Origin of the sequence: Clostridium sp. UBA5988 (genome assembly GCF_002435615.1) — a bacterium.
Classification (GTDB): Bacteria; Bacillota; Clostridia; order Clostridiales; family Clostridiaceae; genus Clostridium_J; species Clostridium_J sulfidigenes.
In genome coordinates this window covers 1-57671 of sequence record NZ_DJBA01000036.1, presented here as the reverse complement: position 1 = coordinate 57671, position 57671 = coordinate 1, and the positions used below count along the sequence as shown (strand labels likewise).

The 57671-nt window shown below is 29.1% G+C and carries 44 protein-coding genes, 1 pseudogene and 3 other annotated features (1 of these 48 running past the window's edge); of the genes and pseudogenes, 14 read left to right on the top strand and 31 right to left on the bottom strand.

Annotation, left to right across the window (positions count from 1 at the left end; all coding sequences use genetic code 11):
* A protein-coding gene (locus B3J31_RS10275; RefSeq protein WP_346867679.1) for a nucleoid-associated protein crosses the window boundary here: on the bottom strand, positions 1-352 show its 5' portion. The gene continues 689 nt to the left of window position 1, outside the view; the window shows 352 of its 1041 coding nt (coding positions 1-352); the start codon lies at positions 350-352; its stop codon lies beyond the left edge, outside the window.
* A gap of 183 nt (positions 353-535) precedes the next feature.
* Here B3J31_RS10275 and B3J31_RS10270 point away from each other — a divergent pair, with 183 nt between their 5' ends.
* The 5 genes and pseudogenes from B3J31_RS10270 (at position 536) to leuS (ending at position 5864) form a co-directional block, all read left to right on the top strand.
* Positions 536-1084 carry a class IV adenylate cyclase gene (locus B3J31_RS10270; RefSeq protein ID WP_346867680.1) on the top strand — a complete coding sequence of 183 codons (549 nt, stop codon included), beginning with the start codon at positions 536-538 and terminating at the stop codon, positions 1082-1084.
* On the top strand, positions 1084-1965 hold the full coding sequence (locus tag B3J31_RS10265) for a DUF5685 family protein (protein ID WP_346867681.1): 882 nt from the start codon (positions 1084-1086) through the stop codon (positions 1963-1965). Before B3J31_RS10270 ends, B3J31_RS10265 begins: the two co-directional genes overlap by 1 nt.
* A pseudogene (locus B3J31_RS10260) lies at positions 1949-2570 on the top strand (J domain-containing protein). Before B3J31_RS10265 ends, B3J31_RS10260 begins: the two are co-directional and overlap by 17 nt.
* A gap of 12 nt (positions 2571-2582) precedes the next feature.
* Positions 2583-3089, top strand: a complete 507-nt coding sequence (locus B3J31_RS10255) for a hypothetical protein (protein ID WP_150844047.1) — start codon at positions 2583-2585, stop codon at positions 3087-3089.
* Between the two features lie 67 nt (positions 3090-3156).
* Positions 3157-3359, top strand: a binding site (T-box leader).
* 66 nt (positions 3360-3425) lie between these two features.
* Positions 3426-5864, top strand: coding sequence for a leucine--tRNA ligase (gene leuS / locus B3J31_RS10250; RefSeq protein WP_346867682.1), 2439 nt, complete (start codon positions 3426-3428; stop codon positions 5862-5864).
* A gap of 48 nt (positions 5865-5912) precedes the next feature.
* Here the strand turns inward: leuS and B3J31_RS10245 are convergent, their stop codons facing one another.
* On the bottom strand, positions 5913-6593 hold the full coding sequence (locus B3J31_RS10245) for an ATP-binding cassette domain-containing protein (RefSeq protein ID WP_150844045.1): 681 nt from the start codon (positions 6591-6593) through the stop codon (positions 5913-5915).
* Positions 6594-6644: 51 nt separating this feature from the next.
* The gene (locus tag B3J31_RS10240; protein WP_150844044.1) at positions 6645-9164 is read right to left on the bottom strand and encodes an FtsX-like permease family protein; all 2520 of its coding nucleotides are present in this window, start codon (positions 9162-9164) and stop codon (positions 6645-6647) included.
* Positions 9165-9442: 278 nt separating this feature from the next.
* Here B3J31_RS10240 and B3J31_RS10235 point away from each other — a divergent pair, with 278 nt between their 5' ends.
* Positions 9443-10753 carry a helix-turn-helix transcriptional regulator gene (locus B3J31_RS10235; RefSeq protein WP_346867683.1) on the top strand — a complete coding sequence of 437 codons (1311 nt, stop codon included), beginning with the start codon at positions 9443-9445 and terminating at the stop codon, positions 10751-10753.
* Positions 10754-10929: 176 nt separating this feature from the next.
* Here the strand turns inward: B3J31_RS10235 and B3J31_RS10230 are convergent, their stop codons facing one another.
* The 12 genes from B3J31_RS10230 to B3J31_RS10175 all read right to left on the bottom strand — a co-directional run bounded on the left by B3J31_RS10230 (position 10930) and on the right by B3J31_RS10175 (position 22672).
* A complete protein-coding gene (locus tag B3J31_RS10230) occupies positions 10930-12168 on the bottom strand; it encodes an MFS transporter (RefSeq protein ID WP_346867684.1) in 1239 nt (412 codons plus the stop codon).
* Between the two features lie 245 nt (positions 12169-12413).
* Positions 12414-12824 (bottom strand): carboxypeptidase-like regulatory domain-containing protein, encoded by a 411-nt coding sequence (locus B3J31_RS10225; protein ID WP_346867685.1) that lies wholly within the window; start codon positions 12822-12824, stop codon positions 12414-12416.
* A 65-nt stretch (positions 12825-12889) separates the two neighbouring features.
* Positions 12890-13678 (bottom strand): GTP pyrophosphokinase, encoded by a 789-nt coding sequence (locus B3J31_RS10220; RefSeq protein ID WP_035132458.1) that lies wholly within the window; start codon positions 13676-13678, stop codon positions 12890-12892.
* Positions 13679-13780: 102 nt separating this feature from the next.
* On the bottom strand, positions 13781-14470 hold the full coding sequence (locus tag B3J31_RS10215) for a metallophosphoesterase (protein WP_346867686.1): 690 nt from the start codon (positions 14468-14470) through the stop codon (positions 13781-13783).
* 41 nt (positions 14471-14511) lie between these two features.
* Positions 14512-14778, bottom strand: coding sequence for an EscU/YscU/HrcU family type III secretion system export apparatus switch protein (locus tag B3J31_RS10210; protein WP_346848949.1), 267 nt, complete (start codon positions 14776-14778; stop codon positions 14512-14514).
* 16 nt (positions 14779-14794) lie between these two features.
* Complete coding sequence (locus B3J31_RS10205; protein WP_346867687.1) at positions 14795-16432, bottom strand: hypothetical protein; 1638 nt, start codon at positions 16430-16432, stop codon at positions 14795-14797.
* Between the two features lie 101 nt (positions 16433-16533).
* On the bottom strand, positions 16534-17763 hold the full coding sequence (tyrS, locus tag B3J31_RS10200) for a tyrosine--tRNA ligase (protein ID WP_035132465.1): 1230 nt from the start codon (positions 17761-17763) through the stop codon (positions 16534-16536).
* A gap of 103 nt (positions 17764-17866) precedes the next feature.
* Positions 17867-18091, bottom strand: a binding site (T-box leader).
* A 68-nt stretch (positions 18092-18159) separates the two neighbouring features.
* A complete protein-coding gene (locus B3J31_RS10195) occupies positions 18160-18570 on the bottom strand; it encodes a hypothetical protein (protein WP_150844036.1) in 411 nt (136 codons plus the stop codon).
* A 286-nt stretch (positions 18571-18856) separates the two neighbouring features.
* A complete protein-coding gene (locus B3J31_RS10190) occupies positions 18857-19060 on the bottom strand; it encodes a heavy-metal-associated domain-containing protein (protein ID WP_035132469.1) in 204 nt (67 codons plus the stop codon).
* Positions 19061-19240: 180 nt separating this feature from the next.
* The gene (locus tag B3J31_RS10185; RefSeq protein ID WP_346867688.1) at positions 19241-21676 is read right to left on the bottom strand and encodes a heavy metal translocating P-type ATPase; all 2436 of its coding nucleotides are present in this window, start codon (positions 21674-21676) and stop codon (positions 19241-19243) included.
* 13 nt (positions 21677-21689) lie between these two features.
* Positions 21690-21956 carry a metal-sensing transcriptional repressor gene (locus tag B3J31_RS10180; RefSeq protein ID WP_150844034.1) on the bottom strand — a complete coding sequence of 89 codons (267 nt, stop codon included), beginning with the start codon at positions 21954-21956 and terminating at the stop codon, positions 21690-21692.
* Positions 21957-22102: 146 nt separating this feature from the next.
* On the bottom strand, positions 22103-22672 hold the full coding sequence (locus tag B3J31_RS10175; RefSeq protein WP_150844033.1) for an ECF transporter S component: 570 nt from the start codon (positions 22670-22672) through the stop codon (positions 22103-22105).
* Positions 22673-22920: 248 nt separating this feature from the next.
* On the opposite strand from B3J31_RS10175, the gene B3J31_RS10170 reads away from it, so the two are divergent.
* Positions 22921-23091: a hypothetical protein gene (locus tag B3J31_RS10170; protein WP_156964319.1), complete on the top strand. Its 171-nt coding sequence runs from the start codon at positions 22921-22923 to the stop codon at positions 23089-23091.
* Positions 23092-23129: 38 nt separating this feature from the next.
* Here B3J31_RS10170 and B3J31_RS10165 read toward each other — a convergent pair whose 3' ends face one another.
* From B3J31_RS10165 to trpS, 3 genes are all read right to left on the bottom strand, one after another.
* Positions 23130-24725: a peptide chain release factor 3 gene (locus B3J31_RS10165; protein WP_346848943.1), complete on the bottom strand. Its 1596-nt coding sequence runs from the start codon at positions 24723-24725 to the stop codon at positions 23130-23132.
* A 290-nt stretch (positions 24726-25015) separates the two neighbouring features.
* A complete protein-coding gene (locus tag B3J31_RS10160; protein ID WP_035132476.1) occupies positions 25016-25546 on the bottom strand; it encodes a hypothetical protein in 531 nt (176 codons plus the stop codon).
* Between the two features lie 384 nt (positions 25547-25930).
* Positions 25931-26929, bottom strand: a complete 999-nt coding sequence (gene trpS / locus B3J31_RS10155; RefSeq protein ID WP_346867690.1) for a tryptophan--tRNA ligase — start codon at positions 26927-26929, stop codon at positions 25931-25933.
* Positions 26930-26996: 67 nt separating this feature from the next.
* Positions 26997-27227 (bottom strand) — a binding site (T-box leader).
* Between the two features lie 268 nt (positions 27228-27495).
* On the opposite strand from trpS, the gene B3J31_RS10150 reads away from it, so the two are divergent.
* The gene (locus tag B3J31_RS10150; protein WP_051824017.1) at positions 27496-27762 is read left to right on the top strand and encodes a hypothetical protein; all 267 of its coding nucleotides are present in this window, start codon (positions 27496-27498) and stop codon (positions 27760-27762) included.
* A 44-nt stretch (positions 27763-27806) separates the two neighbouring features.
* On the opposite strand, the gene B3J31_RS10145 is transcribed toward B3J31_RS10150, so the two are convergent.
* On the bottom strand, positions 27807-36422 hold the full coding sequence (locus B3J31_RS10145) for a GH36-type glycosyl hydrolase domain-containing protein (protein ID WP_346867691.1): 8616 nt from the start codon (positions 36420-36422) through the stop codon (positions 27807-27809).
* A gap of 294 nt (positions 36423-36716) precedes the next feature.
* Entirely contained in the window at positions 36717-38018 is a 1302-nt protein-coding gene (locus B3J31_RS10140; RefSeq protein ID WP_346867692.1) for a M18 family aminopeptidase, read from the bottom strand.
* Positions 38019-38171: 153 nt separating this feature from the next.
* Here B3J31_RS10140 and B3J31_RS10135 point away from each other — a divergent pair, with 153 nt between their 5' ends.
* Together B3J31_RS10135 and B3J31_RS10130 are read left to right on the top strand one after the other, a co-directional pair.
* Positions 38172-39350 carry a cation diffusion facilitator family transporter gene (locus tag B3J31_RS10135; protein ID WP_346867693.1) on the top strand — a complete coding sequence of 393 codons (1179 nt, stop codon included), beginning with the start codon at positions 38172-38174 and terminating at the stop codon, positions 39348-39350.
* A gap of 75 nt (positions 39351-39425) precedes the next feature.
* Positions 39426-40514 carry a PRK06851 family protein gene (locus tag B3J31_RS10130; protein ID WP_346867694.1) on the top strand — a complete coding sequence of 363 codons (1089 nt, stop codon included), beginning with the start codon at positions 39426-39428 and terminating at the stop codon, positions 40512-40514.
* Between the two features lie 35 nt (positions 40515-40549).
* On the opposite strand, the gene B3J31_RS10125 is transcribed toward B3J31_RS10130, so the two are convergent.
* From B3J31_RS10125 to lepB, 5 genes are all read right to left on the bottom strand, one after another.
* Positions 40550-42670: a HelD family protein gene (locus B3J31_RS10125; RefSeq protein WP_346867695.1), complete on the bottom strand. Its 2121-nt coding sequence runs from the start codon at positions 42668-42670 to the stop codon at positions 40550-40552.
* A gap of 134 nt (positions 42671-42804) precedes the next feature.
* Positions 42805-43896, bottom strand: a complete 1092-nt coding sequence (locus B3J31_RS10120; RefSeq protein ID WP_346867696.1) for a dipeptide epimerase — start codon at positions 43894-43896, stop codon at positions 42805-42807.
* A gap of 253 nt (positions 43897-44149) precedes the next feature.
* A complete protein-coding gene (locus B3J31_RS10115; protein WP_150844023.1) occupies positions 44150-44518 on the bottom strand; it encodes a PqqD family protein in 369 nt (122 codons plus the stop codon).
* Positions 44519-44635: 117 nt separating this feature from the next.
* Positions 44636-46561 carry an OPT family oligopeptide transporter gene (locus tag B3J31_RS10110; protein WP_346867697.1) on the bottom strand — a complete coding sequence of 642 codons (1926 nt, stop codon included), beginning with the start codon at positions 46559-46561 and terminating at the stop codon, positions 44636-44638.
* A gap of 287 nt (positions 46562-46848) precedes the next feature.
* Positions 46849-47355, bottom strand: coding sequence for a signal peptidase I (gene lepB / locus B3J31_RS10105; protein ID WP_150844021.1), 507 nt, complete (start codon positions 47353-47355; stop codon positions 46849-46851).
* A 213-nt stretch (positions 47356-47568) separates the two neighbouring features.
* Here lepB and B3J31_RS10100 point away from each other — a divergent pair, with 213 nt between their 5' ends.
* The gene (locus B3J31_RS10100; protein ID WP_346867698.1) at positions 47569-48288 is read left to right on the top strand and encodes a hypothetical protein; all 720 of its coding nucleotides are present in this window, start codon (positions 47569-47571) and stop codon (positions 48286-48288) included.
* 204 nt (positions 48289-48492) lie between these two features.
* Positions 48493-49425, top strand: a complete 933-nt coding sequence (locus B3J31_RS10095) for a hypothetical protein (protein WP_346867699.1) — start codon at positions 48493-48495, stop codon at positions 49423-49425.
* A gap of 64 nt (positions 49426-49489) precedes the next feature.
* On the opposite strand, the gene B3J31_RS10090 is transcribed toward B3J31_RS10095, so the two are convergent.
* Together B3J31_RS10090 and B3J31_RS10085 are read right to left on the bottom strand one after the other, a co-directional pair.
* A complete protein-coding gene (locus B3J31_RS10090) occupies positions 49490-50659 on the bottom strand; it encodes a CD0519/CD1768 family membrane protein (RefSeq protein WP_346867700.1) in 1170 nt (389 codons plus the stop codon).
* A gap of 324 nt (positions 50660-50983) precedes the next feature.
* On the bottom strand, positions 50984-51718 hold the full coding sequence (locus tag B3J31_RS10085) for an acyl-[acyl-carrier-protein] thioesterase (RefSeq protein WP_346867701.1): 735 nt from the start codon (positions 51716-51718) through the stop codon (positions 50984-50986).
* Between the two features lie 124 nt (positions 51719-51842).
* On the opposite strand from B3J31_RS10085, the gene B3J31_RS10080 reads away from it, so the two are divergent.
* Positions 51843-53144, top strand: coding sequence for an ectonucleotide pyrophosphatase/phosphodiesterase (locus B3J31_RS10080; protein WP_346867702.1), 1302 nt, complete (start codon positions 51843-51845; stop codon positions 53142-53144).
* A gap of 72 nt (positions 53145-53216) precedes the next feature.
* Here the strand turns inward: B3J31_RS10080 and B3J31_RS10075 are convergent, their stop codons facing one another.
* From B3J31_RS10075 to B3J31_RS10065, 3 genes are all read right to left on the bottom strand, one after another.
* Positions 53217-53732, bottom strand: a complete 516-nt coding sequence (locus tag B3J31_RS10075) for a phosphatase PAP2 family protein (protein WP_346867703.1) — start codon at positions 53730-53732, stop codon at positions 53217-53219.
* A 178-nt stretch (positions 53733-53910) separates the two neighbouring features.
* A complete protein-coding gene (locus B3J31_RS10070; protein WP_150844012.1) occupies positions 53911-54216 on the bottom strand; it encodes a rhodanese-like domain-containing protein in 306 nt (101 codons plus the stop codon).
* Between the two features lie 73 nt (positions 54217-54289).
* Entirely contained in the window at positions 54290-55462 is a 1173-nt protein-coding gene (locus B3J31_RS10065) for an AI-2E family transporter (protein WP_346867704.1), read from the bottom strand.
* A 236-nt stretch (positions 55463-55698) separates the two neighbouring features.
* Here B3J31_RS10065 and B3J31_RS10060 point away from each other — a divergent pair, with 236 nt between their 5' ends.
* Positions 55699-56511, top strand: coding sequence for an undecaprenyl phosphate translocase family protein (locus B3J31_RS10060; RefSeq protein ID WP_150844010.1), 813 nt, complete (start codon positions 55699-55701; stop codon positions 56509-56511).
* A 47-nt stretch (positions 56512-56558) separates the two neighbouring features.
* On the opposite strand, the gene B3J31_RS10055 is transcribed toward B3J31_RS10060, so the two are convergent.
* Positions 56559-57284, bottom strand: a complete 726-nt coding sequence (locus B3J31_RS10055; protein ID WP_346867705.1) for a hypothetical protein — start codon at positions 57282-57284, stop codon at positions 56559-56561.
* Positions 57285-57671 lie beyond the last annotated feature (387 nt).

The following is a 57671-nucleotide window of genomic DNA, read 5'->3' as shown; positions in this document are numbered from 1 at the left end:
ATGCTCCATACTCTGTAGTAAAGGATACAGTAAGCAAATCACAGGAAGGTATGCTCCCCTTTGATCTCATCAAGATAAACATCTGACTAGCTAACTCCTTAGATACATTGGTTAGATTGTTTTCTCCATTCAAATATTCTTGACATACTTCCTTTACAATGTTTCTCTCCTTATTAAAAATAGCATATTTAAGTTCCTCATCCTTTAAACATCTTTGAATGTGTTTAAAAATAAAAGTATACACCTCTTCTGTTAATTCTAAGGGATACTCATTTAAAACTGGCTCATCGGAATTGTTATCTAAAATATGAATAATAGCTTCATTTATATTAATTTCATTTATATACTCCATCACTTACCTCCATAAATTTTAGTATACATATCTTTATGTATATTTACTATTCTAGTATATCTACTATAGATTTTTAACAGTATAAGAATAATTATATATTTTTTTTTAACAATATCAATAAAATTTGTTATAATCTTAAACATAAGGTATAATGTCATCATTAAAGAAAAAGGGGTGCTATCCTTGGAAGAAATGGAAACAAGAATCTTAAAGATAGATGTAGATGAAATAAAATCTAAACTTAACAGTCTAGGCTGTGATAAAGTTAAGGATGAAAATCAAGTTAATAACCTCTATGATTTTCCAGATAGAAGACTGCTAAGTAAAAAAGGGTATGCTAGAATTAGAATAGTGGAAGATAATTTAAATAATATAATAATAAATTATATGACTACAAAAAAACTTCTAAGCCAAGAAAAGTATAAGGTTATGGAAGAAAATGAAATTGTTATAGACAATAGCACCATTGGAAGTCAAATCTTCACCTCCCTTGGTCTTGAACTAGTAGAATCAATAAAAAAACATAGAGAAAGTTATAAATATAAGAATTCTCTTATTGAAATTGATATAAATGATAAGAGCTTTTGTCCCTTTCCTTATTTAGAAATAGAATCAACGGATGAGGAAGAAATAAAAGAAATTGTAGCTTTACTTGGATATACTATGGAGGATACCACCTCTAAAACAATCTTTGAAATATTAAATGGAGAAGGATCAGTAAAAGGAGTATAATGTTTGGTTATGTAACACCCTATAAAATGGAATTAAAAATTAAAGACTATGAAATGTTCAAAGCTTACTATTGTGGGTTATGTATATCTATAAAAAATAATTTTTCTAATTTATGCAGAATGACTTTAAATTATGATATGACTTTTTTAGGTATACTTTTGGATAGTTTAGAATACAGTAAACATAAGTATGTAGTTACTAAATGTATAGCTCATCCTATGAAAAAAAAGCCTAAGGTTATAGATAATAGAGCTTTAGATTATGCTGCCTTTTGTAACGTGTCTCTAGTATACTACAAATTATTAGATGATTATAATGATGATAATTCTCTAAGTAAAAAGTTTATTTCCATGTACATAAAAAAATTTATAAATAAATCTAAAGAGGACTTATCTCCAATTTTAGTTAATATAGAAGAAAATATAAAGAAGTTAAGCTTCCTTGAGAAATCCGGAGAAATCATATCTATTGATGAACTCAGTGACCCTTTTGCATCTTTAACAGCTTTTATAGTATCTTACTATTATAAAGATGAGACCTTTTATAATGAACTATATGATTTAGGTTATAATCTAGGGAGATGGATTTATATAATAGATGCCTTTGATGACTTAAAGGAAGATATGGAAAAACATAAATTTAACGCCATTAACAAAGCCTTCAATGTTGAAAACCTACCCTATGAAGACTTAATTATTAAAGAGGGCAATAGAATAGAATTTAACTTAATAATGAGTGCAAATTCTACTTCTGAAGCTTTAGATAAACTTCCGATAAATAAAAATAAAGACTTACTATTTAATATATTACAACTAGGACTTATGAATAAAATCGAAACTATAAAATCAAGGAGTGACAAGAAACATGAAAAATCCTTATGAAGTACTTGGAGTTAAAGAAAATGCCTCTCAAGATGAAATCAAAAGAGCCTATAGAGAGCTAGTAAAACAGTATCATCCAGACAAGTATGTTGATAATCCACTAAAAGATTTAGCAGAGGAAAAACTTAGAGAAATAAACGAAGCTTATGATACATTAAGCAAAAAAAGTAATTTTAACAATAGCTCCTCTAACTATGGAAATACTTCTTCAAACTATGGTGGAAGTTCTAATAGCTATAATGATCCCAATCTTCAATCTGTTAGATTGGATATTAATAGAGGAAATATTGGTGGTGCAGAAGCAAAACTTAATGCCATAACTAATAGAACTGCTGAATGGAACTTTTTAATGGGGGTTGTTCACCTTAGAAAAGGCTGGTATGACAGCGCAAATAATTTAATAAATACAGCTTGCAGAATGGATCCTAATAACTTTGAATATAGACAAATGCTTAATCAATTAAACCATACACAGAATACCTATAGAAGTAACTATTATGGACAAAGAAATAGCTCTAATGATGTGTGTAGCATCTGCTTTAAAATTTGGGCACTAGATACATGTTGTGAATGTATGGGTGGAGATTGTATTTAGCTGTTGTTAAAAGGAGGTTACTATGAAAGAAAATAAGGCTTCTAATATAGCAAAGGGCGGTATGCTTATTGCTTTGACTCTTATTATCTTGTATGCCGCTAATTTTATTACCTTTAACACTTTATTCTTATTAGGCTTAACTTCAGCACTTATTCCCCTGGGAATACTTATTGCTGATATGAAAACTACTTTATTAGTATATTTAGGCTCCTCTGTATTAGCTTATTTCATAATCCCAGACAAAACTCTTTGTCTTTTTTATGCGCTAATCTTTGGTCCCTATGGCATAGTAAAATTTTTTATAGAACAAAAAAGAAATACACCTATAGAAATCATATTAAAACTAGTTTATTTTAACGTGATAACCTTTATAGCATTTCTTTTATATAAACAATTATTTATGGCTACTATTCAAATGCAATACCCTTTAATAATTATATTTATAGGTGGTAATGTAGCCTTCTTTATATTTGACTATGTTCTTACGGTATTCATAAATAGTGTGAGAACTAAAAAATTTAAATTTTAGGGATATAATATTCAAATCCCTTGACATTTACTTCACTCTTAATGTATAATTTTTAAAAACTTAATTATTTATTGCAGTGATAAGGAGTAGTAATATAATTACTTATTTGAAGAGAGCTACAGCTTGGTGTAATGTAGTAATAAGCTTATATGAACTTGCCTGGGAGCTTACTTGTTAAAAGCAAGTACGGATTTAACCGTTATATTATCAAGGGAGACCTTTATGGTCTAAATAGAGTGGTACCGCGGAATTATAGTTTTCGTCTCTTTCATAAGAGATGAAAGCTTTTTTTTATTTAAAATAATAATTGATATTTATCAAACAAGGAGGATTACTATGGCTAGATATGGAACTGCTACTGATAAAAAATGGCAGGAAAAATGGGAAGAAACAAACCTATATAAATTCGATGAAAACAATATGGATAAAAAATTGTACGTTCTTGAAATGTTCTCATACCCTTCAGGAAGCCAATTACATGCAGGACACTGGTTTAACTACGGACCAGTAGATTCATGGGCTAGAATGAAGAGAATGCAAGGATATAATGTATTCCAACCAATGGGCTTTGATGCTTTTGGTCTTCCAGCAGAAAACTTTGCAATTAAAACTGGGATACATCCTAAAGACTCTACTGATAAAAATATTGAAACTATGGAAAAACAACTTAAAGCAATGGGTGCAATGTTCAACTGGGAAAATGAAGTTGTTACTTGTAGACCAGATTATTATAAGTGGACCCAATGGTTATTCCTAAAATTGTATGAAAAAGGTCTTGCTTACAGAAAAAATGCTCCAGTAAACTGGTGCCCTAGCTGTAACACAGTACTTGCAAATGAGCAAGTTGTAGAAGGTCATTGTGAACGATGTGAAAGTGAAGTAACAAAGAAAAACTTAACTCAATGGTTCCTTAAAATCACAGACTATGCAGATGAGCTTTTAGAAAAACTTGATGGTCTTGATTGGCCAGAAAAAACTAAAGCTATGCAAAAACACTGGATTGGAAGATCAACTGGTTCAGAAGTAACTTTTAAAGTTAAGGATTCTAATATTGAATTCAACACATTTACCACAAGAGTTGATACTTTATTTGGAGTTAGCTACGTTGTTCTTGCTCCTGAAAATGAATTAGTTGAAAAGCTTACTACAGAAGAAAATAAGGCTGCTATTGAAGCTTATAAAGAAACATCTGCAAAGCAAAGTGATATAGAAAGACAATCTATCTCTAGAGAAAAAACAGGAGTATTCACTGGTTCCTATGCTATAAATCCTATAAATGGCCGTGAGATTCCAATATGGGTTGGAGACTATGTACTTAATACTTATGGTACAGGTGCAGTAATGGCAGTTCCAGCTCATGATGACCGTGATTATACTTTTGCACAAAAATATAATCTTCCAATAGAGAGAGTTATAGAAGGTGGAGATGCTCTTCCATTTACTGAATATGGCCCAATGATAAATAGTGGAAAATTTGATGGTCTTAAGGGAGAAGAAGCTAAGGATGCAGTGGTTGCAGAGCTTGAAAAGTTAGGTCTTGGTAAAAAACAAGTTAACTACAGACTACGTGACTGGTTAGTTTCTAGACAAAGATATTGGGGTGCTCCAATTCCAATGATTCATTGTGATAAGTGTGGAACTGTTCCAGTGCCAGAAGCTCAATTACCTGTAGAACTTCCATACAATGTAGAATTTGCACCAGATGGAAAATCTCCTCTTGCAAAATCTGAAGACTTTATAAATGTAACTTGTCCTAAGTGTGGAGGTGCTGCGCACCGTGATGAAGATACTTTAGATACCTTTGTATGTTCATCTTTCTATTATTTGAGATATGCAGATAACAAAAATAGTGAAAAGGCATTTGATAGTGAAATAATAAATAAGATGCTTCCAGTAGATAAATATGTAGGTGGTCCTGAACATGCTTGTATGCACCTTCTATATGCAAGATTTATCACTAAGGCTCTTAGAGATATGGGACTTCTAAACTTTGATGAACCATTCCTATCATTAACTCACCAAGGCTTAATCCTAGGACCAGATGGACAGAAAATGAGTAAGTCTAAAGGTAATACAATATCTCCTGATGACTACATCAAAGAATATGGCTCTGACGTATTTAGAATGTACCTAATGTTTGGATTTGGATACACTGATGGCGGAGCTTGGAGTGATGATGGATTAAAATCTATTGGTAGATTTGTAGATAGAATAGAAAGAATTCTTGAAGCATCAATTTCAGAAATTAACTGTAACAAGTCTTCTAAAAATGTAATAGAAGCACCTGAAAAAGAGCTTAACTATTGGAGACACTTTGCAATTAGAGGTGTTAGTGAGGATGCTGAAAAGCTTCAATTCAACACTGCCATTGCAAGACTTATGGAGTTTACCAATGCTCTTAATAAGTATCTAAATGAAGCTGTTAAAAATACAGACTTCTTAAAAGAAGTATTAGTTGATTATATTAAGCTTTTAGCTCCTTTTGCTCCTCACTTCAGTGAAGAACAATGGGAAAACCTTGGGATGGGTTACTCAGTATTTAATGAAAAATGGCCGGAATTTAATCCAGCTGCTTTAGTTAAAGATGAAGTAGAAATTGCTATTCAAATTAATGGTAAAATTAAAGCAAAAATAAATGTTGCAACTTCTTCTTCTGAGGATGAAATAAAAGAAGCATCTTTAAATGATGAAACAATAAAATCTAACCTTGAAGGAAAAACTGTAAGAAAAGTTATAGTTATTAAAGGTAGACTTGTAAATATAGTAGCTAATTAATCACAGAAATAAGGAATAGATTGCTTCCTGCTAATCTATTCCTTATTTTTAATTGATTCTTTTATCTTCTACAATCTGTCCATCGAATAAGGTTATAACTCTATCCGCTCTCTTCGCTATATCCTTATCATGAGTTATCATTACCAAGGTTTGATTATATCTCTTTATAGATGAAGTAAGCAAATCTAGAACCTCATTACTATTTTTACTATCTAAATTTCCTGTTGGTTCATCTGCAAAAATTATTTCAGGCTTATTAGCAAGTGCTCTAGCTATAGATGTTCTTTGCTGCTGCCCACCTGATATCTCTCCTGGTAGATGATTGGCTCTACTCTCTATATCTAAAGCCTTCATAATTTCCTTAATATGACCATCATCAACTTTTTTGCCATCCATAAGTAACGGAAGCTTTATATTCTCTTCCACTGATAGTATGGGAATTAAATTAAACGCTTGAAATATAAAACCTATATTTCTTCTACGAAAAGCAGACAAATCATTTTCATTCATAGTATATATATCCTTATCATTTACATATACATGTCCACTTGAAGGTCTATCAAGAGCTGCTAATAGATGCAAAAGTGTACTTTTACCAGAACCACTCGGACCTACTATAGCTGTAAATTCACCTTTATTTATAATTAAATTTGTAGGTTTAAGTGCTACAACCTTACTATCTTTACTTCCATATTCCTTTCTTAACCCTTCAGTTCTTAATAATTCCATATGATATAACCTCATTTCCTTCTCACTATATAATAATTAACTTTCTCCAATTTATTCTATATCTCTAATACTTTCTACGATACTGGAATTAAATAAAATCTTAGATGGCAATACCGCTGCCACTATAGTAATTATTATAGTTACTGCTAATGTACTTATAACATTAAGTACTGGAAAGCTCCAAGTTATTTCTTGTCCAAAAATTACTTTTGACTTTGACGCAATTATTATAGAAATTAAACTTCCTAATACTACTGCAATTCCTCCAGAAACAACTCCATATATAGCTCCTTCTCTCCTTATAATCTTTTTTACTTGTTTTTCACTTAATCCCATTGCTCTCATAAAACCAAATTCTTTTTTTCTCATAATAGCACTCATATTCATGATATTAATAAGATTTATTATACTTACTATAGCTACAACTATAACTACACTATACATAGCAAATACTATTTGAATATTATTTCTTTTCACCTTTTCTAATTCTTCTCTAAAAGATAATATTTCCAGATCCCTTTCATCATTTAACTTCTCTTTTATTAAAGCTTCTGTTTTTTCATAATCAGCTCCTTTATCAAGAACTAAATCAAAATGTTGATATCCATATACATTCATATAGTCTTCCATAGCTTTTTCACTTACAATAACCATGGCTGATGCCTCTTTGTCAATACTTTTGAGTGCTTCTTCACTAATAATGGCCCCTACCTGAAAATCAGGCATACCAATTCCTAAAAAAGTTCCTGAAACATCAAACTTAGCACATTGTAATCCAAGTATATCTCCAACCTTAATATCCGTATAATTATTTCCATTTAAATGTTGAGCAAGAATCAAAACCTTCTCTTTTTTCATTTTTTCTATATCAATGTCTCCTTCAATGATATATTCCTTTAGTTTTTCCAAATCTTTGTCAGAGTATCCATAACTTTCAATGCCCAATTCATACCTGTTTTGTTCTAGTAATTGATTTAAAAATCCACCCATTTTAGCTTCCGTTTCTAAATGCTTTATTCCATCTTCCGTAAACATTTCTTTAGGAAATTCTATAGTTGTAGATTTCTGTTTTGTTTTTGAAACAATCTTTACTCCTGGTATAGAACTTACTTTTTCATCCAATATCCCCATTTTAGAATTAAGTTTGAAATCAGCTCCAAAACTATCTTTGAAAACTGCTACTGGATTTGTTGAACCTATAATATAATTTATAACCATAAACATAGTTATAGTTATTATCAATGATAGTGAAGTAGTTAAAAATCTTTTCTTATTTCTTAACAAATTAGTATACGCCATACGCCCTTCAAAACTAACTCTCCGTGAAATGTTCTTCTTACCCTCTAATGATGCTCTTATTTTATTTCCATCTAAATTTAAGTTATTACTTCCTGAAATTGCTCTTACTGGAGATATTATGGAAGCTTTTTTAGCTGGAAAATATGACCCTATTAATATGGTTATTACTCCTATAAATATTGCTATAAGCAATATTTTAATATCCATACTAAAAACAGATCCTAAATTATCTATTCCTGTTGATATTTTTATAATTAATCGTGTTACCCAATTCCCAAGTAAGATACCTAAAGGTATAAATACAATAGCCATAAGAAATCCTTCACCCAATATCATCATTTTTATTTTCCAAGGAGGACATCCAATAGCTCTAAGCATACCTATTTCTTTAGTTCTTTCTGATACACTTACATTAAATATGTTATAAATAATGATACTAGAGATTATCATTAATACTATAAATATAAAATACATGATGGAATCATACTTTTTATACTGGTCTTTTAAATCTAATTTTGCATAATTTAAAGAAAAATCACCTTGACTATAATCTGATTCTACAAATTTCTCTACTGCTGTTTTAGGAGAAAACCTTGGATTTACAGTGATATATGCTCTACTCTCAGCCTCTTGAGTTGTTACTTTATTCCTATTTAATAATTCTTCTGCGTAAGTGGGTGTTATATATGCCTTCCCTTCTCCAGGTGCATAATAATTTCTATACGTATTTTTAAATAATCCAGTTATAATAAACTCAGCTTCATCATCTTTATAAAAAAACTCTGTATTTCTACCTCTATAGGTAATTTTATATGGAATCTTTATCTTATCACCTATATTATATTTCTCTGGGAATAAATCCAACATCCATTTTTCTATGGCTATTTCATTATCCTTCTCTGGATATTTACCTTCAATAAGTTTAAAGTTTAAAATTTCAGTAGCATTGTCATCATAAGATGCTATTTCTAATGTATTTTCAGTATTAGGTATGTCATATCTTCCAACTGGTATAACTACCGTCATATCTTCTATCATATTATCCTTACTTAATTCATCAAAATTAAAGAATCCTCTTGTATATAAATCCATATCATATATACCTCCAGAATCATCTACCATTTTTTGATATAATGATTCTTTTAACGCTTCAGATATAGTGCTTAAAGAAACTATAAGAGCCATAGAAAGCATTATTCCCAATGCTATAAATACAATTCGTTTCTTATTTTTTATAATATACCTAGGAATAATTGACCAAAAGCTTTTCATGTAATATTCCACCCCTATTCTACTTCGCAATTATATGCTTAATACTGTATTTAATTAAATCATGTTAATTTAATTCTATTTATAATTTCCTCACCTTATATTATTAATTTTACATATGTTTTAATTAATTGTAAAATCATGTAGTTATATGTTTAATTTTCCTATATAAAGCTATATAATAAATATATATTTATTCTCACTTATACTATAAAATCTAATTTGTTTTTTTTAATGTTCTCACAAAGAACATTTTTAATTTTAGCAAAAGGAGTACTCTTATGAATAAGTTAGGACATAAAATAAAAATCTTAAGAAAAGCTGCTAATCTTACCCAGGTTGATTTAAGTTGCGATATTTTAAATCGTACATCATTAAGCAAAATTGAAAATGGCAATTTAAATCCATCTTTACCACAGTTAGAACATATTTCAGATAAGTTAAAAATAAGCATCTCTGATTTAATAAGTGATGATGACATTTCTTTATTAAAATTTAATTTCAATAATAATAAGTTGTATCTCAAAGAATTATATGACAACGAAAAATATTTTGATATAATCGATAAAGCTAATGAACTCAGACTATCGGACTTTAGTTCATGTTACTATTTAGGAATGAGTTATTATAAAACTGAATTAAAGAAAGATGCAAAGAAGTATTTAAGCAAATGTGAAATCTTGTTTAATAGGTTTTCTGAGGCTGATAAATACATATATGTTGAGAATTTATGTATAGCCCTTAATTCACTAAGAAAAATTGAAATTAAATCCTTTAGTGATGATATGAACTTAAAATACTTAAAAAAAACTTTAAATTATTTAAACTTATATAATCACTGCAAGTGTGAGATCTATTTTATAGTAAATAATAATATAAGTGCTTATTACTTGTTTAATGAGGAATATGAAAAAGGTATAAACTTCATTGAATACTTTTTAAAAAACAATATTAAGATTAATTCTCCTACTATGTTGTGCTCTTTTCATCTTAACCTTAGTATTGCTTATTTTTCAATGAAAAACTATGTTAAAGCTATAGAATATATAAAGAAATCTATATTCTTTTATGAATATATTGGTAATAATCTTGAAGCAGGTGAATGTTATCTAAACTTGTTTAATTCTTATTTATATAATAACCAGCCTAATAAATGTCATGAACTTCTAGAATTTTTATATAAAACTTATGATGATGTAAGACTTATAAACATTTATAGAGTATTAGAATTGGCCTTAGTTTACAACGTTAATAATATAGAAAAAATTATTAATAAAAGTAGATATATAAACTATACATCACTAAGGTATAAAGCAAAAATGGATTATGATTTTATCCTTGCAAGAGCTAACTTTATAATTGGAAAATATAAGGTATCCTTAAGACATTACAACAAATGCTTAAAATATTTAATTCAAAACAAAAAGTACTTAGATTTGTATTTTGCATATAAAGATATGTTTAGTATCACTGAAAATGTTAATTATGAATTAGAATCTATTAATTATAAAAAGTTATATGATAATGAAAAATATAATCACCCACACCCAAATGTAACTTCTCCACATTATTTTTCTTATATTAACAAGTAATTAATATACCCATAATTTAAATGTACTTCGTCTCATATACATTCAAAAGTATAAGTTTAAATAACTAAAATGCAGGTTTTAAAATTCATTAAAGAAAATAACAGAAATAAGGAATAGATTGCTTCCTGCTAATCTATTCCTTATTTTTAATAAAATTAAGTATAAAGTTTTTAACCTTAACCTACGTTATTAATATTTTGTTCATAGCTATTACTCTTATCACTATTTGAAAAAAGTTTGTATATTACTAAACCACAAAGAAGGAATACTACTCCTGTTATTATAAATACATTTACTATTGAAATGGAATCTATAGCCCATCCACAAATTGATGACATTATAGGTGAAGATGCTAATATAACTGTTGATAAAAGTGCTCCTACCCTACCATAGTAGCTAACATCACAAGTCTTTTGGATATCTGTAGATGCCCACATCATTATTATAGAACCAATAATGCCCACTAATAAAAACATAGTTAATGCTATATACCTATGATTAAATAGACATACTAATAATACCCAAATTCCCATTATAGTAAAACCATATAAGTATGCACTTCTCAACTTTAAATTTTTCTTCGCTAACATAGGATATATTACTGCCCCCAATACAGTTCCAATGGAGAATGTTGTCATAAAATAACCAGACCAAGCTTCTCCAAGACTTAAATGAACATCACTAAAAATAGGTAAAAATGATGTTAGAGGGATTACGCCACAATTTATTATAAATATAACTATAAGCATTATAGTTATATTTTTGTTAGATGCTATATACTTTCCTGCATCCCTTAAATCAAATAATATTTCTTTTGGATTGGTAATATTTTTATTTTCAACCTTAGGGAGGGATATAATTAGTGCTGCAATAGCTGATATGAAAAATGTTATTGCATCTATAACAAATAATATTTCTTTATTTAAGGCTACCATAATAACCCCTGCTACTACATAACCTATAGACCTCATTATAGAATTAGTGGTGGTAGTTAAACTATTTAAAAGTGGTAAATCCTCTTTAGGTGTTACTTGAATACTTGCTACTCCATAGCATGGCTCATAAAAACTCTCAGCTATTGATGCTACACTTGCTAAAATATAAATATGCCATAAACTTATTATATTAAAATACATAAATACCGGAATCAATATTAAGGCTACCGCCCTCACTAATTCACATATAAACATTATTGCTTTTTTATTGTATCTATCTACAATTACTCCTGCAATTGGTCCTATAACTATATTAGGAATTCCACTAAATAACATAACCGTTCCCATAGCAAGTCCAGACCCTGTTAACTCATATACTAAATACATAAGTGCTAAGCTTTCAATAGCATCACCAAATCTAGATAAAGCTCTTGAAATCCATAAAATCATAATACTTCTGTTTCGTAATATTCTATTCATATGCTTCCTCCCTTATTTCATCTCTCACAATATATTTTACATATATTTTAACTAATTGTAAAATATTATATATATGTATATAATTAATTTATATATAACATAAATCCATTAATTCTCACTTATGCTATAAAATCTATTTTGTTTTTTAATATTCTTACAAAGAACATTAAAAAGTTTTAGCAAAAAGAGTATTCTATGAATAAGTTAGGACATAAAGTTAAAAACAGAGGAAAATCTCCTCTGTTTTATTTTTCACTATGATTTATTGGTAATTTTCTTTCACTATTATCAGAATTTTTACCTTCTCTTATGGTTATGCAACTATGTCTTGCTTCTTTATCTTTTATGGTAATGGGCCTAACATAAATATCATCATGCCATATTTTTATTAGATAGGTCTTATTTGGTGGTAATGGACCAAATAAAAATTGACCATATTCATCTGTAAAAGTATGTGTTATAGGTAGTATACTTAATGGGTTATTTGGATCTTCAAGTATGATTAACTTTACTACTGCATCACTAATTGGTTTATTATTTTTATCAATTACTCTACCATAGATAACACCTCTGTTATCATCACCAGTTTCAACTTTAGCATCTACATACTTATCTCCATAAGTAGTTGATTGAAATTTAATTAATTGTTCACTCATTTTATACCTCATGAAATATTGCTTATATCATCATATGAGGAATATAAAACTTTTGTACCAATGAATTATTTGTACCTTTCAAGAACCTTTTTAGTTTCTTCTAATAGGCTTGTAAGTTCAAATACGTCTCCTACTTCTAATAACTTATTAAGCTCTTCTGTAAACCTTGATGCTTCTCCAGTTTTCCCTAGGGAAGATATAGTTAATATATTTTCCACTATATTACTTACTAAAGAAGATTTTACCTCAAATAGCTTTTGAGCATCCTTTATTTCATCTTTTATTGCTAACATTTCTGTATCTAAGTTAAAGGCTGCATCTGCTGCACTTTTAAGCTTTCCTTTAATGTCTATTGGTATAGCATGCTTATATTTATAATTTAAAGAATGTTCCACTGTAGCCCAGAAGTTCATTGCCAAAGTTCTTATTTGAAATTCAGCAAGCACTTCACACATTCCAGATGCCATATTTACTGGATACTTTATAATCATATGGTAACTTCTATAACCACTAGATTTTACATTAGTAACATAATCTTTTTCATAAATTATATGCATGTCTTTTCTTTCACGTATTATATTTACTACTTTATCTATATCATCTACAAATTGGCACATGATTCTCAGTCCAGCAATATCTTCCATTTCATACTGGATTCTATCTAAAGGTATATCAAATTTATTAGCTTTCTCTAGTATACTGGAAACCTCTTTAACCCTACCCGTTACAAATTCAATAGGTGAGTATTCATTTTTCTTTCTTAATTCTCTTCTTATACTTCTAAACTTTACTTTTAATTCCTCTACTGCTTGGTCGTATGGAATTAAAAAACTCTTCCACTCAATAACTGCCATATATGTCATTCCTTTACTAACCAATTCTATTAATCCGTATTTAATTATATCATATAATGGTATTTTTTATGGTATTTTATATGACTTTTATTGAATTTTTTATTAATCTAAAATCTTAATAGGAGTAAAATCTATATAATCACAGGATGTTAAAATATACTCAACTCCATCTTTTTTTCCTTCAAAAACATTTAAAAGTCCTCCACCATGAAGATGTCCATAGATTACCTTATCCACTTTATATTCCTTAAACATTTCTAAAAATTCATTTTCCTGCATATTAGGAAATATAGGTGGATAATGAATCATACATATTATTTTTTTAAAACCACTTTTTATGGCTGCATCTATGGAAAATCTTAATCTTATAAGTTCTCTATCATAGATTTTTTTATCGTGAGAATTAAATTTGGGATTATTCTTTAAAATCCATCCCCGACTTCCACATATAGCATAATCCTCATATGCGAAAAAATTATTTTGGATAAACTCCATCCTATTAAACATAGAATTAAGCTTAGTAATTCCAGTCCACCAATAGTCATGGTTTCCCCTAACAAATATTTTTCTCCCCGGAAGATTATTTATAAATTCTAAATCAGCCTTGCCATTTTCCATATTCATAGACCATGAAATATCCCCTGCTACTAATACTGTATCTTCATCTTTCACAATTCTAATCCAATTTTTTTTTATTTTTTCATCATGATTGCTCCATTTTTCCCCAAATATATCCATAGGCTTTTCTCCTGTTGAGGCTAGATGAAGATCTGAAATTGCATATAATGCCACTTAACCACCTACTATCTATTTCATAATCTTTTTATTTAAATTTATTTGTACTTATTATCTATCTCCATAACATAGGCTATAACCTTTGCCACTACATCATAAAGCTCATAAGGAATTTCACTATCTATATCAACTTTAGTAAGCATATCTGCAAGTTCATCATTATATACAATAGGTACATCACTTTTTTCTGCTTCTTCAAGGATTTTATCAGCTACATTACCCATACCTGCTGCTGTAACCTTTGGAGCATTCTGCCCATATTCATATTTTAAAGCTGCTGCTTTTTTTCTCTTTCTATCTTCCATATAAGCACACTCCTAGCTAAACTCTAGTATTAATTGTAGTGAAATCATCATCTTCAAAGAAACTTCTGCAATTTGAAAAAGAAAAATCATGTTTTTTCTCTTTTATAAAAATATTGAACATATACTTACTATCAATTAAGTCATTAATTAACTTTCCCTTAAATCTTTCTAATATCTTTACATATGTGGCTTCACTCTCTATTTCAATAGTGGCCGAATTTTTATTAACGGTTAAATAAGCATCTACCTTTTCCATATTTACAGTGGCTACACTAGCGGCTATTTTAATATTTTCAGTATCTAACTTTTTTCCTTTACTTCTTTCATCCTTAATAATCAGCTTACAATCATATTCCTTATCTTTCATATCCAGTGGAACATTAAGAAAATAATAATTATTATTTATTGTATTAAACATTTTAAACTCTTGAAACTTGGTTTCTAAGTTTTGAATAACATTATTAAAAGTACTAGTTTCTTTCTGGGATAACTTAATTAATTCCATTAAATCATTTTTTATAAAGGATATTTTTTCTCTTAATTCATCCTTTACCATATTGCTTGTTATACTTCTAGCTACCATGATATCTGATTTAAGCTGCTTAAAGAGTTTATTAGTGCTATCTACTTCGTCATTACCGTGAGATGCCATTTTCCCCAGAAGATCATCTTCATCATTGACTATTCCTATTGTTCTTTCATTTATAATATCATTAGAATGCTTTCCTTCTTTGTTTACCATCTTTTCTGAAGATAATATAGCTTCTTTATTTTCTAAGCTTTCCTTTATTGATACCATAGGTTGAGAACTATCTTTTTTAGAATAGATTAATTTATCGCCTTCACTAATAGTTGAATTCCTATTAACAATACCTTCTCCCTGTGTATCTTTATTAATATTGCCAATAATCTGCTCTTTAATAACATTGGTAGTTTCCTTTATCTCTGGTAAAATACTGTATTCATTAGAGATAACCTTTGAAAAAGCTTTGATATTATGTTCATTTAGCTTTATATCCAGAGCTTTCATAACAAATACATCATCTATCTTTAAGTTCTTAATTTCATTTAAAACTCTACCTAAAGTTTCTTTTATTTGTTTAGCTTCAGAACTATTATTTTGTATTCCTTTAGCTTCTATAAATTTATCAATGAATTTATTTAACTCCTTAGGAGAATTATTGCTTTGATCTATAAATTCCTTAAGTCCCTTAATTTCTAAAAGATTTTCTTCTGTAATTGGAATATTGTTCTTAAGCATAGATTTTAATATAGGCACATCCTCTTTGCCTACTGGAAAATCTAAATTCTTAAGGAGTTCTTCCATTAATGGATCTTTAATAGCTGAGTCACCATTGTTTCCAAGGCTATCTATAACATTTGATTCTAATATTCTAAGAAGAAATTTTCCTCCTTCAAATCCATCTAGTTGAAATTTAAACATATAATCATCTAAATTTTCCTGAAGTATTTCTCCATCTACCCTTGCCGGAAATACTCTTCCATCAAGTAACTTTATTATAACATCAGTTGTACTTCCCTCTAACCTTAAAATTCTAGCAGAAAATGAATCTCCTTTTTTAAAGGTGAGCTTGTTAAAATCATCTCTTGTTGTATAGTTTTGTACCATATTAATTTTCCATACATTTGACATAGACTTCACCCCCTATTAAACTAATCGTATCATTTTCAGTTTAGTGAAGTATATTACAAAAACAATGAGTATACCATTAGGCATACTCATAAATTTTTTTACTAAGCTATCACTAATTTATAGAATTTTTTCTTTCCTCTTTTTATTAAGGCATATCCATCCTTTTCTAGGTAGCTTTCATTAAATGTTTCATTAACATCTTCTATTTTTATATCATTTATAGTAAGTCCACCTTGCTCTATAAGTCTTCTTCCTTCTTTCTTAGATGGAACAATACCTGTTTGTGCTATTATATCAAGAATTAAAGCAGCTTTCATATCTTCAGCAATTTCTACTGTAGGTACATTGCTCATGTCTACTCCACCACTAAATAGAGCTTCTGCAGCCTTTTTAGCTCCTTCTGCTTCTTCTTCTCCATGGATAAGTTTTGTAACCTCATAAGCAAGAACCTTTTTAGCTTCGTTAATTTCTGCTCCTTCTAAAGCTGAAAGTCTTCTTACTTCATCCATTGGAACAAATGTTAGTAGGCATAGACACTTCTCTACGTCTGCATCATCAATGTTTCTCCAGTATTGGTAGAATTCAAATGGTGATGTTTTATTAGGATCAAGCCATACTGCTCCATTGGCTGTTTTACCCATCTTATTTCCTTCACTATTTGTAAGTAGTGAACATGTCATACCATAAGCTGATTTACCTTCTTTTCTTCTGATAAGTTCCATTCCAGCTAAGATATTTGACCACTGATCATCTCCACCTAATTCCATTGTGCAATCATATTTTTTATTCAATACGTAGAAGTCATATCCTTGCATTAACATGTAGTTAAACTCTAGGAATGATAATCCTTTTTCTAATCTTTGTTTAAAGCACTCAGCAGTAAGCATTCTATTAACTGAGAAGTGTGAACCTATATCTCTTATAAAATCCACATAATTTAAATCTAAAAGCCAGTCTGCATTATTTTCTAGGATTGCTTTATCATCACTAAAGTCTATTAGCCTTGAAAGTTGACCTTTTATACAAGATATATTGTGATCAATTTCCTCTTTAGTTAGCATTTTTCTCATATCTGTTCTACCTGATGGATCACCTATCATTGCAGTACCACCACCAACTAAAGCTATGGGTCTATGCCCTGCCTTTTGCATATGAGACATAAACATCATAGCAATAAAATGTCCTATATGAAGACTATCTGCTGTGGGATCAAATCCTATATAAAAAGTTACCTTTTCCTTTGCAAATATTTCTTTCATTTCTTCTTCATGTGTTAATTGTTTTAAAAATCCACGTTCCTTTAAAACGTCATATACATTGTAATTTTCCATAACTTCCTCCAACATCTTATAGTTTTTTTACTTTAATCTTCGGCTATGATTTCAATTTTAACAAATATAATTAAGAAACTAAAAAAGTCCCTAGTATAAAAATACTAGGGACGAAAATTTCCGTGGTACCACCCAAATTTATAATTTAAAGTCTTTAAAAGAATTTAAATCATTCTCTTCCTTAATAACGTTAGGAAACCGTAACAGCCTACTACTACTTCGACCTAAGACTCTAAAATGTATTTCATTAAAATCCTTTACTGATTTACACCACCCATCAGCTCTCTTTAAAATTCATTTAATTACTTCTTTTCTTCATCGTCTCTTACTATATTCTATTTTAAATACATATTACTATTATTATTATCATTTTTCAAGAGTAAATACTAATTTTCTCTAAACAACATATTTTTTAATAGTATCTGGTATATTATTTTCTTCACAACTAACGTTGGCATAAAAGTCAACTTTAAATTTTTCTGATAAATATTCTAATTTATTTAGTATTGAACTAAAATCATCTGCATCATTACATATGTCACTCAAAATACCGTCTATAAATATACTTTCCACATCATAGTCTTTAGATATTATGCCACATATAAAACCGTAAAAATCTTTGTAATTATGAATATTAAAGTCTTTAGAACATATAAACCTTATGTTCTTATGAATACGTAGGAGTCCTCTTGTGTCATCATCGATATACACTAGATTTCCTTTTGAGTTACTTACCTTTGAATTAGCTAAATTCATTAATGCTTTTGTTTTCCCAGAGCCTTTTTCTTTACAAAATACTTGAATCATTTTAAACGCCCCCAAACTTTTTAATAAAATACATTAACTTTAATAGTTATATTATATAATATTCAGAATATTTAATCAATAGTTCCTATTAACTTATATATTTCTGTTATTTTAATTATATGTGAATAATTAGTACATTATTATTATTTTATATACATAATAAATTATTCTTAAATATACCTTCTTAAAACCATAAGTAATAAAAATGCCTTAAAGTTTACTTCCATAAAAATCCAGTAAACTTTAAGACATTTATTATTTTTCTGTTATATATTTTATAGTAATTCTATTCTATTCCTACTACATCATATCCTTCTTCTTCTATAGTAGCTTTTAAAACATCATTACTTTCAGTAGCTTCTACTAAAGCATACTTCCCCTCTAAATTAACTTCTACTTCTGAAACTCCAGCTAACTCCTCTAGAGCATTTTTTACGTGGGCTACACAGTTTTTGCAGCTCATTCCTTCAATTAATATTTTCTTTTTCATCACTTTCTCCTCCTAAAATATATATTAGTATGATAATTTAATATTATCATTAGAATTATCAAATGCCTTTAAACCCTGATAAACAGAACAAATAGTTAACTATTTATATAGTTTCCTATTTATATAGCTTAATATTTATATAGTTTCCTATTTATATAGTTTTCTATATAAATAGGAATGTTAAGCTTTAAATCTTCTAAGTCTCAATGCATTTAATAATACTGATACTGAACTTAGACTCATAGCTCCTGCAGCTATCATAGGATTTAATAATGGGCCACCAAAAATGTGTAATACTCCCATAGCCACCGGTATTCCTAATACGTTATAACCAAAGGCCCAGAATAAATTTTCCTTTATATTTTTAATAGTTGCTTTGCTTAGTTTTATGGCTGATATCACATCCATTAAGTCACTTCTCATAAGAACTATATCTGCTGATTCAATGGCTACATCTGTTCCTGATCCTATTGCTATTCCTATATCAGCCTGGGCAAGGGCTGGAGCATCATTAATACCATCACCAACCATGCCTACTCTATTTCCATCAACTTGAAGCTTTTTCACTTCATTTGCTTTATCCTCTGGTAAAACCTCTGATAATACTATATCTATACCAACTTGTTTCGCAATTGCATCCGCCGTTCTCTTATTATCTCCAGTTATCATAGCTACTTTTATGCCCATTTTGTGCAGACTTTCTATAGCATTTTTACTACTTGCTTTAACAGTATCTGCTACAGCTATAATTCCAGCAGCATTTCCATCTATAGCTATATACATTGGTGTTTTTCCCTCTGAAGCTAATCTATCAGAAGTTTCATCTAAACTTGAAATATTAATGTTTTTTTCCATCATAAGTTTTTTATTTCCTAGAAGAATAGATTTTTTATCTATTTCTACTTCTATACCATGTCCTGGAATAGCATTAAATTTATCGATCACTTTTAGGCTCAACCCTTTTTCCTCTGCATCTTTAACAATAGCTTCACCAAGTGGATGCTCTGATCCCTTCTCTGCACTAGCTGCTAAAATAAGAATTTCTTCCTCTGATTCACCATTAGTTATAATATCTGTAACCTTAGGTTTTCCCTCTGTTATAGTTCCTGTTTTATCAAATACTATGGTTTTTAATTTATAAGTAGTCTCTAATGGTTCTCCACCTTTAATTAAAACACCATTTTCAGCACCCTTTCCTGTTCCCACCATGATGGCAGTTGGCGTAGCAAGACCTAAAGCACATGGGCAGGCAATAACCAATACTGCAATAAATATGGTAAGAGAAAAAATAGGTGTTTCACCAGCAATCAACCAACCCACTGAAGCAATTATTGCAAGACCTATAACTACAGGTACAAAGTAGGCTGATATAACATCTGCTAGTTTAGCAATAGGTGCTTTTGAACCTTGAGCATCTTCTACTAGCTTAACTATTTGTGCAAGAGCAGTATCTCTACCAACTCTAGTGGCCTTATACTTAATAAATCCTGTTTTATTAATACTAGCCCCTATTACACTACTTCCCATAGATTTTTCAACGGGTATGCTCTCTCCTGTAAGCATTGATTCATCTATAGATGTATTTCCTTCTATAACTTCTCCATCTACTGGCAACTTTTCACCTGGTTTAACTAGTACTATATCACCAACTATAACCTCTTCTACAGGTACTACAATTTCTTTGTTATCTCTAATTATAGTTGCTGTTTTAGGAGCTAACCCCATTAAAGCCTTTATAGCTTGAGAAGTTTTACCTTTTGATACTGCTTCTAAATATTTACCTAAGGTTATTAAGGTTAGTATTACTGCAGCAGATTCAAAATATAGATGCATTGCATACTCATGATCTCCTTGCATTATTTTATATATAGCAAATATACCATATATAAAAGCAGCCAAAGTTCCTATGGATATTAGTGAGTCCATGTTAGGACTTAGTTTAACTAAATTTTTAAGTCCTACCTTATAAAACTTATATCCAGCTATCATTACTGGTAAAGTTAGTATCAACTGAATTAATGCAAAGTTTAACGGATTTGTCATAGGATCTATTATAGATGGAAGATGCATCCCCACCATGTGACCCATTGTTATAATTAGTAATGGAACTGTAAAAATTAGGGAAGATATGAACCTTGTAAGTAATTTGCTAGCTTCACTTTTTTCCTCTCCTTGGTTTTCCTTATCTTTTACTTCCTCTTTAATTAACTTATAGCCTGCTTTATCTACCGCAGCTTTTATATCACCATAGGATATCTCATCTTCATTCACTTTAATAGTAAGCTTCTCTGTGGCAAAATTTACTGTAGCATTTTCTACTCCATCTAGTTTTCTAGTTACTCTTTCTACTCTATTAGCACAGGCAGAACAAGTCATTCCTTCTATTTTAAAATTGTAGGTTTTTACATTTTTCTTTACGCCATATCCAGCTTTAACTACAGCTTCCTCAATCTTTTGAGAATTTAAATTTTCCTTATTAAAATCTACAGTTAAGGTTTCTGTAGCAAAATTTACATTTGCTTTTTCAACCCCCTCTAACTTACTAATTGCTCTCTCTACTCTATTGGCACAAGCAGAACAAGTCATTCCTTCTATTTTAAATGATTTATTATCCATGTTTTCACCTTCTTTATTTTGTAATTATCTTTTCTAATATATTATTTATTTCCACAATCTTTTCATCCATATTATTATTTATTGCTGCATCCTTAACACAATGATTTAAGTGTCCTTTTAAAATTTCTAAGTTTGATTTCTTTAATAAAGCTTGTGATGCTAAGATTTGATTAGAAATATCGATACAATACCTACCATCTTCTATCATTTTGATAATCCCATCTATCTGACCCCTTGCTGTTTTTAACAATTGCAAAGCTTTTTTTCTTTCTTCACTCATCTTTTACCTCCCCTCCCCCCTCCAGGGGGTATATCTACATAATAGTACTCCATTTATATATTGTCAATAGGTTAATTTTTTATTTTAATTTAGTTTGCCCCAAAATATAAAAAAATAAAGCACCACCTTTAGTGATGCTCTATCTATTATAAATATTTAGCTAAATATTTTTTTAACGGTATGGAAAGTGGCAATGCTATAGCAATTCCCCCTGCTACTTGAAGGATATTAGCTGGTATATCCTTTAAAGCCACTATAAATCCTTGTCCAATAGTTGGTATTCCATATACAAAGTGATTTAAGCAACCTCCAGCAAGAAAATATCCCAAAATCATAACTATTCCTGCTACAATGAATGCAAATAAGTTATTCCAAAATTTATCTCCTTGATAATCACCTCTATAGGCTATAGCTCCTGCTATATATGCCATAACTCCTTTTATAATAAATGTAAATGGCGCCCATATATAGTATGGAGAAAACAAATCAAAAAATGTCATACCTATAGCGGCAGCCACAGCTCCTCTTTTTTTTCCTAGTAAGATGGCACATAAAAATAGTACTGCATCCCCTATATGTAAAACTGCATTGTCTCCCACTGGTATAGCTATAACTGCAGTTGCGATATATGTTAATGCTGCCATAAGTCCTATTTGAACTATTTCAATAATTCTAAAACTATTTCTCGATGCTTTTATTGATGCCTTTTCTTTCATTTAAAGTCCCCCTTTATGATTATGCAACATTGTACCCATACAACAAATTTAGTATCCATACAATTAAATTATACATTAAATCTAAAGAATTTCAACCTTATTTTTTAATATAAAAGAATAATATTAAATATTTTACACAAAATAATTTTACCTTTGACTTTCAGACCTTATAATCCTATATATTTTTGAGAAAATAGTCAAAGGATCTAACTTATTACTTTGCTTGGATGTAGAAAGGATTGACATATATGATGTATCTTCGTTGGTTTGGTAGCTTTTTACTATTGGTAGTTTTAATTGGTTTATTTTTTGTTATGGGAGGAAATTTAATTAATTTAATAATTGCAGTAGCCCTTCTAACTATTGCCATGGACTACATAGAAGAATACCTAACTGTAAAAAATAAATTTAATAGTTAAATAAAAAATTCCTCAAAGAAACTTGAGGAATTTTTCTATTATTCACCTTTACTAATATTAGATAAAACTAAGCCCTTATTGTGATCTAGTGCCCAACTAATACCCCAATCATTTTGGAATATAAGTAAGTCTCTATCTTTAATATCCTTAACAACTTTAGAATCACTTGTTAAACTTAAATCATCAACTTTACCTTCTAAAGCTTCAATCCATCTAATATTTCTATATGGAAGCATATCCATTTTTATATCTACATTATATTCATTTTTTAATCTAAATTCTAAAACTTCAAATTGAAGAACTCCTACAACTCCTACTATAATTTGTTCTGTTCCTATGTGAAGTTCTTTAAATACTTGAATTGCTCCCTCTTGAGCTATCTGTGTTACACCCTTTATAAACTGTTTTCTCTTCATAGTATCTACAGTTCTAACCCTTGCAAAGTGTTCTGGTGCGAAGGTTGGAATTCCTTCAAACTTAAACTTCTTGCTTGGTGAACAAAGGGTATCACCTATACTAAATATACCTGGGTCAAATACTCCTATAATATCTCCAGCATAAGCATTATCAACAATTTCTCTATCTTGAGCTAAAAATTGTTGAGGTTGTGCTAGCTTTATTTTATTTCCACCTTGAACATGATAAACTTCCATACCTTTTTCAAATTGACCTGAACATATTCTCATAAAAGCAATTCTATCTCTATGAGCCTTATTCATATTAGCTTGAATTTTAAATACAAAAGCAGAAAAGTTATCATCTGTTGCCTCTATCTTTCCTATATCAGAATTTCTTCCTAATGGGGCTGTAGTTAACTTTAAGAAGTTCTCTAAAAATGGTTCTACACCAAAATTAGTTAAAGCACTACCGAAAAATACAGGGGTAAGTTCTCCAACTCTCACCTTTTCTTCATCAAAGGCATCTCCAGCTATATCTAATAATTCTATGTCCTCAAGTAATTTTTCATATAGACTATCGGTTATAGCCTCTCTAGCTGCTGATTCATCCTCTAAATCTATAACAGTCTCACTTACTTCTAACTGTCCATGATCTCCAGCTTTAAAAATATGAATTTGTTTATTATTTCTATCATAAACACCTTTAAAGTGCATACCTGTACCTATAGGCCAGTTTATTGGATATGATTTTATACCCAATTCATTTTCTATCTCTTCCATAAGTTCAAAAGGGTCTCTTGTTTCTCTATCCATCTTATTTACAAAAGTAAATATTGGAATATCTCTCATACTACAAACATGAAATAGCTTTCTAGTTTGATCCTCTACCCCTTTTGCTCCATCAATAACCATTACTGCACTATCTGCAGCCATAAGTGTTCTATATGTATCTTCACTAAAGTCCTGGTGTCCTGGAGTATCTAATATGTTTATACAATATCCCTCATATCCAAACTGCATTACTGAAGATGTAACAGAAATTCCTCTCTTCTTCTCAATTTCCATCCAGTCAGAAACAGCATGCTTAGATGTCTTTCTTGCTTTAACAGATCCTGCTAGTCTTATTGCTCCCCCATATAAAAGTAATTTTTCAGTAAGTGTAGTTTTACCTGCATCTGGGTGGGAAATTATAGCAAAGGTTCTTCTCTTCTCTATCTCCTTTATATAATCACTCATTACCTTAACTCCTTTATTTAAATTTAAAATTATCTTCAATTTATATAGTATCTCTTTTTAGCACATTTTATATAATACCATATTAATTAATATAAACACAAATATTATTAATGTTTTTATGTATATCACATTTAAAATTAACACTAAAATTTTAGTTTAAATATCATACTAAATTTATCATTTTCAATTCAATTATACCAAAATAAAGCAGTAAGATATTTGTATCTTACTGCCATTGTAATAAATATTAAAATAATAAAATATAATTCCACAAATATATAATTATAATTTTAGTATGCATATTGACTTAATAAGCCACTATAAACTACTTGTCCCTTTTCTATTCCATCGAAATCCTCTGGTTTCACTAAAGAAACATCTTTATCAAAGTTTATGATTTTGCCTTCTTTTAGTACGTAAGCCACAAATTGTGAGCATAAAAAATGATATCTTCTTTGATAAGGAATGTGTAACATTATAGCTAAAATGCCTAAAAAATTATATTTATATCTATCATGTTCACTTTCAAATCGATCTATAATCTCTTTAACTTCATTATATTCATCTTCTGTAACACTTAATTCATAAACTCTACAGGATGTCCTTTTATATAGCTTAAATATTCCTCCATCAATTTGTTCTCTAACAAAACCAGCATGAAGTGGAAAATATATTTTTCTTCTTCCAAAGCTATATAATTGCTTTAATTCTTTATCTAAGGCTATAGATGTATGATTATAATTATATCTAGTATATAGCTTTATAGCTCTTGAAAAAAAAGTTCCTGTCTGTGTCAATACAACATAGATTTTTCTATCCACTTAATCACCCCAATTATTATTATAATAATAATGTATTAATTCATTATAAATTAAATTATTTAATAAGTATACTATATTTAAAAAATATACTATAGTTATATTATAATTTAAAAACCTTACAATTTCATTAAGAAATTATTACAATTTATACATTTTTCCTTTATTTCATTTTACCCATATATGATAATCCAATCTTTTCTTCCTTTGAAAAAGAGGATGCTTCTTAAGATTTTACAAAGGATATACATAGACAAGCTCCTACTATCTTAACCATAAAAACTGATGTAGTAGCACATATTAATTTCAAAAAAATTAAAAGGTACTCTATATAAACTGATAAATAATAGTTTATATAAAGTACCTATAGTATTAATACTGATAATATTAATACTGAACTAATCCTATTTTCTTTTGCATCTTTCTTAAAGTCTTAGAAGCTACATAATTTGCCTTTTCTGCCCCAGCTTTGAAGATTTCTTCTAGCTTCCCTTTGTTATCTAAAAGCTCTTTAACTCTCTTTTGAACTGGTTCAAGTTCTGAAGCTACAGCCTCTGCTACATCTAATTTAAATTGGGCATAACCTTGCCCCTTATATCTTTCTTCTATTTCTTCCATAGATATGCCTTCAATAGTGCTTAAAATTGTCATTAAATTTTTAACTCCTGGTTGTTCATCACAGAATTTAACTTCTCCTACACTATCAGTTACAGCTCTGGATATTTTTTTTCTTATGACTTCTGGTGGATCTAATATTAAGATATATCCATTAGGATTTTCTTCCGACTTAGACATCTTCTTTTCTGGATTTTGAAGGTCCATTATTTTTGCTCCAGCCTTGCCTACGTATGGTTCAGGTATTTTAAAGGTTGGACTGTATAATTTATTAAATCTGTCAGCTATATCTCTAGCTAATTCTAAGTGCTGTACTTGATCTATTCCAACTGGCACTACATCTGTTTGATATAATAATACATCAGCAGCCATTATAACTGGATAACTAAATAATCCTGCTCCTATACTTTCTCCACTATTTTTAGATTTATCCTTATACTGAGTCATTCTACTTAGTTCTCCCATATAGCTATGGCAAGTTAAAAGCCATGCAGCTTCAGAATGAGCTGGTACATGAGATTGTACGAATAGAGTATTTTTTTCTGTATCTATTCCTGCAGCAATATAAATTGCTAGTACTTCTAAAGTTCTCTTTCTAAGTTCAGCTGGTATCTGTCTTACTGTAATTGCATGCAAATCTGCGATAAAGAAATAACATTCATATTCATTTTGTAGTTTCACCCAATTTTTTATAGCTCCTAAATAATTTCCTAGTGTTAAATCGCCAGAAGGCTTAATTCCACTTAACATAACTTTTTTCTTATCTTCCATGTTTTTTCTCCTTTCAATTCGTAAAATTATTCCATTTAGTTGTAAATAAAAACCCTATGGAATAAATCCATAGGGCATAAATCACGCGGTACCACCTATTTTGAGATAATAAAACCTCACCTCTTTCAGATACAAACATATCCTAGCTCTATAACGTGAGCATCCGTGCTAGACTACTTTAAATTCACCCAACATCTCAGCGACCCATTCATATCAAGCATAATTGCGATAATCTCACCATCTATCACTCTCTGAAAATCTGTTTTTAATACTACTTACTTCGCCTCACCGATCAATTAATAATAAAGTTGTTTAATATTACATTAAAGTCATTATAATTCTAATATTATATTATGTCAATATTAGAAATTGTTATTCTATTTTTTAGTTTATCTATTTTTAACCTTACCATATGATTATTTTTATTTAAATTAGAACTATATAAAAGCCCATAAATTTCTAGTATTTATTTACTGTATTGAAGCAAACTAAACATATTAAATACATTTCAGTATTTTAATATAATTTTAAAATATATCACCACTTACTTTAAGGAGGTATTTTATATGGATTCAAAAAACAATTCTAGTAAGTCTAATGGTGCAAAACCTTATGGCCCTAATGAAAGAGACTTTTTAGATGCTAGTACCAAACCTGTAAAAGCACATTCTCTTGAAGACTATGTACTGCTTCCAAATCATGTTGTAGATCCAATTGTGGCAAACAACATCTCTAATGCAGAATTTGATTATACCTATAACGAGGAATCGGATCTTCTAGGTTTTGAAGATCAACCCTTAGCATCAATAAATAAAAACACTCCAACTAAATAGTAAAAAATATAGGAATTGCTTTAATGGCAATTCCTATGTTTTTATTAAATATTTACTTTTACTTCATGTTCTCCATTAGAGGTAACAGGTATTATATCTCCTTTTATAACATTTCCATCTAAAGTTATGGTAGAATTACCACTTCTAATTACTTTGATATGATATACAGCATTTCCATATACATAGTCTATAGAGTATTCTTTAAAGTCTTTAGGTACACATGGTTTAATTTTAAAACCTTTTCCTTCTATTAATCTAAAGCCCAATATGTGTTCTAATGCGATAGTATACATCCAACCTGAGCTTCCAGTATACCAACTCCATCCGCCTCTTCCTTCATGAGGTTCCACCGAATATATATCTGCAGCCATAACATAAGGCTCTGTCTTAAATACATTTGCTTCCTCTATGTTTAAACTATGATTTATAGGATTTAACATGGAATATATGTTATAAGCTTCTTCTCCTCTTCCTAGTTTTGCAAGAGCTAAAGCTACCCACGCAACTCCATGGGTATATTGTCCTCCATTTTCCCTTACTCCAGGTACATATCCTTTTATATATCCTGGTTTCAAATCTGATTTATCAAAAGGTGGGCTCAATAGTAATATAATTTTTTCTTTAGGCTTTACTAAATACTTTTCTAAAGAACTCATAGCTATATTAGCTCTTTCCTTATCTCCTGCTTCTGATATTACAGACCAACATTGTGAAAGGGCATCTATTTTACATTCCTGATTTTCATGAGATCCTAGTGGTGTGCCATCATCAAAGTAAGCACGTTTATACCAGCTTCCATCCCATCCATGAATCTCTAGATTTTCTTTTATAAAATCCATAGTCTTAATATATTTTTCATAATTATCCTCATCCCTTTTATATATGCATAGATCCTTAAAGTCTTTTAATATAGCATACAGGAACCAGCCAAGCCAGATACTCTCTCCCTTACCCTTATTTCCTACAGTGCTCATTCCATCATTCCAATCTCCACTTCCCATGAGAGGAATATTATGGGAACCAAACTTTAAGCTTCTATTTATAGCTCTTATACAGTGATTGTATAAGGACTCTTTTAAATCTGACTTTGATGATACATTATACCTTTCATCTTCGCCTTCTCTTAAAGGCTCATCCTTTAAATATCCAATCTCTTCATCTAAAATCTTATAATCTCCAGTGGTTTTAACATATATACAAGTAACATAAGGTAACCATAATAAATCATCACTAAATCTAGTTCTTATTCCACTATTTACAACTGGATGCCACCAATGTTGCACATCTCCTTCTTCAAATTGTCTAGTAGCACTATAAAGAATTTGATTTCTAGCAATTTCAGGCTGTATATAAATCATTGGAATGGAGTCTTGTAATTGATCTCTAAATCCATAAGCTCCTCCACATTGATAAAATGCTGTTCTTGAAAATAATCTACAACTGATAGTTTCATAAGGAAGCCAACCATTAATCATGAAATCTAAAGCTTTATCCTCTGTTTTTATCTTTATCTTAGTTAAAAGCCTTTCCCAATAGCCTTTTACCTTTTCTAACTCTTTCTCAACTCTAGTTATATCTGAAAACTCTTCAAGGGAATTTTGAATTTCTTCAATACTGTCTTCTGCTCCTAATATAATTACCAGTGATTTTTCTTCATTAGCCCTTAATCTTAAGTAAACTTTCTCACTAAGAACTGGTTCTAATCCTGAACCACACCTTCCTGATAAGCTTATAGTGTTCAGTTCAGATAAAGTATCCATATCTTCTTTACTTACAATAAAATCTCTTTCATCTCCACTAAAACTTTCACTTTTTCCTCCACTTATTTTTAAATAAACATGACTAGATGAAAAATCACTACTATATGGATTGATTCCATATATGTATTTGTTTTCTTTATCTATTACAGTGTAAATCTTCTTATAATTGTTTTCTCTTAAATCTCCTAGACACAATCTTGCAATATAAGTAATTCCTATATTTCTCTCCTTATCTACTAAGTTATTTAAGCTAACCTTAATAAGTTTTGCACTTCTCTCCTTTGAAGGAAACACAGTAATTTCCCCCAGTATTCCACTTTTACAATGAGTAAATTTGGAATATCCAAATCCATGAGTTATTACATACTCCCCTTTATCTCTTATTGGTTCAGGAGTTATTGACCAAAGTTTATCCCCTTCTTCTAGGTATAAAACTTCACTAGGGGTATCTTCAATGAAATCATTGTTCCAAGGAGTAATTTTAAATTCTCTACTATTTTTATACCAAGTATAACTACTACCAGACTCACTTATATTAAATCCAAATCTATTATTATTGGCTATAACATTTATCCAAGGAGCTGGTGTAGACTTTCCGTCCTTTAGTATAATTGTATATTCTCCCTCATTATTAAAACCTCCATATCCATTAAAAAAGCTTAACTCTGGAATTTCTATTTTAGGGATATTACTATCACTATAACTTAAATTAGCTTCTTTTACTTCACCCATTTCCCATATATACTTTCTTGAGTTATATGGATAATCTTCATTTTCCATGGCTTTTTCAATTTGTTTTAATAAAGGCCCTTCTGATCCGTCTACGATTATTGCTGCAATAGAGTAAAGCAAATTCAAATCTTCTTTAGACATTTTTTCATTACTAATTATAAATATGCCACCTGAAGTATTTTCTCGTCCATTTAAAGAGCTATTCAATATTATTCTTTTTATTGCATTATCTAGAGGCTTTTCATAGCTTATTTCCTCTTCATTAATGACTACAATATCAAACTTTAATCCCTTTTCTTCTAAATATCCATGGCAATTTATAAGTTGTCTTAAAATATCACTTTCCTTTTCCTTGTTAATAGTTAACAATACAATAGGTAAATCTCCTGAAATTCCGTAGGCCCAGAGATTTCTTTGACTTCTACTTAGATTAATTAAGTTATTTATTCTTTTTGTATAACTAAAGTTATTAAATAATATACTACTTGCAAACCGCTCATAAATAATCCCTTGGGTTGGTTTTATTCCTTTATTAATAAGACTTTCTTCTACACTTAAAGCAGATCTTAGGACACTTTCCTCTAGAATATTACTATCTTGATAATTTCTTGACTTATTTAATACATCCTCCTTAGAGTTTCCTGTAATTGTTATATATTTTATAGATTTGCTTTCACCTTTAGGAATTTTTATTATTCTCTTAATTGCAATTATAGGATCTAATACATTGCCTACATTATTTTTCAAAGGTTCATTTTCTTCTAAAGCTATAGGATTTTCTTTTGAATGATTTCTTCCTATAAAACTTAGCCTTGCTGTATCATACTCTGTTTTAAATTCCTCTTCACCTAGTGTACTTTCAAGAGTATATATGTCCCTGTCTTTTTCACTACGAGGTCTGCGTTTTGCAAGTATTCCACTTAATTCATCTATATATTCTGTAGTAATAAATAAATTCCCAAAAGTAGGATGTGCTATATCTCCACTGTATCCTTGTAAAACTACTTCACTATAGCTAATAACTTCTATGATTTTTTCTTCACTACTATTATTTTTTATATCAATAGTTCTAATTTCACAATTATCTTCAGGAATTACTTGAATTATGGTATTTATTTCTAGATCTCTCCAGCATTTTATGAATTCTGCCTTATACAAATAGAAATTAACTTCGTATTTATCTCCTTGCTCTTTACAAGGTTCATAGGTAGAAGATGTATATTCATTAGAATTAGTGTCTTTAATATAAAAAAACTTTCCCCAACTACTACGAATCAAATCTTCTTTCCATCTATATACCATTACATTTTTAAACTTAGAGTAGCCACCACCAGCTGTATTTAATAAGATGTTATAATTTTTATTCCCAAGAAGTATGGTTTGAGGATACTTGCTTTCTCCAAATTTAAATGTTCTATGGATGGAATATTGCCTTTGCACTTCTTTCACTTCTTGTGAATTATCTTCTTTTCTATCATAGACCACATTCTTACTTATTTTCTCTTGAAGCAATATTTCCACAGCTCTAATCATGGGAATTCTATGAAATCTTCTTTGAATAATATTATTATTCATCACATTATCTAAAGCCAATAAACTCATTCCTAGATGATGTATCATATAGCATTTTACTAATTCAAACTTTTTACTTTTTGTCCTTTTATCTGTATAATCTATAGCTTCATAAAATCCATATTTACCATAACATTCAAGTTTTAAGAGACTTCTTATATTTGCCATAGACTTAGGTATATTTTCCATAAGCCCCATAATAGTAGAATATGGTGATACTACTAACTCTTCTTCTAATCCTCTTTTTATACCAATTTTAGGTACACCGAAGGCTTTATATTGATAATTTAAATCTACATCAAATTTATAGTAGGCACTTTCTGAAATACCAAAAGGAACCTTTCTCTTATCTCCATATCTTATTTGACCTTCCATTACAGACCTATAGGTTTCATCTAACATAGAATTCCTATAATTTTTCATTAAAATTCTTGGCATAAAGTATTCAAACATGGTTCCACTCCAACTTGCCAATCCTTTTCTACCATACATTAAAGTTAAGGCTCTATTTAAAGCAAACCAATGAGATGTTGGAACTATTCCCTTAGCAACTGCAATAAAACTTGTTGTTCTAGCTTCTGATGCCAATAAGTCATAGTAATTACTACTTAATGATTCATTGTCTACATCATAGCCTATATGAAATAACTTTCTTTCATCATTATACAAAAATTTAAAATCTGTATTATCTATAATTCTATTTAGTTCAGTTTCAATTTTTGTAAATTGTTTTAATAGTGTTCCTACTCTTTCTTTACATAAATCTATATTCTTATTTATTCTTTCTAATTGAAATTCATTTAAATTATTAGATATAAAATTAAACCCTTTTATAATATCATATATGTGCCCTAAACTATCACTACTAATAATTCTAATTATATTTTCATACTTGCTTCTAGGTAATAGCTTTATATCATCTATGAATGGAAATAAAAATTTAATTTCACTTAAATAGTCTTTTATATTATCTAATAGTTTTTTATTCCAATAAGTACTATCTATATTTTCTATATCTTCCTGTACAATGTCTTCAAAGTTATTTAGTATATTATAAAAAGTTAATATATCTTTTCCTTCTCTTTTTATTCTTTCAATAACATTAAGGTACATATATTTTTTTCTTTTATCTTCTAGCTCTTCCACGGCAAGATAAACAGTATCCTCTATGCCCTCAACTCTATTATTAAAATAAGGTGTGTTTCTTAATTCTCTTAGTGCTTCTTCTATGGTGTATAAATAAGATACTAGATTCCCACTATCTACTGTAGATACATATTTAGGTAATAGTGGACTAAGTGTCTCCACATCATACCAATTATAAAAATGCCCTTTACAAGTTTCTAGTCTTTTCAAAGTATCTAAGGTTTTACCCAAGTTTTCTATACCTTTAACCGTCCCAATGTACCCCATATCTATAGCAACAATATTAGAAATTAAAGTCATGCCTATATTAGTAGGAGAAGTTCTCATAGCTAATCCTCTATATGGTTCTTCCTGATAATTATCCCCACCAAGATAGTTAGTATCCTCAGTGACAAAGTCTTCAAAATATGCCCAAATCCTTCTAGTTAACCTTTTTAAAACCTTATTATCGTCTTCGCTTAATTTTACTGTTTCATCATTAATATTCTGACCTATAATATAAGCTATTATTGGACTAATAACCCATACAATACAACTTGGTATCATTACATAAAAGGTATCTAAGCCACTTCTCCATGCTACCACCATAATACCTAAAGCTATTACTATCTCTTGCCACATGTATTTAAAATAACCTATAAAGTTTTTTCCTGAAGATCTTTCTGCTTCCTCAGCAGTTTGCCATTGTAATAAGTTTTTTTTACTTATTATTAATCTGTATAGAGTTCTTATAATGGCATCTATCATTAAATATGCCTTAAAAGGAAGAAAAGCATATATAAAAAACACTTGCTTTAAAGCCATTTGGAAATTCTTAACTTTCCCACTGAGACTTATTCCATTTATAGGAGAAACTATATTTTCTGACATATTAAATAGAATAGGTGTTATTAAAGCAATGAAAGCTGACATATACCACTTATCTATACCATCAGGAAGGATTCCTGCTAAAGAGCAAAGTAATAAAATTAACATAGAAGGAGCCATTAAGCTTCTTCTTAAATTATCTATCATCTTCCACTTAGATAATCTATTTAATTTATTTTTCTTTAATATGTATGGTAATAGCTGCCAATCACCTCTTACCCATCTATGAAGTCTTTTACAACTTGCAATAAAGTTAGAAGGATATCCATCTACTAACTCCACATCTGTAAGCAAAGCCGTTCTTGCTAAAGATCCTTCTAATAAATCATGACTTAAAACTTGATTTTCTTCAATTACTCCCTGAGTTACCTTTGTAAATACATCCACATCATATATGGCCTTACCAGTAAAAATACCCTCTCCAAATAAGTCTTGATATACATCAGATATTGCAAATGTATATATATCAATACCTGCTTCTCCTGAGAATACTTTAGAAAAATAAGTTTTATTAGCACTTTCTAAATCTATACCAATTTTAGGTTGTATTACCCCATAACCTCTCCAAACAGTCCCGTCTTCCTTTGTATAAGCTCTATTTAACGGGTGAAGCATTGAACCAATTAAAATCTTTGCTGATTCTCTTGGAAGTATGGTATCTCCGTCTAAAGTTATAACATACTTTACTTTAAAAAGTTTTTCGGCACCTTCACTAAAAACACTATAAGTGGTATTTTTATCTCCTCTTATAAACTTATTAAACTCTTCTAGTTTTCCTCTTTTTCTTTCCCATCCTATCCACTTATTCTCCTTTTCATTAAACCGTCTATGTCTGCATAAAAAGAAAAAGCGATCATTATCTTCCTTATACTTTGTATTTAACTTATTAATTTCTTCTAAACAAAACTTAGATATCACTTCATCTTCTGCTTCTTTTTCTCTATGACTATCTATAAAATCTCCCAAGATAGCAAAATATAGATTTTCATCATTATTTCCTAAATAATAAGTTTCTAAATTTCTTATTAAACTTTTAGCTTTTTCTATACTTTCTATTAGAGTAGGAACTACCACACAGGTGATTCCTTCTTTAGGAATTCTATCAGATATATTAATTTTAGGTAATACATTAGGTATACTTAAATTAGTAATACTCCAATTTAATATGGATACCACAACCTCACTGAGAGGTATAATAGTAACTATTCCAGATAAAATATATTTAGATATTGATATATTTGTATCATTTATATAGCTCCAAGTTATAAATCCTCCCGATAGTATGGCTGTGAGAATAACAATAGTTCCTATATAAATACCAACAGCTCTTCCCTTTATCATGTTTTTTAACTTTTCAAATCCTTTAAAATCAATATTCAAAATATGATTTAGCTTTTCTCTACCACTATCAATTAGATAATATCCCACATGATTTTCAAACTCTTTATCATTATTTTCTTCTGCACACTGCAGTACTTTTCTAGCAACAAATGTCTCAGAAATTTTATTTTGTCTAGCTATTTTTTCTAAAACATGTCTATAATAGTCCTTGGAATAAAAATCCATAGTACTATAAACCATAGCAGGATCTTTACTTAATATTTCTTCTACTTTATTGCTAATATTAAATACTTCTTCCCAATTTATATTATCTAAATTTCTTAAGGCATTAATGCTACTACTAATGGCTGTAGAATAGATAACATCACTTTTATTAGAATCTATAATAATCTTATCTAAAGTAATTTCATTTTCGCTTAATTTATCTTCTATCCATAAATTTAATTCATCGTAATTTACTCCATTATCTCTTAAAACTCTTATTAATGCATCCGCAAAGTATTCTGTAAATTTAATATTGTTCTCTGATATGAAATCCATAGCTCTCTTCATATTTTCTTCATTATAATACTTAATAATCCTATCAGCTAATCTTTCTCCTCTATGTCTATCATTAGCTTTATCCACTATCAATACTGAGCTTTTTCCTATTATCTCTAAATAGGCTATTTTAAGCATTATAGGTAAAGCCCATAATTCTCCCATGGTTAATATGGTTGTTTCTTCATATCTTTTTAAAAACTTATTAATATTATCCCTAGTTAGCTTATCCCTATAAATTCCCAATATTTCTCTTGATACAGCATAAATTCTAGGATATCCTTTTAATGCTCCACTTTTTAGTATAGGTAGTGATTTTAAATATTTCTTTGATAAATGTTTTTTTATAAATTTATACTCTTTTTCAATAACATAGATATTATCTAATACCCATTGTGTTCCTTTTATCTTGAAATACTCTCTACTTTCATCCACCTTAAACAAATTATGGCACCCCAATATATTATTAAAATGCTTATCTAAATTGGAAATTAAATCATTCCTACTTATTTTTTCAATTTCTCTATGGTCTCTGGCTATATCATCAATAGCATCTTCCAATTTTTCTTTATTTTCTGCTAAAAAACTATTGTCACTAATCTTAATATAGGCTCTTCTCTTATTTCTATTTTTGATTACGTACATAAGAAGAACTATACTTAGTATAAGTATTAAATTTACTAAAATAAATATGTGCTCCATGGTGCTATCCCCTTTCAATGATGCTCAACTATTATTATTACCAAATTAACTTAAATCTATAATAGTAAATATTTTTCTATCCTATGGATTAGCTTTCTCCTATAGCTAAATAAAAGCCATCTAAGAAAAGTACCTTTATATCTTACTTATCTTAAATGGCTTCTTTATATATGCTATTGTGAACTACCTTTAGTTAATCCTCTATAACTACCTGGTTGCACATTAAATTTTACTTCTTTCCCATGACTAGTTTCAATAATTGTTCCTTTGTTACAAGGAGTTTCTATAATTATATTATATTTTGTAAAACTCTATAAAGGATTTTGCTACATAACTATGATCCTTAACTCCTGCAAACTCTCTTATAGAATGCATAGCAAGGGTTGGATTTCCAATATCTACAGAACGTATATTCAAATGGGTTGAAGAAATTGGTCCTATGGTTGAACCACCTCTTAAGTCTGAACGATTTACAAACTTTTGTACTGGTACCTCTGCTTTATTACAAATAGATTCATATACAGCAGAAGAATCTGAATCACTAGTATATGCACAATTCGCATTTATCTTTATAACAGGACCTTTATTTACAATTGGTCTATTAGTCGGATCTGCCTTTTCTGGACTATTAGGATGAACTGCGTGAGCATTATCTGCCGAAATAATAAAGGATCTGCTAAGTGCTCTAAAGAACTCTTCTCTCCCTTTTCCAAGACAAAGAGCAATTCTTTCTAAAATATTTGCTAACATATCAGAATCGGCTCCTTGTTTTGTAGAGCTTCCAACTTCTTCATTATCAAAACATACCATTACATTTATACCCTCAGTTATTGGAGCTTCTTTTAGTGCCTCAATTCCAGCATGAACCATTTGAAGGTCATCTAATCTACCTGAAGATATAAATTCATCTTTTAACCCAACAATACATCCCTTTTCAAATTCATAAAGGAATAAATCAAAATCTATAATATCCTCTTTATTTACCTTCATTTCCTCAGCTAATATGTTTATTAATGCATTATCCTTTTCTAATTCTTCAGTTACCATTGCAAGTAGTGGAAGTGTATCTTTTTGTGGATTTAATTCTCCTCCAGAATTGGCTTCCCTATTCATATGAATTGCTAAGCTAGGTATTATTAATATTGGTTTCTTTATGTTAACTAACCTTAACTCTGGATTAAGTAAATTTTCACCTTTTAAAGCAACTCTTCCTGCTACAGCTAGTGGTCTATCCATCCATGTACTTCTTATTAAACCACCATAAACCTCAGTATTTAATTTAATATAATTATTTTCTGATATAATTTCACTATTTGGTTTTATTCTAAATGTAGGTGAATCTGTATGAGCACCTATAATTTTAAATCCATGGTTCTCAACCTCACCATTACCTACAGTAAATGCAATTAATGCAGAACCATTTTTAGTAGTATAATATTTACCACCCTTTTCTAATATCCATTTATCCTCTTCCTTTAATTCCTTAAAATCACAACCTTCAAGAGAATCTTTAACATTTTTCACTGCATGAAAAGCAGTAGGGCTTTCATACAAAAAATCTATAAGTTCTTTAGCAAACTTCAATTCTTTTGACATAATTAATCCCCTCCTTAAAACGAAATACTAGTAATAGTATACCAAACTTTTACTACATTTCCTATGAATTTTGTGATTTTCCCTAATTTATAACATGTTCTCGTGTTATACTATAGTTATGAGAAAAAATATATTGATAAAGAGGTGTAATAATTGATTTCTCAAAAACTTATAACAAAATTTATTAAAAATAGTGAAGATATAAAAAATAAAAAAGTCAGAGAACGTTATGGATATCTTGGTGGAGTTGTTGGTATTTTAGTAAATCTAGTTTTATTTTTAATTAAAATCACTGCTGGACTTTTAGTTAATAGTATTGCTGTAATTGCTGATGCTTTTAATAATCTCTCCGATGTTGGTGCTTCATTAGTAACTATCTTTGGCTTTAAACTTTCAAGTAAACCAGCAGATAAAGAACATCCCTTTGGACATGGAAGAATTGAGTACATTTCTGGTCTTATAGTTGCATTTTTAGTAATATTAGTTGGCTTTGAATTCATAAAAAGCTCTTTTGAGAGAATTAAAAATCCTGTTCCTGTAGAATTTTCACTACTTCCATTTATTCTTTTAATCATATCTATATCATTTAAAGTATGGTTAAGTAGGTTCTACAAAGGTATAGGTAACAAAATAAATTCTTCCGCTCTTAAAGCTTCTTCTGTAGACTCAATAAGTGATGTAATATCTTCTTCTACTGTAGTTATATCACTACTAATCTCAAATTTCACATCACTTCCTATAGACGGATATATTGGTTTAGTTGTTTCATTAGTAATTCTTTATGCAGGATATAACCTAATTAAAGATACTTTAAACCCATTACTTGGAGTTGCTCCCGATGAAGATTTAGTAGAAGATATTCAAAAAATGTTATTATCCTATAAACATATAGATGGTGTTCATGACTTGCTAGTTCATAATTATGGCCCTGGAAGAATAATTGCTTCTATTCACGCTGAAGTTCCTCTTGATATTTCTGTTGTTGCTGCTCATGAGGTTATAGATAGAGCTGAAAAGGAAATTTCTTCCGAACTGGGTATATATCTCCTAATTCATATGGATCCAGTAACTACAAATGATGAGGAGATTCTTAGTGCAAAAAGAGAATTGGAAGAAGTTTTAAATAAAATTCCTCATATATCTTCTTTTCATGATTTTAGAGTAGTAGGTGAAGGCGACTATAAAAACCTAATATTTGATGTAGTAGTTAAGGATGATTTTATAATAACTAAAGAATCAGAACTTAAATTACAAAAACAAATAAATGAGGAAATTAAGAAAGTTTCTCCAAATCACAACGCAATAATTACCGTAGATGCATCTTTTATCTAATTAATTTGAATTTTCATTAACCATTTTTAACTTATATAATATTATGATAGTGTAGAAATCATTGGAGGATTAATTATGACTGGAATATCCACTCACTATTTTTTAGGTGGCAATACCGGAAAAGGCTTTTACTCTCACTTTAATTATATAATTTCCCAAAAGGATGCAACTAGAATTATTTGCTTAAAGGGAGGTCCTGGTACAGGAAAATCTTTACTTATGAAAAAAATTGGAAAACACTACATTGATAGAGGCTATGATGTAGAATTTCATCATTGTTCCTCTGATAGTGATTCTTTAGATGGAGTTCTAATTAAAGAATTAAAAGTAGCTATGCTTGATGGTACATCTCCCCATATGATAGACCCTATTACTCCTGGTGCTGTAGATGATATAGTAAATATGGGAATATGTTTAAAAGAAGAGAATTTTAAGAACATAAAATTTAACATCCTAGCTGTAAATGAAGAAATTGGAAATTCCTTTAGAAGAGCTTACAGATTTTTTGCTGCGGCTAAATCTATTTATGATGATTGGTATACCTTTAATAATGAAGCTTTAAATCTTTATGAACTTAATATTTTAAAAGAAAATTTGAAGAATAGAATTCTTCCTAATACATTCTCATCGTTGGGTAAAAAACGCCACTTATTTGCAACAGGATTTACTCCAAAGGGAGTTATAACTTATATTCATAATATAGTAAAAGACATGTCCAGTGTTTATGTACTTAAAGGCTCTCCTGGAACTGGCAAAACTCGTGTTCTTGAATATATTGCAGATGAAGCTACTCGAAGGGGTCTAGATGTAGAGATTCTACACACTCCGCTAAATCCTGAAAAAATTGAACATTTATTAATTCCTGAATTAAAGGTTGCTCTAGTAACATCAAATGAAATTACCAAAATAGAATTTCATGGCGAGGAGTATGATATGGATAGTCTATTAGATGCAAATTATATTGAAAAAAAACAAGATGATATAGATGATGTTTCTTCCATTTTTTACATCCTACTTCAAAAAGGTCTTGATTGTATAAAAACAGCTAAAGATTTACATGATGAATTAGAGGAATTCTATGTTCCTAATATGGATTTTAATAAGGCCGACCAAATATATGAAGAAGTATTAAATAAAATTCAAGGATATGAAGAAAGCTTATAATATATTAAGAAATAAAAAGTAATANNTATTACTTTTTATTTCTTAATAACTATTAAATTATGAAGTGCTCTTGTACACATTATATACATTAGATTGTCCTTGTATCTTTCTTGGATGTCCTCTTCAATTATAATAGCTCCATCAAATTCTAAGCCTTTTGCATAATAACTAGGCATAATCATAGTTCCCTCAGCAATATGAAGATTCTCTTTATCTATAAGCTTTAATGAAATATCTTCTTTTAACAAATCATATATATACTTAGATTGAGATAAATTTTTAGTTATAATAGCTATATTTTCAAGATTTTTTTTCTTTAAACTAGTTGCTAGCTCTATAATATTTTCTTTTATCTCTTTCTCATCCTTTACTAATATCTCATTAACAGAATCTCCAGTTCTAACCATAGGTACTATGGAAATATCATCTATATACCTATTACTATATTCCATGATTTCTTTAGTTGAACGATAACTTTTATTTAACTTAAACATTTCAACTGAATACTCACTAAATATATCTTTAATACTACTTAAAGAAGAATTATTTCCAATAGGTATTAATTGCTGATTACTATCTCCAACTATAGTCATAGATTTAGTATTTACAAGTTCTTTTAACACTACAAATTGTAGTGGTGAATAATCTTGAGCCTCGTCGATTACTAAATGTTTAATTTCTCTATTAAGCCTTAAGCCCATAAGTTTAGCTTTTAAGTATAATATAGCAACCACGTCTTCTTCTGTATATTCTTTGTCACCATTAAATTCTTCATATATCTTTTCTATATTTTTTCCATCTAAATAACTTAATGTAGCTTTTACTTCTATTACATCTCTTACTAATTCTCTTATTTCTAATTTTCTTTTGAATTCTAAATCATTTATATGAAGTATTAATTCTTCAGGAGTAAACTCTTCTTTTTTCTCTTTATACTTCATCTCAATAAATCTAAATTCTTCATCTCTCACATCCCTAATTCTAGAGAATAAAATTCTTTTAATTTTTTTACTTCTTCTAAACAATGGTAGTGAAGTAAAGTCTTTTGTAAACATGGCTTTTATTTCTTCTTTAGTTGCTATAACTTTATCTCTAAAGAAAACTCCATGGCTAAAATAACTATCTTCTTCTAGTTTAATAACAAGTTTATCTAAATCCTCCATAAACTTTAAGGATTTCTTATAAACAACTTTTTTCTCAAAATCTTTATCTTTATTAAGAATTCTTTCCATAACATCTTTAGTATCTATAACCTCATCTACATCTACTAAATCTAAAGCTAAATCTAAAAATGTAGTTTGGAACACTCCAGTCTCTCCTAAAGTTGGAAGAACATTTGAAATATAATCTATAAATATTCTATTAGGACCTAATATTAAAACCTTATTTTCTAAAAGATTTCTGTAATTATAAATTAAATAAGCAACTCTATGAAGTGCAATAGTAGTTTTACCACTTCCAGCTACACCATCTACAACTAGTATCTTATTTTTATCTTGTCTTATAATCTCATTTTGTTCTTGTTGTATAGTCATAACTATGTCTTTAAGCTTATCCGAAGAGTTTTTGCTTAATACCATTTGAAGAATATCGTCTTTTATATCAATATTAGAATTGAATAATCCCTCTAATTTACCTCTCTTTATGATATATTGAACCCTTCCTAAAATAGAAGCTGTAATTTCTCCTTCAGGTGAATTATACTGTCCAATATTTCCTGTATTATTATAAAAAAGTGCTGAAATTGGAGCTCTCCAATCTATAATTAGTGGTTCAAAGGTTTCCTCTAAAGTTACTCCAAACCTTCCAATGTATATATCTTCTATTCCATAATCTTCTTCTCTAAAAGTAACCTTACCAAAATAAGGAGAAGACTTTAACACTGTTAGTTCTTTTAATTTTCTATCAGTGCTTTTAAAATTTTCTTCTTTTACGTAGTTTTCATGGTCAAAATACTCTATTATCTTATCTTCATCATCTTTAAATTCTTCTAAAGCATTTTTTCTGTATTCTAATATGGCATTGGTTATATGCTTCCTTTTCTCTATGCACTTAAGAATTTCATCATTTATTATTTTTATAATATGTTCTAATCTTTCTTCTTCTATGGCAACCTCTAACTGTTTCTTTAATTGGTCTTTAAGATCATTTGACATAAAACCACTTCCTTTATTAGATATTAGATTCTTATAATGAATTTTCATAGTAACTTATTATAAGTTCTATATTTTAATCTTAAACCCTTTCATCTATGCAAAATTAATATAATATATAGATAGATAAAGTTTACTTATACTATTTCTTCCCAACCTATTATATCAGTAATTCCAAGACCAGGTTCATCGGATAAAGTGATTTTATTTCCTTCAAATATTGCACCTCCAACTATAGGATCCTCTGCAAAGTATAGCATTGTATCTAAATCTGCAGTTATCATATTTCCTCTTGACGCTGCAAAGCTTGCTGCTGCTGTGATCCCAATTTTGCTCTCTAACATACAACCAACCATACACCTTATACCCATGGTATCTGCCATATTATAAATTCTTATGGCATTTTGTATTCCTCCACATTTCATCAGTTTTATATTGATTAAGTCACAAGCTCTATTCTGAATTACCTTAAAGGCCTCTGGGGATCCAAACACTGATTCGTCAGCTAAAATCATAGTGTCCACATTATCTTTAATAAATTTCAATCCTTCGATATCCCAACCTTTAACTGGTTGTTCTACAAATTCTATATCTAAATCTAATTGCTCTATCTTCTTAATTATCTTTATTGCATCTTTAGGTGACCAGCCTTGATTACCATCAACTCTTACTTTTATTCCTTTTCTAATAGCACGTCTAATAAATTTTACTTTTTCAAAGTCTGATTCTACATTATTTCCAAGCTTTATCTTTATATTAGTATAGCCATCTCTAGTAGCTTCATAGGCTGCATTTATCATATTTTCCATCTTATCATCATCTTGTATAGTTATATCTGTGAGTACCGTTGAATTAAAGCCTCCTAATAACTTATATAAAGGAGTATTTACTCCTTTACTCCAAAGATCATATATAGCAATTTCTACAGCCGCTTTTGCACTATTATTTCCTTTAATGCATTCATCCATAACTTTAAAAATACATTGAAGACAAGTAAGATCCATTCCCTTAATAAATGTAGTAATATGTTTAATAGCACCTACAATTGAACTTTCTGTCTCCCCCGTCACTCTTGGTGCTGGAGCTGCACTTCCTATTCCCACATCTCCATTTTCTGTAAAAATCTTTACAACTACTTCGTTAGAATAATTATAAACTCCGTTTTTAGTTACGAATGGCTTTTTTAATGGCATTGTAATTCTACCAACTTTAACATCTGCAATAATCATCTTTATACCCCTACTACTTATAAATTTATATTTTTAATATTATTAATCTATTCGGATTATATTCATATAAAATATGCTTAAAATAAAATATGATAGATTTTTTACATTTCCGTAAAAATTTCTATCTAGTCAAGTCATAATTATACACCAAAGCCTAAAGTAGTCAAGCTATATAGTAGATTGTTTTTGCTTATTTTATTTACTTAAATAGTAGATATTACTCTCAATGTCTATATATTTCCTAATATCAACCCTAGTTACGTTTTATTCCTATGAATTTTATCCATCTTTTTCTAGCAATATATCTTATGTACATTACAAGCCTCTCTATAGCTACTTCTTCCGTATCACCTAATCTCTTTGCCATCTCAAGTGCAATGTCATATATACTTCTTTTACCATCTATTAAAGTCCATGCCAGCGATGATTTATCATCAAAAACTATATCACTAAGATTATTTTTTTTCACTAACCATCTTGCGAACTTTTCTATAGGTTTGTTATGTTCAAAGTATAAGGTAACTATATTATTATCATTAATTTTATAGTTATCATGTTCAATTTGGGGAATATATAAAAGAAAATTCTTTTCTTCTTTATTTTGTGTTTTTTTACCTTTCATACAAATCACCTACAAATTAGTTAAGAGCCTAAACGGCTCTTAACTTTAATATTATTAATAATTATATCCATATTTTTTAATATTATAAGAAATATTATCAATAATCACCACTTATCTTTAAGTTCTTTCATTATCTCCACTACAAGAAATAAGATAAATAATTACTCCAAGAATTATAAATATACCTGTTGAGAATATAGAATTTTGGGTTAATCCTTCAAAATTAAGTCCAAATGCCACATTAAGTCCTAAAGTAGCAAACCCTGCAACTACTATACCCATTAATGCATCCCCAGCAACTAATCCAGAAGATATAAGAATACCTCTCTCTACTTTTTCTTTCATAAGGGATTCATTTTTCTTAAATTTCTTCTCAACAAATATTCTAATTATACCACCTGATAATATACCTGCATTTAAATGTATAGGTAAGTATAAACCAAGCGCAACTGGTAGTACTGGAAGACCGGATATTTCTGCAAATATAGCTATAGATACTCCCACAAACACAAGTACCCAAGGTAATTCACCAGTCATAACACCTTCTATAACCATTGACATAAGAGTAGCTTGTGGTGCTGGAACTGCTTCTGAACCAATTCCATATGTATTATGAAGCATTAATAATACATATCCAGAAACTACAGCCCCAAATATTAACCCTAAATACATTCCAATTTGTACTTTCTTTGGAGAACCCCCAATTACAAATGTAGTCTTTAAACTTTGAGCTGTACCACCAGCAACAGCTATAGCTACACATACTATACCACCTACCATAACAGCTGTAATCATTCCCTCTTGCCCTATATTGCCAGTTATCTTTAATATGGCTGTAACAAATAGTAAAGTAGCAATAGTCATACCGGATACAGGATTATTTGATGCACCAATTATACCAACCATTCTTGCAGAAACTACTGAAAAGAAGAATGAAAATACTACTGCCATTAGTGAGCCTATTATCCCTACTCTAATTTGTGGCAATAACCACGCAAGAACAAATACCAGTATTGCTGAAGCTATCACCCAAACAATTGGGGGATCTTCATTTATTCTAGTAGTTGCACCACTTTCCTTTTTGCCTATACCTGACATGGCTTCTTTAAAGGATCTAATAATGGTTGGTGCAGATTTTCCTAAAGAAATAAATCCTCCTGCTGCAACAGCTCCCGCTCCTATATATCTAATATACTTACTCCATATATCTGAAGCTCCCATCTCAGAGATTAACATAGTTGAAGGAAATAAAGGTTCTGGAACTGTACCACCTATATATTTAATAAGTGGTATTAATCCAAGCCAAGCTACAAGAGATCCTCCAAACATAAATGCCGATGCTTTTGTACCTACAATAAAACCAACACCTAGAAGTGAAGCTAATGTATCTATTCCAAATACAGAATTTTGATATGCAGGTATAACCCATTCTGGTCTTTCACTCCAAAGAGCAAATCCTCCAGAAGCTAATTTATAACCTCCTCCAATTCCAAGACCCATTAAAACCATTTTAAATCCACTACCGCCTTCACTTCCATTGACTAAAACTTCAGCTGCAGCCATGGACTCAGGATATACTAAACTACCATGCTCTTCAACTATTAAAAATTTTCTTAGTGGTGTAACAAAAAATATACCTACTAGCCCTCCTAAAAGAGTAACAATAACTATTGTAGAAACCCTTAAGGTAATTCCCCATAAAATAATTGCTGGTAGTATAAATATAATTCCACCTGCTATAGATTCTCCAACTGCTGCAATTGAAGCAACCATATTAGCCTCTAATATATTGTTTCTTTTAAATAATCCTTTTAAAATCCCTGTGGCAAGTATTGCCCCAGGAATACCTGCTGAAATTGTAAGACCAACCTTTAATCCTAAATAAGTGTTTGCAGCCGCAAATACCATTGTAAATATTGCACCCATTAGAATAGAATAAACACTTGACTCGGGCATTGCTGTTGTAGTTGGTATAAAAGGCATATAATCATCACCTTTTATACCACCATAGGCAGTATGGGATAATCTTTTATTTTCTTTCATTCATAATTCCTCCTTTGTAAAATATATAAATTACATTGATTACGCATTTCTAGACTTATTTTTAACATCTACTTTTCCTCTTATTCCACTACCTACCACTTTGTTTTATTACGAATTTTAGTTATTGTTAAATTATCTTATACCTTTAAATATATTTTATGGATATGAATTTATCTTTCCCTAAATATAGTTTAATTATTATTTTATTTAGCATAAATTTAAATAAAAAAAGCAGTGAAATAAATTTCACCACTTCAATACTTCTTTAAAATTTTATTATTTATATACTATTTTAATTTACCAAACCTATCAAAAGGAAATATAATAAATTTTCCTTCTCCCTGTATATCTTCAAAAGATATATATGGATTTTCCCATAATCGTGCATCAATAGAATTTCCTCTATTATCTCCCAAAAATAAATAACAACCTTCTGGTACATTAAAAGAACCTGTAGTATCACTAAAACTGCTTACATAATTCTCCTCTAGAAACTCACCATTTATATATACACTTCCATCTGATTGAATTTCTACACTCTCTCCTGGAAGACCTACTACTCTTTTAATCAAGTCTTTATTTAGCTCATCAGAATGAAATACTAAAATATCTCCTCTTTTAATAGATGATGGTTTATAAATTCTCAATGAAAATATTCTATCTCCTGGTGTAATAGTGGGATACATAGATTTAGTTGGAACATTTACATTGAAAAAAATAAACTTATTTATTAAAAATCCTAAAATTATAGCAATTAATGCTGGTATTATCCATTCTTTAAGAAATTTTATCACTAATTATTCCCCCCAAAGTCATTTTAAGTTTATTATATTACTATATTACCACATTTTAAACAATAAATATCATCTTATCATATATTCTTTTATTATCTAATGTATTCCACTTATTAATTTATTTAATAGTAGGTGAAAAACATACCTACTATTAAATTATAAAAACTGCAAATACTAATATCGTAAAATAATTATATAGTGGGAGGTAATATTTTGATTAATAGAAGAATTGTTACTTATAATCAAGAAGAAGATTTTTCTTATTTAAAAACTACTTCTAATCTCTCTACTTCTATTGAAAATATGAGTTCAGAACTTTGTATTAAAGAACTAAAAAATATTACCTTAGTTCCTAGAAGTGGAACTCATAATAATTTTAAAATAGGAGAAGAAATTATTATGTATGTAATCTCCGGTGAATTACTATATAGCGATAACATAGGAAATTTAGAAACCCTTTCATCTAGAAATTTTCTTTATATTAATTCTATGGATGGGATAACCTATGATATTTTTAATAGTGGCATTGATTTTCTAGATATTATTGAAATAACCTTATACACCAATAACAACTCTTATATTCAAAAAAAGTATAATAAATCTATTATAATAAATAAATATGACTTTAAAAATACTGTTGAAAATCAATGGATATACGCTATTAGTTCTTTAAATGGTCTGGCTCCTATTAAATCTAATTGTGATATTAATATTTATTTTGCATTACTACATCCTAACAAGGATTTAACTTTTACAATTAGCAAAGATAGACAAGGCTATTTATTTCAATGTTATGGAGAAACTGAAATTTTTACAAATAATTCTGATAATATTACCTTAACAGGCTCTGACAGTGCTTATATTTCCAATGAAACTTTTGAAGTAAAAACTAATATCCCTAGCAATATACTTCTCATTGAAACTGCAACTTAGTAAACATTAAGGCTATGCGAAATTTATTAGAAATTTTAGCTCTGTAGATTTTTTCTTATACATAGCCTTAATATTTTTTCTTATCATATCTTCTTTAAAAACTCTTTCTTTAAATTTCAATAGTCTAATATATTTATTATGTTATATTTTATTATTTTTATCGTATAAATAATAAAAGAGTTTTTTAGGGAGGTATAAAGTATTATGAATATTATTGCTATTATAGATATTGGTTCAAATACGGTTCACCTACTAATTGTTAATATAGATGATAAGTCCAATCCAAAGATTATAGATGAAGATAAGGAACATTTAAGACTTGGAGCTACCTTAGCTACCAATAAAATTATAAGTTCTGAAAAAACCATTCATGTAATAACAGTTTTAAAAAAATTTTTACGTTCTTGCATTATAAATAAAGTTTCTAAAATCATATGTGTAGCTACGGAAGCTTTAAGAGTAGCTGAAAATAGTAACTATGTTCTTGATTTAATAAAAGCTCATACTGGAATTTTAGTTCAGGTTTTGTCACCTAAAGAAGAAGCTTATTTATCTTACCTAGGAGTTTTTTCTACTTGTAATCTAGATAAAGGTATAATAATGGACACTGGTGGAAATAGTACAGAATTAATTTTTGTAGAAGAGGGTAAATTTACAAATTACACTAGTATTCCTCTAGGTTCTATAAACATAACTGAGAAAATAAAAGTTAATAAGCGTGGCAGATACTTGAGCTGTGATTACAACCAGGACTTTTTCTATAAGCTATTTTCTAATATACCTTGGATTGAAAGCTTTTATGGAAGCTCTTTAGTTGGCATTGGCGGAACTTTTAAGAATCTCGGAAATATATATTCTAATTATTTAATAAATTCATGTTCATCTACTAACATAATAGAATTTTCCACCCCTCATGAACTAAAAACTCTTTGTGAAAACCTTAAAGTTATAAGTTTAAAAGAGAGAGAAAACTTACAAGGTCTTTCAAAAAAACGTGCTGATATTATATTAGGCGGATGTGAAATAATAACTCATATTGTAAACTATTGTAACTTCCATAACATTATTATATGTAGTGAAGGCTTAAGGACTGGTATATTAAATAATTATTTAAATTCCACTAATCAACCCATTTAAACTCATATACAGTTAAATATTTATATATAAATAAAAACCACCATAAAAAGGTGGTTTTTTACTTTTATATAAATTTTGATATAAGTAAATATATAAAGTGAGCTGATATACCTGCTGTTAATCCACCAAAGGTATGACTAACAATAGCTTTACCTGTTAATTCTCTACACTTTAAACCATCCATCATTGCAACGTGAGTACTTAGATATCCACTCCAACACATCCCCATAGCTGTAAATACCGCAATTTCATTGCCACCTATTAATCCATTTTTTAACATCTCCGGCACCAAACCAATTGCAGCTCCTGCAGCCCCTAAAGATGTTATCGGGAAAGCTATAGCTTCTGGACTTTGGAAACCAAATAACGGAACTAACATGAATTGTAATTTTTCTCCAATCCAAGGTAAGAGTGCAATACCTTCTGATGCAGCTCCAGTGTAAACTCCAGATGCTGATGGTCCATTAGTAAGCATTAAAACTACAGTACAAATTATTAAAACCCCTGGAATTATAGCAAGTCCCATTTGTACTCCTGAAGCTCCTCCTTCAAGCATAGCACCAATAAATCTTTCTCCAACACTTCCATCTCTAATTTCTCTATAGTTCATCATATCAAAACCAGTATCATTATCTTGTACACACATTTCTTCTTTTCCATAAATTTTTGCGGTTTGTCTAAGCATTAACCTAGTACTTACAATACTTCCTATTAAAGCTCCTACATTACCTACTATAGCTGGCAATATAAAACTTTCTCCTATAGGTGACTTTTGTCCCATCATATAGGTAGTAATAATCAACCCCATTCCAAAGGCTGTTCCTAAATTAGTTAAAGCTGGCAGCTGATATTTTTTAAAATATCTTCTAAATCCTTTATCATCTGCTAAAGTAAGTATAGCAGGATTATCAGACAGATAGGTGGTTAAAACTCCTATGACACTAGCACCAGGCAAATCATAAAGCGGCTTCATTAATGGTGATAACAATCTGTTAATTAAAGATACCACTCCAAATTCTGATAGAAGTGCAGATATAGCTCCTGCCAATACTGCAATAGCCATTATATAAAAAACTGTTTTCATTAATAAGCTATACGCAGTTTCCATTAGGGTATTAAACATATTTATGGTTCCCATAACACTTCCCATACCTATGAAAAAACCTAAAAATAAAATTAGAAATATAATACCTTCTTTGCTAACGGCCTTTTTCAAACCCTTCTTATGTGTCAATTATTACTCCCCCTTATTTTAAATTTTAAATCTTTTATGAATATTCCATATTTATTATGAATTATTTATCCATTAATGTCAATGATTATTATTCGTAAATTTTTTCACTTCTTATTTCATATTTATAAATATTTTTAAATTAAATTTTATATGTAATTGTTATTTATATTTAATTTTCATTTTATTAAATTATATTCTTGTGTTATGTATTCCTTTACATGTTTTTTTATTTATACCATATTAATTATTTCTTAAAATAAAAAGTATCTAGAAATTTTATTATCTAGATACCTTTATCTTAATGACTTTCAAATACACATTTATTTAAAACTTTACCCTACATTGGAAAAATTCTTGTTCAGAGATTCCTGAAACTCCATTAATGCAAAAACTATTACTTTCTTTATCCTCAATAAATTTGTTCATTATCAGCGAATCATCAAATTTAATTTCCTTAATAAAGTTAAGTTGCATATAAGATATTTTCTTTTCTCTATGCCAATCTAAAGGAAAAAAATCTTCTATAAAAGAAACATATTTAGCATTATTAACATGATTATTTATATCTATATCATTATAGTATAGTTCCCTATTGACAGTTTCTATAGCCTCACCTGGCATCTTTATCTTGTTAAGCTTATTATCAATGACATCCCCTACATCAATATTTATATCGACTGGACACATGGACGGCTTTTGTGGATGTCTAGTTTCAATATCTACAATTAAATAATATATCAAAACTCTACCAATAACTTGTCCATCATTATCTTTAATCTTAAATCTTCTTTTCATAAAGACTTTTTCACGTCCACCTAAACAAGTTTCTACTGTTATATCTTCTCCAACCTTAGGATATCTCTCCATTGTAATTTCAACTCTAGATACTACCCAAAATAATCCTTTATTCATCATAGACTGAAAATCCACTCCCAAAATTTGAGAATGACCTTCTGAAACTTGTTGAACATAATCCATTATTGTAAATAATTTAATATTTCCCTTAAAGTCTCCTTCATGAAATTTTATAGTGAATTGCTCCTTATAATTTAGCTCCAAAATTACACCTTCTTACGCCACTTTTCTTCTTTATTCCTTATTTATATTATCTTAATATGTAGATTTAATAACAAAATTAGTATATCATAATTTATATATAACATAAAGTTAAGGAGAATAAGTTATGAATAATTTAACAAATAAGCACTTGGTTGTTATTTCAATTGATGGATTAAAAGCAGCTGATTTTGATATAATAAGTAACTTACCAACTTTTTCACAATGCATTCAAAAGGGGTCAGTAGTTAGAAATGTTAAATCTATATATCCATCATTAACATATCCAGCTCACACTACCATAGTTACAGGTAAGTATCCTAAAAACCATGGGGTTGTAAACAATAAATTATTAGAACCTGAAAAAGCTGCTCCAGATTGGTTTTGGTTCAGAAAATATGTAAATGGTCCAACACTATATGATATGGCAAAAAGTAAAGGGATTACTGTAGCATCTATATTTTGGCCTGTTACTGGTAGATCCTCTATAAAATATAATATGCCTGAAATTTTCTCTAACAATAAATATATATCTCAAGAAATGGCATCACTCCTAGGTGGAAGCCCTATATACCAATTCAATTTAAACAGAAAATTTAAACATCTCCTTGATGGTATAAAGGAGCCTAACTTAGATAATTTTGCTACTGCTTGTGCTATAGAAACCATTAAAAAGTATAAACCCAACTTACTTTTACTACATCTCTTAGACTTAGACAGTCAACGTCATGGTTATGGTACTGATTCTAAAGAAGCTGTAGATTCACTTCATCGCCATGATGGAAGATTAGCTGATGTAATAAAAGCTCTGAAAGAAGCTGATATATATGATAATTCTTCTATAGTTATTTTAGGTGATCATGGATTTCAGGACTTTAATAAAGTTATTACCTTAAACACCCTATTTAAAAATCAAGGGTTAATAAGCGTCGGTGATAATAATAAACTTAATTCTTGGAGAGTATATGTAAAATCTTGTGATGGAAGTGCTTATGTATATGTTAAGGATGACTTTAATAAAAATCTCTCCTCAAAAGTTTATAATATTTTAAAAGCCTTATCTCTTGATGAATCTAAGGGAATTGCAAAGATATATAGAAATGATGAGATAATAGATTTAGGTGGTGATCCTAAGGCTACATTTATGATTGAAGCAAAAAGAGGTTTTATTTTTATAGATAAATTTAATGATAGCATAGTGACTTCAACCACTCCTAAAGAAGGAAAATCTAACGGAAATCATGGTTATCATCCTAATAGTCCTGATATTCATACTCTCTTTATTGGATGTGGTGAGGAGTTTAAAGAAAACTTTTTTATGGATAATATGAATTTAGTGGACATAGCCCCTACCCTATCAAAAGTTTTATGTATTAAATTTCCAAAATGTGATGGAAGGGTAATTGATGAAATATTGACTATTCCTTAATTCTTTAAGAATAATCTATAATGTAATAAAGAGACATGAATTTAAATTAAATTCTTGTCTCTTTTATAATTTTTATACTATCATATGCATACAAAGGGCACTCAAAGTTCCAACTACAACTCCTGCACCTACATCTGTTGGATAATGTACTCCAAGATAAACTCTTGAAAATCCCACAAGGCTAGCAATTACTATAGATACTACTGCTAATCCTGTAAAGCTTAATGCAATACTAATTCCAATTGAAAAAGCTGCAGTGGTGTGACCAGATGGAAAAGAATAATCATCTACCCCTATCTTCTTTATATTTAGAGTTGGAAACTTTATATATGGTCGTATCCTATTTTTTACTCTCTTTAAAAAGTGAGTAATACCGCCAGAAGTAATAATTGATAAAGATGCTAGAAATCCTAGGTTCTTAATTTCTTTACTTTTAGACATTACAGTCATCACAACAAAAACCATACAAAATGTGGCGGAGCCTAAAAATGTTATATATGGCATAATTTTATCTAAAAACTTGCATCGTAATTTTTTATTTATAAACTGCAATAGTGTTATATCCACTTTTTTTATTAATTCTATCATAGATCCTCCTAAAAACATCATAAATAGATTATATATAAAAATAAGATAAAATAAAAGTTTTTCTTTAATTATCTAAAAGAATAATTATAAATAATATAAAGGTGTAGAGATTGCTCTCATACACCTTTATATTATTATTATTTTTATTTACTTACTAGCTACATTAAATAAATTGAAGCTATTTTTTAAGATCATAACTCCAATTTGTAATACCACCTAAATCACACACATTAGGATAATCTAAATATTCTAGCATCATTGCTGCTCTAGCACTTTTATTTCCGCTATAGCAATATACACATACAGTTTCATCTTTATCCTTAACTATATCTTCAATGTCATGAGAAATATCACTTAAAGAAATCAATATGGCCCCTTCTATATGTCCTTCTCTGTAAGCCTGCTCATCTCTTAAATCAAGTATAACTAATCTCTCATTACTATCCATTTTTCCCTTTAATTCTTCTGCTGAAATTTTTCCCATACTTATTATCCTCTCTTTTGCTCGTATTTACAGCACCTACTCTTATATTCATAACTAAATTAATTTTATTACACTATATAATTAACTTTTTCTTATAGATTCTGTGAACATATACACTTAGTATAGCTGCAGTAGGGACTGCCACTATCATTCCAATAGCTCCTGCATACCCTCCTCCAATAGTTAAAGCAATTAAAGTCCAAACAGCTGGAAGTCCTACACTACCACCTACAATCTTAGGTTGTATAATATTACCATCAACCTGTTGATATAAAATTAAAAGTATAAATCCCCATATTCCAAGTGTAATACTAGAAAACATACCCAATATAAATGCTACTACAGCTCCTATAGCAGGTCCTATATAAGGAATTACATTACATATACCTGCTATTACTCCAACAAGTACTGCAAAGGGATGATGAATCATTAACATAAGTATAGATGAAACTATACCTACAATAAGAGCATCAAGTAAAACTCCTCTTACAAATCCTCCTACAACTTCATCTAAATCTATAATAAATTGTTTAAGTACTGTTCCTAATTTACCTGGTATAAAAGCTCTTCCAAATCTCCTAATAGTTTTAAATAACATCTCTTTATCTTTTAAAAAATAAAATGTAAATATTATGCTTAAAACAAAATCTATCATAAAAGATCCAAATCCATAAATGCTATTTGTAATTATATTAACTATCTCTTGACCAATAACTGCAAATGCTGCTGTTACCTTATCAATATAAGTACTAATTTGCTGATAATTTATATCTAAAGTAGCAAAATAGGAATTCAAGTTATTTATTCCATTCCTTACTACACTCTCATATTGTGGAATATTATTTATTAATGATTTTGCATTCTCTAAAAGAGGTGGAATTATAAAGTTAAATATCAATACTACTGATAGTATGATTATAAAAAAAACTAATACAATACTTACAATTCTATATATCCAATTAAATTTATTATTTTCCTTTACACTAACACATTTCTTAATAAAGATTTCAATACGTCTTACTAAAGGAAATAATAAATATGAAATTATAGCTCCTATTATTATAGGTCTTATTACACTTAAAAATCCTAATATTGCATCTTTAAATATAGTAATAAAAGTACCACTTCTACTTACTATTTCATAGCCTATAAATAGGGCAATTCCTGTAATAACAGCTACAACTCCAATATTTATATACTTTCTATCTATATCTAACTTTTTATCTATTCTAAACCTATCCCACATATGATTTGCTCCTTTATAAAGCTTGTTTTTATGTTGATTTAATAATGTTATAATTAAAATAATTCATCTATATTTGCATTATAACACGAGTAACCTAAAATTAACAAAAAATAAATATATTATTAACTTTTAAATAATTAATTTGCAAATTAAATGAGTTCTCAATATAATTAGAGTAGTTATTTGTAACCTTAGTTTATTTTAACTACAAATTTAATTATACGAGGAGATAAAACATGGAAAATATATTTGTTATTTTAAAAGGAATGGTTATTGGTGTTTCCAATGTTATTCCTGGTGTTAGCGGTGGAACCATGGCGGTAGTTCTAGGTATTTATGATAAACTTATATCTGCTGTAAATAGCTTTTTTAAAGATTGGAAAAAAAACATTTTGTTTCTTGCCGAAATGGCTATAGGTGCCGGCTTAGGTATAATACTATTTAGTAAATTAATTACAAATCTATTAACAAATCATCCTGAACCAACCAACTTCCTTTTCATAGGATTGATTTTAGGGTCATTTCCTATGCTATATAAAAGAGCATCAAAAGGAAAAGTAAAAAAAATAAATTATCTTTGGTTTCTTGCAACTTTCATACTAATGATAATTATGTCTATATATAGTGATGTAGAAGTTAGTACTATAGCTATGACTAGTTTAAGCGTAAAATCTTTTATATCCCTATTCCTAGCAGGATTCATTGCAGCTGCTACTATGATTCTTCCAGGAGTAAGCGGTTCTTTAGTACTTTTAATTCTTGGACTATATACTACTTTTACTAATGCAGTTTCTACCTTTAATATTCCTTTACTTATTCCTGGTGGTTTAGGTGTTCTTGTAGGTATATTGACTATGACAAAGCTCATAGAATCCTTTATGAGTAAATATCCTCAACCTGCATATTTTGCTATTTGTGGATTAATTTTAGGTTCTGTCTTTCCAGTATATCCTGGTTTTACTTTTAACTTATCAGGAATGCTATCAATTATAACTTTTTTAATTGGTTTTATTCTTACATATATACTTGGGAAAAAAGAAAATAATTAAAATATAAAAAGTAAAGACTGTTTCTAAATTGAAACGGTCTTTATTTTCTATAACAGCTTATTTTCGTCCTTTAACCAAGTTTTCCATTGAACTTCAAAATCATCAATAGAACACTTTAATATATTAAAAATACCATCTACATCGTAGTTTCTTATAATTTTATTTATTGTTTCCTTACCATGGGTTTCTTCTATATACTTGACTATAGTCCATGCCCATATCTTATATAAACTTTCATTTTCTTGGATTTCATTTAATTGTGGTATCCTTTCTTTCTTTATAGCTTCATTTATTACTTTTTTTACTTCACCCTCTTTCCATAATTCAGATAAATACATAGCTATTCCTTGTCCTATCCATGTAGATGAAACTTCTGAGTTTAAAGATAGAAATTCATGAAATATATGAACTACCTGACTGTAAATTACTTTTTTAAGCTTATACTCATCATAAGTATAAGTAGATTCTTCTTCATATGCAAAAGGTGATAATATCAAAAGATCATTTTTAGATGTAATAGATACTTGACTTTTCTTAGATTCATTATTCCCCCTAAGTTTTAAAATCATTTTACTTATATAATTATATTCTCTTCTGTTCATAGCTATAATAGCTCTTATAGAAAATCCTTTATCTATTAAATGAAAATAATTTTCTAATTCTTTATATGCATAAAGTATTCCCTCTTTAACTTCTACTACAAATCTCATATCATTTCCAATATAATAAACTGTTATATTTTCATTTTGTACATACCTATAACTTTCTAACATTAATCTACTCCCCCAAACTCCAGTAATATACCCCATTTTTTCTTATATATTCTATAAATACTCTACTATTCCTTTTTATTTTGTATAAAATATCTTTAATTAGTATATTGTTAAATTTATTAACAATATACTATACTTTAATTTTCAAACTATCTTTGTTATACTTTTAATTCTTTGGCTCTGTTGAAAATTACAGTGATAGAATACACAAGCTATGAGAATATTGGTGGACGTCCCTTAAAGTTCGTGCTGAAATAAGGCTTTGTGCCCCTAAAAAATATAGGCGTAGCCTCACATTTCGACTCTATGTATTTAAAAAGAAACATATAATTACTAAGGTACTTAGTTGATACACCTCTATAGGTCCTCATAAAACTTTTCACTTTG

Coding starts and splice junctions, on each gene's coding strand:
- B3J31_RS10265 (WP_346867681.1), top strand. CDS start 1,084: ATGTTTGGTTATGTAACACCCTATAAAATGGAATTAAAAATTAAAGAC.
- B3J31_RS10255 (WP_150844047.1), top strand. CDS start 2,583: ATGAAAGAAAATAAGGCTTCTAATATAGCAAAGGGCGGTATGCTTATT.
- leuS (WP_346867682.1), top strand. CDS start 3,426: ATGGCTAGATATGGAACTGCTACTGATAAAAAATGGCAGGAAAAATGG.
- B3J31_RS10245 (WP_150844045.1), bottom strand. CDS start 6,593: ATGGAATTATTAAGAACTGAAGGGTTAAGAAAGGAATATGGAAGTAAA.
- B3J31_RS10240 (WP_150844044.1), bottom strand. CDS start 9,164: ATGAAAAGCTTTTGGTCAATTATTCCTAGGTATATTATAAAAAATAAG.
- B3J31_RS10235 (WP_346867683.1), top strand. CDS start 9,443: ATGAATAAGTTAGGACATAAAATAAAAATCTTAAGAAAAGCTGCTAAT.
- B3J31_RS10230 (WP_346867684.1), bottom strand. CDS start 12,168: ATGAATAGAATATTACGAAACAGAAGTATTATGATTTTATGGATTTCA.
- B3J31_RS10225 (WP_346867685.1), bottom strand. CDS start 12,824: ATGAGTGAACAATTAATTAAATTTCAATCAACTACTTATGGAGATAAG.
- B3J31_RS10220 (WP_035132458.1), bottom strand. CDS start 13,678: ATGGCAGTTATTGAGTGGAAGAGTTTTTTAATTCCATACGACCAAGCA.
- B3J31_RS10210 (WP_346848949.1), bottom strand. CDS start 14,778: ATGGAAGATAGAAAGAGAAAAAAAGCAGCAGCTTTAAAATATGAATAT.
- B3J31_RS10205 (WP_346867687.1), bottom strand. CDS start 16,432: ATGTCAAATGTATGGAAAATTAATATGGTACAAAACTATACAACAAGA.
- tyrS (WP_035132465.1), bottom strand. CDS start 17,763: ATGGAAAATTACAATGTATATGACGTTTTAAAGGAACGTGGATTTTTA.
- B3J31_RS10195 (WP_150844036.1), bottom strand. CDS start 18,570: ATGATTCAAGTATTTTGTAAAGAAAAAGGCTCTGGGAAAACAAAAGCA.
- B3J31_RS10190 (WP_035132469.1), bottom strand. CDS start 19,060: ATGAAAAAGAAAATATTAATTGAAGGAATGAGCTGCAAAAACTGTGTA.
- B3J31_RS10185 (WP_346867688.1), bottom strand. CDS start 21,676: ATGGATAATAAATCATTTAAAATAGAAGGAATGACTTGTTCTGCTTGT.
- B3J31_RS10180 (WP_150844034.1), bottom strand. CDS start 21,956: ATGAGTGAAGAAAGAAAAAAAGCTTTGCAATTGTTAAAAACAGCAAGG.
- B3J31_RS10175 (WP_150844033.1), bottom strand. CDS start 22,672: ATGAAAGAAAAGGCATCAATAAAAGCATCGAGAAATAGTTTTAGAATT.
- B3J31_RS10170 (WP_156964319.1), top strand. CDS start 22,921: ATGATGTATCTTCGTTGGTTTGGTAGCTTTTTACTATTGGTAGTTTTA.
- B3J31_RS10165 (WP_346848943.1), bottom strand. CDS start 24,725: ATGAGTGATTATATAAAGGAGATAGAGAAGAGAAGAACCTTTGCTATA.
- trpS (WP_346867690.1), bottom strand. CDS start 26,929: ATGGAAGATAAGAAAAAAGTTATGTTAAGTGGAATTAAGCCTTCTGGC.
- B3J31_RS10150 (WP_051824017.1), top strand. CDS start 27,496: ATGGATTCAAAAAACAATTCTAGTAAGTCTAATGGTGCAAAACCTTAT.
- B3J31_RS10145 (WP_346867691.1), bottom strand. CDS start 36,422: ATGGAGCACATATTTATTTTAGTAAATTTAATACTTATACTAAGTATA.
- B3J31_RS10140 (WP_346867692.1), bottom strand. CDS start 38,018: ATGTCAAAAGAATTGAAGTTTGCTAAAGAACTTATAGATTTTTTGTAT.
- B3J31_RS10130 (WP_346867694.1), top strand. CDS start 39,426: ATGACTGGAATATCCACTCACTATTTTTTAGGTGGCAATACCGGAAAA.
- B3J31_RS10125 (WP_346867695.1), bottom strand. CDS start 42,670: ATGTCAAATGATCTTAAAGACCAATTAAAGAAACAGTTAGAGGTTGCC.
- B3J31_RS10120 (WP_346867696.1), bottom strand. CDS start 43,896: ATGATTATTGCAGATGTTAAAGTTGGTAGAATTACAATGCCATTAAAA.
- B3J31_RS10115 (WP_150844023.1), bottom strand. CDS start 44,518: ATGAAAGGTAAAAAAACACAAAATAAAGAAGAAAAGAATTTTCTTTTA.
- B3J31_RS10110 (WP_346867697.1), bottom strand. CDS start 46,561: ATGAAAGAAAATAAAAGATTATCCCATACTGCCTATGGTGGTATAAAA.
- B3J31_RS10095 (WP_346867699.1), top strand. CDS start 48,493: ATGAATATTATTGCTATTATAGATATTGGTTCAAATACGGTTCACCTA.
- B3J31_RS10080 (WP_346867702.1), top strand. CDS start 51,843: ATGAATAATTTAACAAATAAGCACTTGGTTGTTATTTCAATTGATGGA.
- B3J31_RS10075 (WP_346867703.1), bottom strand. CDS start 53,732: ATGATAGAATTAATAAAAAAAGTGGATATAACACTATTGCAGTTTATA.
- B3J31_RS10070 (WP_150844012.1), bottom strand. CDS start 54,216: ATGGGAAAAATTTCAGCAGAAGAATTAAAGGGAAAAATGGATAGTAAT.
- B3J31_RS10065 (WP_346867704.1), bottom strand. CDS start 55,462: ATGTGGGATAGGTTTAGAATAGATAAAAAGTTAGATATAGATAGAAAG.
- B3J31_RS10060 (WP_150844010.1), top strand. CDS start 55,699: ATGGAAAATATATTTGTTATTTTAAAAGGAATGGTTATTGGTGTTTCC.
- B3J31_RS10055 (WP_346867705.1), bottom strand. CDS start 57,284: ATGTTAGAAAGTTATAGGTATGTACAAAATGAAAATATAACAGTTTAT.